Here is a 55,084-nt window from a genome sequence, read left to right on the forward strand (position 1 = left end):
GAAACCAAGCCACAGACCGGAAATCATCACCAGTCACCCAGAAGTGACAAAGCACTAAAGGGTGTATGTCCCTGACATAGTCCCTTTGCGAAGCGACCAGGCCCGGCAGCAGCGTGGCAACAGGGGCCGGTGTGGGCACGAGCGAGCCCGCTGAGCGAGATGGTTCGTCCGTGGCGACCAATTGCCCTCCGAACCGAAGGTGAACTTTTCGCCACGCACGACCTGGATCTTGATGACCGCCAGCGTCCCCGCCCTCGCGGACAAGCGGATACGCCTTCGACCGACCAGGCCCAGCCCTGCGTGCCCGGCCCGCAGCCCAAGCGCGCGCCGCAGGCACGACGAGAATTCGCGTCGCGAAGCGACACCAACCCCGACCGCGAAAGCTCTCTTGAGGTCACCAACGTGCCCCGGATCCGGGAACGCGCCGCCTGCGCGCGGCGTCCGGTTTGCGACGCGGCGCGTGGCGTGAGCCGCGTGTCGGGCCGCGTTCGCGGAATGGTTGGCGGGCCGGCGTCGTTGTACAGGCGGCCCACGGAGCAGCCTCGCGGAGGCGCGTGTCGGGCCGGGTCCGCGGAATGATGGGCGGGCCCGCGTCGTTGACAATGGCGGCCCGGAGAGCAGCCCACGCGGGGCGTGTGTGACGGGCCCCGTGTGCGGAATGACGGGCCGGGCCCGGTCGTTGGATGTCCCGGCAGACCGCACCAGCCCGCCAATGGCGGTGGGCGTCTGTATCCCCTTTCTCGTAGCGCCTCAATGGTGCTCGCATGCGCGTCTCCGGTTCGGCGGGGTCGCGCGCGTCCCCCTGGAATGGAGCTATTGAGCATGAACACGTTGCTGCGCAAGACGATTACGGCCGTCGCCGGTTTCACCTTCGCCGGTGGCGCACTGATCGGCCCGGCGTCCGCGGCGATGGCCTCGCCCGCGCCCGCCCCGGAATCTGTCACCGTCGCCCAGGTGGTGGCCGACAAGCCGGGTATGGACAAGCTGATCCCGCACGGTGTGCAGGGTAAGCAGTCGGCCATCAAGATGACCGACGAGCAGGTCGCGAACACGAAGGCGATTATCGCGGCGACGAAGAAGGCCGGTATGGACGAGCGTGCCGCGGTGGTGGCGATCGCCACGTCGCTGCAGGAGTCCAAGTTGGAGAACCTGGGTCACCTGGGTGACGCCAACGACCATGACTCGCAGGGCCTGTTCCAGCAGCGTCCGTCGTCGGGTTGGGGTTCGGTGGAGCAGATCACCGATCCGGAGTATTCGACGACCGCGTTCCTGTCGGCACTGAAGCGGGTTGACGGTTGGCATGACATGCCGCTGACCGAGGCCGCGCAGGCGGTGCAGGTGTCGGCGTACCCGTTCCACTACGCGCAGTGGGAGACGCACGCCGCGAATCTCGTGGCTGACCACTGGAACAGCTGACGCCGGTAACCACCGAATCCGGTGACAACCGAATAAGGCAGCCGCTGGCCGGGTCCCCGCCCCACCCCCCGAGGGACCCGGCCAGCGGTGTCCGCGCTCACGCCCGCAGCAGCGGGGGGTGCAGGACCTCGGCGTCGCCCCGGCGGTACAGCTCGGCGGGGCGACCCACGCGTTGCGTGCGCTGCCCGGTGGAGACGACGAAGCCGGCGGTGGTGGTGGCCTTGCGGTGGAAGTTGCGGGCGTCGAGCGTGGTGCCCCACACCGCCTCGTAGACCCCGCGCAGCTCGGCGATGGTGAACTCGGCCGGGCAGAAGGCGGTCGCCAGCGGCGTGTACTCCAGCTTCGCCCGGGCCCGCTCGACGCCGTCGCGCAGGATCCGTCCGTGGTCGAAGGCGAGCGGCCCGGCGATGGCGGCGAGGCGGTGCCACGAGGCGCCGGCCGCGTCCGAGCCGGCGACCGGCGCCGGGAGGTCGGGGAGCAGCGCGAGGTGAGCCACGCTCACGACCCGTCCGCGCGGGTCGCGGCCCGGCTCGCCGTACGTCCGGAGCTGCTCCAGGTGGCCGGGGGCGGCGGCCAGCCCGGTCTCCTCGCGCAGCTCCCGCCCGGCGGCGGCGAGCAGGTCTTCGTCCTCGTGCACGAAGCCGCCGGGTAACGCCCAGCGCCCCTGGTAGGGCGGGATGCCGCGTTCCACCAACAGCACGCACAGCTCGCCCTGCCGGATGGTCAGCACCACGAGGTCGACCGTGACGGAGATCTGGCCCACGGAGTTATCACCACCTTGACGATAAGTGCCCTCGACGGTTATCGTCATTGCGACGATAACAGAGGGAGGGGTCGGGATGGCCGACATCACGAGGAGACTGTTCCTGCGCCACCTGCGCGGGGCGCCGACGGCCTACGTCCGCCACGTCGTGCGCGGGCGGGTGCGGCACGAGGGCATCGGCACCTCGTTCTGGTACCGGCCGCTCAACGCGGTGCTCTCCGAGGTGCCGGTGGACGACCGCGAGCTGCCGCTGCTGTTCCACGCCCGCACCGCCGACTTCTCCGACGTGACGGTGCAGGCCACGGTGACCTACCGGATGAGCGACCCGGCGGTGGCCGCCACGCGCCTCGACTTCTCGATCGACCCGCTGCGCGGCGGCTGGCGCGGCCAGCCGCTCGACCAGGTGGCCACGCTCCTCGCCGAGCTGGCCCAGCAGCCCGCGCTCGACCTGCTCGCGCGCGTGCCGCTCACCGAGGCGCTGGCCGGCATCGCGACCATCCGCGAGGCGGTGACGACCGCCCTCGCCGGCGAGCCCCGGCTCACCGAGATCGGGGCGAGCGTGGTCTCGTCCCGGGTCGTCGCGATCCGCCCCGAGCCCGACGTGGAGCGGGCGTTGCAGACCCCGACCCGGGAGGCGGTGCAGCAGGAGGCCGACCGCGCGACGTACGCGCGCCGGGCGGTCGCGGTCGAGCAGGAGCGGGCCATCGCCGAAAACGAGCTGCAAAACAAGATCGAGCTGGCCCGCCGCGAGCAGCAGCTCGTCGAGCAGCGCGGTGCCAACGACCGCCGCACGGCCGAGCTGGACTCCGCGGCGAAGCTGGTGACCAGCCAGGGCCAGACCGACCGGGCACGGCTCGCCGCCGAGTCCGAGCGGGTGCGCGAGCAGGCCCGGGCCGACGGTGTCCGCGCGGTCGGGCTCGCCTCGGCGGAGGCGGAGGCGGCGCGGCTGGCGGCATACCGCGACATGCCCGAGTCGGTGCTCTACGCGCTCGCGCTGGAGAAGCTCGCCGGCCAGCTCCCGCAGATCGGTGAGCTGACGATCACCCCCGACGTGGTGACCAAGCTCGTCGGCCGCCTCGCCCAGCAAAACGGGCACCAGGACGGCGAGCGATGAGTTTGCCGCCCCGGCTGGTGACGGTGACCCGTCGCAGCGAGCTGGACGAGTTGCTGGCCCGGCACGGCACGCTCGGCGCGGCCGGCTACTTCCTGCGCCAGCGCGGCCGCGACCTCGCCGAGGTGCGGCGGCGGCACGAGGCCCTGGCGGCCGCGCTCACCGCCGTGGGCGCGGCCGTGCCGGCCGACTGGCGGCGCGGCCACGTCGACCGCGACGACCTGCCGCGCTTCCTCTTCGGGCCGGAGGACGTCGTGCTGGCGGTGGGGCAGGACGGGCTGGTCGCCAACGTCGCCAAGTACCTCGACGGCCAGCCGGTCATCGGCGTCAACCCGGAGCCGGAGCGCAATCCGGGCGTGCTCGTGCAGCACGCCCCCACCGGCGTCGCCGCGCTGTTCCGCCGCCCGCTGCCGGTCGAGGAGCGGGCGATGGTGGTCGCCGAGCTGGACGACGGCCAGCGGCTGCACGGGCTCAACGAGGTCTACATCGGACATCCGAGCCACCAGTCGGCGCGCTACGTGCTGGGCAGGGCGGAGGGTGCCCGGGAGCGGCAGTCCTCCTCCGGCATCGTCGTCGGCACGGGCACCGGCGCCACCGGCTGGTGCGCCTCGATCGCCCGCTCGCTGCCGCGGGCGCCCGCGCTGCCCGCGCCCACCGAGCCGGCGCTGTGCTGGTTCATCCGCGAGGCGTGGCCCTCGCCCGCGACCGGCACCTCGCTCACCGAGGGCCGCCTGGCGCCGGGGGAGTGGCTGGAGCTGACCAGCGAGTCGGAGCGGCTGGTCGCCTTCGCCGACGGGCTCGAGGACGACCATCTGGAGCTGGGCTGGGGTCAGCGCCTGCGGGTCCGCCTGGCTGAGCGCTCACTCCGCATCGTGCCGCGCCGCTGACCCGCCGCGCCGGCCGTCAGACCAGTGCCACGACGAGCAGCGCGATCCCGACCGGGATGTCGATCACCGCGCAGAACTCCGACCAGGTGCGGTGCACGACCTTGGCCACCTTGAAGTGGTACGCGTCCCACACGCCGTGCGCGAGGAAGCCCACGCCGGCAAGCGCGGTGCCCAGCCGGGGCGCGACCGCCGCGCAGACCAGCGTGACCGCCGCGAAGAGCACCATGCCTCCGGTCTGCACGGAGAACGTGTCACCGTCGCGGAACCGGCGCAGCACCACCGCCACGAGCCACAGCAGCACCACCACGACCACGATGCCGACGAACGGGTCGGCCCCCGGCACGTCCAAGATGTGGAGCACGTGCAGCCCCGCCATCACGGTGCTCATCACCGCGAACGCCAACCAGGCGGTCCACGGCCGGCCGAGCACGTACGCGAGCATGTAGATCCCGGCCATCACGGTGACGCTTGGGCCGAAGAACAGCGCCTCCTTGTCGACCAGCGCCATCAGCCCGATCGCCCCCGCCACGGTGACGAGCGCCAGTCCGGTGGGCCAGCGGTCGGTCAGCCTGGCCCGGCGCGGGGCGATCACGTCCGTCATGGTCATGATCTAAGCAGAGGGCTGCTTCACCTCGGCTTCATCGATGGCCGTCGCCGCCGTCCGACCAGGCCCCGGGCCGTGGCTGAGAAGCCGCTTTGAAGGCGTGAACCGCCGGCGTGTGTCGACGACATCGCGCAGACCTGCCGGGAGCTGGCCGTACTCGCCAAGGGGCGGCTCGTCTTCCGCGGCACGGTAGACGACCTGACCCGCCGCGCCGACCGTCGAGTGTGGTCGGTCAGAGCTGTTCGCGAACGGCCCGGGCCGTGCGTGGCGAAAGTTGACCCTGGAGGGTCAATCAGTCGCCACGGACGCGGAGCGTGGACGCGGAGCGTGGGGACGCGGAGGGTGAGGCTGCGGGAGCGGCGGTCTGGAGCGCGACGGGCATCGCGGTAGCTCGGATCTGTCTCCTGGCCCTATGGGCGGTGGCGGGCGGTCAGCGGGCCGGCCAGGGGATCAGGCCGCGGGCGATGAGTTCGACGGTGGCGAGCACGGCGGTCGCCTCGACCGCGAGGAGCCCGACGAGCACCAGCAGTTGGGCGGCGCCCGCCTCGACCGGTGAGGCGCCGCCGAGCAGCACGCCGACGAACGCGCCGGGCAGCGTGACCAGCCCGACCGTGCGGGTCTGGTCGAGGGCGGGCACCAGCGCGTCGGCCACGGTCGGGCGGCACACCAGCAGCGCGGCGTCGCGGTCGAGGAAGCCGAGCGCCATCGCCGCCTCCACCTCGCCGAACCGGGTCCGTAGCGTGTCCATCGCGCGGCGACCGGCCAGCGACGTGGCGGTCATCGCGCCGCCGATGAGGATGCCGGCGATCGGTACGACCGCGATCGGCGTCCGCGGCACGACTCCCGACGCCAGCAGCAGCCCGACGACCGGGAGCGCGCCGGCCGCGATGGCCGCACCGGTGAGCAGGGCCTGGCGCCCTTGCCCTATGCGCCGCGCCGACGTCATCGCGGCGATGGAGAGCATGACCGCGATGAACGCGGTGGTCAGCCCCCACGACCGCAGCACCACCACGATCACGGCGGAGACCGCGGCGAGCTGCACCACCGCGCGCAGGCTCGCCGTGAGCACCTGGCGTCCCAGCCCGATGCGCCCCACGGTCACCAGCGCGGTCGCCGTCGCCGCGAGGAGGACGAGGATGGCGGCGTACCCGAAGCTCGGCTTGATGGTGGCTGCTTCCACCATGCGGTTGTACCCGATGGGGAGCCGGTCAGCCCGCTGCGCGCGTTGTGGCGAGCGCCTCGTCCAGGATGCTCAGACCGAGGTCCAGCTCGTCGTCGCTCATGGTGAGCGGTGGTGCGATGCGCAGCACGCTGCTGACCGCGCTCAGCTGCACGATGTTGAGGTGCAGCCCGAGGTCGAAGCAGGCCCGGGTGACCGCCGCGCCGAGCGCGTTGGCCGGGGCGCGGGTCTGGCGGTCGGTGACCAGCTCGATGCCCTGGAGCAGGCCGCGCCCGCGTACGTCGCCGACCGCCTCGTGCCGCCCGCGCAGGTCGAGTAGCCCGGCGCGGAGCCGGTCACCGAGCCGCCGGGCGGCCGCGTCGAGCGCCTCGCGGCGCAGCGTCTCCAGCACCGCCAGGCCGACCGCGGCCGGGAGCGGGTCGGAGGTGTGCGTGGTGGCGAAGTAGAAGCCGCGCTCGTGGCAGCGTTCCTCGATCTCGGGGGAGGTGACCACGGCGGAGAGCGGGAGGCCGGCGCCGAGCGTCTTGGAGAGCGTGATGATGTCCGGGGTGACTCCGTCGCGCTGGAACGCGTACCAGTCGCCGGTGCGGCACAGCCCGGTCTGCGCCTCGTCCAGGATCAGCAGCATCCCCCGCTCGTGGCATTTCGCCTTGAGCGCGGCCAGGTAGCCGGGCGGCAGCTCGATGATGCCACCGGTGCTGAGGATCGGCTCGACGATGCAGGCCGCGAGGCTCCCCACCGACTGCGCGTCCACCATCGCGAACGCCTGGTCGAGCTGGGCCCGCCAGTCAAGCCGCCCGTCCCGCATCACCGTCGGGCGGTAGGCGTCCGGCGCGGGGATGACGATGTTGCCGGGGATGACCGGGCCGTACCCGCGGCGCGGCACGCTGTACGAGGCGGCGGCCGAGGCGTGCGTGACACCGTGGTACGACTGGCTGAGCGCCACGACCTCGTACCCTCCGGTGTAGAGCTTCGCCAGCCGCACGGCCGCCTCGTTCGACTCGCCGCCGGTGCTCAGCAGGAGCACCTTGGAGAGCGGGTCTGGGAGCGACTCGGCGAGCGCGGTCGCGAGGTCGACCACCGGGCGGCTCAGCATCCAGCTGAAGAGGTGGTCCAATGTGGATACCATGTGCTGGACCGTGTCCACTATGGCCGGATGGCTGTGTCCCAGGAGCCCGCTCATCTGGCCGGAGGTGAAGTCGAGGATGGCGCGGCCGGTGCTGTCGTAGACGTACGAGCCGGCGGCCCGCTCGATGACGGCGGGGGTGAAGGGCCCGCCGTATCGGATCAGGTGTCGCTCGGCCGCCCGCCAGAAGTCCGCGGCGGGTGCGGCTGCGGAGAGGGTCACCCGCTCAACGTAACAATGATGCTCGGCAATGCGATTGCGACTCGTTGCCCGATGGTGTTCGCTCTTGCACGATTGCGGCGTGGATCGAATCGACCGCGCAATCATCGCGCAGCTGCGGCGGGACGCCCGGCTGACGAACACCGAGCTGGCCGACCGCGTGGGGCTCACGCCGTCGCCGTGCCTGCGGCGGGTGCGGCGGCTGGAGGAGACGGGCGTGATCGCCGGCTACCACGCCCGCGTCGACCCGGCGGCGATGGGGCGCAGCTTCGAGGTGGTGGTCTTCATCGACCTGGCCGTACAGGACCAGCGGTCGGTCGAGCGGTTCGAGGAGTGGGTCGGCACGGTCGACGAGATCGTGCAGGTGCGGCGGATGTTCGGCTCGCCCGACTACGTGCTCGACGTGGCAGTGCCCGACCTCGCGGCGTACGAGCGCCTGCTCACCGCCCGCCTGCTCGCCGCGCCGGGCGTGGGTCGCCTCAACTCCCACTTCACGATGAAGACCCTGAAGTCCGACTAGGGTGGCCGCCGGACCGACTACTTGGCGGCGCCTAATAGCTGCGGTATTATGCGAGGCATGATAGCTGCTGCCGGTCCCGAGGACGCCGCCGAACGGCGCACCCAGCTGCTGCGCGGCGTGCTCGACATGTGCTTACTCGCGCTGCTGGCGAAGGCGCCGGCCCACGGCTACGAGCTGGTCCGCCGGCTGGAGGCGGCCGGCTTCGACGGGGTCGGCTACGGCACCGTCTACCCGCTGCTCACCCGGATGCGCCGGCTCGGCCTGGTGACCGACGAGGTGCACGCCTCCCCGTCCGGTCCGCCCCGCAAGGTCTACGGGCTGACCGGGCAGGGGAGGGCGGCACTCGACGGCTGGGCGCGGCAGTGGGCCGACTTTACCGAGATGATCAATACGACGCTGGTCGACGCCCTGCCGTCGACCGGTGGGAGGTGAGCCATGGATCAGCCAGATGACGACCGGGCCGACGAGTCGACGATGGATGTCGACGAGGCCGCGATCGAGCGGGCGATCGAGCGCGCCGACCGTGAGTGGCGGCGGATGCGTGTCGTCGAGCAGGATCGGATCGCTCTCCGCGTCGACCTCCGGCGCGAGCTGGTCGGGGCGGCCGTCGATGGCACGCCTCCGGACGAGCTGATCGGTCCCGACATCGGGCTCTTCGCGCGGGAGCTCGCGCAGAGCGCGGGGGTGCGCCAGGTGTCCTACGAGTTTCGCCGCCTGCTGCTCATCGGCCTCGGCGGGGCGGCGCCGGGCCTGGTCCTGGCGTGGTTGATGATCTGGCATTGGTGGCTGGTCCCCCTCCCGTTCGGCGATGGGCCGATGCAGTGGGTCGGCCGCTACGTGGTCAGCATCGTGGTCTTTCTGGGAGGTGTCCTGGTCGCCATCCATCGGGGGATGCGCGAAGATCCGGTGCGCGGGCGCACGGTCGCCGCCATCGCGGTAGCGATCCCGGTCGCCGGCGCGCTGGCCACACCAGTCACGATGTGGCTCGCGGCGAGGGCCGGCTACAGCACGGCGGCACCGGTCCTGCTCGTCGAGGTCCTGGTCATGGGCGCCGCGCTCGCCGGGGGAGCCGTCCTGGCGCGGCGGTGGGCGCTGGCGCCGATGCTGAGGCAGGGCGCCGCCTGATCACTGGAGGACCGGCACGGCCTGGCCCCGGTCGTTTTTCGCCTCGACCGTCACCTCGCCGGCCGGTCGCCGGGCCCACGGACCGGAGACCACCGGCGTCGACCCCTGCCGCGAGCCCGCCGAGGTCCGCACGCTGATCCGCCGCACCGCGTGGCTGCCGGCCGCGATGTGGTACCACTGGCCGTCGGCCTTGCGGATCCACCAGCTCACCACGACGTCCCGGGCGTAGCGGCTGCACAGGCGCGTACCGGTCGCCGCCGCCACCACCGTCGAGCTGCCGGTGACGACCACCGCGGTGACCAGGTTGGCGCTGCCCGGCTCGGCCGTACGCAGGCAGACCAGGCTCGCCGTGCCCTGCGGCAGGCGCCCGCGCCACAGCTCCCACGCGGTGACCGAGCCGGCGCCGCGGCCGGGCGTGTCGGTGAGCGCGCAGCCCAGCCGCCCCCAGAGACCCGGCCCGCCCGTCGCGTCGAACTCGTGCGGGCGGGCGATCGGCCCCGGCGCGCCCGGCGGGATGTACATGAGGTGGGCCAGCCCGCTCGTGCCGAAGTCGCCGAGCGTGAAGGGCAGGCCCTGTCCGACCAATGTGGACTTAATGCGGAGCAGCGGCCCGTTCCAGCAGCGGCCCGCGGCCGGTACGGTGACCGCCTCGGTGAGCCCGTCGCGCGCGGCGACGTCCCGCCAGCCCGAGCCGTTGAGCGCGCGTACCTGTGCCCCGGTGGCCCACGGCGCCAGCAGGTACCGCGCCTTGCCGTCGCCGGCCGGGACGCGGAGGGCGCTGGCGGCGTACTCGTCGTGCTCCGGCGCCGGCCCGATCGTGAGCGTGGGCTTACCGTTCGGCGGCTGCGCGTACGTGGCGACCCGCGTGGCGTCGGCCAGCACCACGACCGGCACACCGTCGACCGGTCCGGCGAAGAGGAGCCGCGGCGCGCCCACCGGCGGATCCTGCGCGGCACCGGCCGACGCGGTAACGGTCACCGCGCGGTCGCCGGCGCCGCCCACCTGCCACGCCGACGAGGCGGCCTGCACCAGCGCCTCGTCCCCGGCCCGCGACCCCCGGGTCGGCCACGCGGCGAGCGTGAACTCGCTCGTCCCCGTCCACACGTCGGCCGGCACGCGGGCCACGGTCGGCTCGGCGGGCGCCGCGCCGCGTACCCCGGCTTGGTCCTGATTGGACGGTCCGGACCGCAGCCCGGCGACCAGCGCGGCGGCGAGCACCACGACGGCGACCGCCGCGATCCGCCCGGCCCGGAGCAGCCGCACGCCCAGCGGGTCGGGCGCGCGCAGGCGCACCACGGTCGGGTCGGCCGGCGACTCGGCCAGCAAGGCCCGCTGCTGCCCACCGCTCAGCCCGTGCTCGTCCCGCAGCCGCGCCACCAGGGCGGCCGCCGCGGTCATCGCCTCCTCCGCGTCCGACCAGCCCAGCTCGCGCATCACGGCGAGACTGTCCGCGCGGGTCAGCCCTTCGACCACCACGAGTACGTAGGCCGCGCGCCCCCGCGCGCCGAGCCGCGCCAGGCCGTCGGTGACCGTGCGGTAGGCGATCCCGCCGCTCACCGTCGTGTGCCAGGCCCAGGTGATGAGCACCGGCAGGCGCGGCCACCGCGGGCGGGTCGCGGCCCGCAGCACGCGCAGGCGCATTTCCGGGTACGTCAGCTCCGCCCCCGACCGCCATGGCAGTGACCGCTGCACGTCACGGTGGGCCCGGACCAGCCGCCCCTGCGGCCCCCGTCCGGGCGGCCCGACCAGGTAGGCGATCCGCGCGAGCCGGTCGTAGTGCCGCAGGAACAGGCTGCCGGCCGGCGCCGGGAAAGGTGTGGGCGTGCGCTCGGACTCCACGGTTACAAAACGCCTTTGGCGGTCGGTAGGACACGCCATCCCGCCGCTGGCTTGGTGCGCTCGCGGCCGTCTCGCCCGGTCGTGTGGTCAGCCGGGGCGCGGTCGCGGCGGCGGTGGACGTGACGGTGGTGTGCGTGGATGTGCCGGGGCGCGGCGCGCGAGCGGACGGCGTGCCGCGCGGGCAGGACCGGCGAGGTGTGCGGCAGGAGCGGCGGATGGTCAGCCGGGCAGGATCGGGAGGAGCGAGGGCAGGGGGAGGTCGGGGAGCGGCAGGAGCGGAGTGGGCAGCGGCAGGTCGGGGAGCAGCCCGCCGCCCGGCGGGGACGGGGAGGACTCCGGCGCCGGTGCGCCGCCGCTCGGTGGGGGCGGAGACTTCGAGGTCGACGGGGCCGAGGGGCCGGTGCCGGGCGCGGGCGCTGTGGACGGTGGGGGCGCCGGTGGTGCGGTGGTGGTGGGCGGCTGCGGGGCGGCGGCGGTCAAGATGCCCATGAGGGCGTCGACGTCCGCGCGGAGCCGCTTGGCCGTGGCGGGGTCGTCGATGCGGGCGATGTGGGCAGATGCCGTTGCCAGCAGGGCTCGGGCGTCCGCCACGCGGCCGGCCGCCGCGGCGGTGCGGGCGTCGGCGATGGCCTTCTCCGCGGCGAGCGCTTCGGCGCGCTGCGGGTAGACCACTTTGGACACCGGCCACAGTGGACTGCCGGGCTGGGCCTGGTGTGTGGAGACGGCGAACCCGACCGCGACGACCGCGGCCGCGGCGGCGCCGAGGAGGGCCTGGACCAGCCGCCGCTTCCGGGCCGGGTCGCCCGCGGCGACCCGCACCGACGGAGCCGGCGGCTCACCAGCGGCGGCAGCCGGGCCGGTGGCGACCGGCGGAGGCGGGTCGGTGGCGACCGGCGAGGGCGCCTCGTCCGCCAGGTCGGCGCGCCAGGCGGCGAGCAGCTCGGTCGTGAGGTCGCCGTCGGGGGTCTCGCCACGGCCGAGGGCGTCGAGCAGCTCGTCGTCGGCGGCGATCCGTGCCAGCCCGACCGGCTGCTGCTCCTTGCCCGAGCCGCTCATGCCCGTCCTCGCTTCGCCGCGGGCGGGCATGAGGCTTCAAGCGGTCTGTGCCTGATGATGCGCTCGCTCATGCTCGTCCTCGCTGCGGGCGGGCATGGGGCTCCAGGCGGTCTGTGCCTGATGATGCGCTCGCTCATGCGGCGCTCACCTCGTCCAACGCGCTCCCGGCCAGCGTGCGCAGGCGGGCCAGCCCGCGGGACTGCGCGACCCGCACCGCCGCCGCGGACATGCCCATCACCTCGCCGACCTCCTCGGCGGGGAGGCCCACCGCGACGCGCAACAGGATGATCTCCCGCTGCGCCTGCGGGAGGCGGTCGAGGAGGGTGGAGAGCCGGCGGGCCAGGTCGGTGGAGACGGCCTGCTGCTCGGGGCCGGGCGCGACGTCCGGCCGGTCGAGTACGTCGTCGCTCGCCGTGACGGCCGACGAGGCGCGGATCGCCGCGCGCTGGGCGTCGGCGACCTTGTTGGCGGCTATCGCGTACACGAAGGCGGAGAAGGGTCGCCCCTGGTCGCGGTAGCGCGGCAGCGCCCGCAGCACGCCGAGGCACACCTCCTGCGCCACGTCGTCCGCGGTCGTGTACGCGCCGCCGATGCGCCCCAGCCGCGCCCGGCAGTACCGGACGAGCCCTGGACGGAGCTGAGCGAGCAACGCGGACGTGGCTGCGGAGTCGTGCCGGCCGGCGCGGGCGACGAGCTGCGGATCGATCGTTGCCGTCATGACGTGGGGGGACGCACCTTCGTTACCGGGGGTTCAACCTCCGCACCGTACCGGCGGCCAGCATAAATGGCCACCGGAGCAGGCTGGCGGTGACACCGGCCGGCGCCGGCTGACCCGCACCGAGGAGCTGCTCGGCCACCTGGACGAGGAGCCGGTGGTGGAGTCTCCGCCACCGCCCCGCCAGCGTCCGAGGTGGAGCCAGCGCGTCCACTGTAGACCGCTAGTGGCGGTCGACGCGACCGTCAGGCAGGCGTAAGGCGCCCGAGGGACGTACCGCATCCGGGTGGACGTCGAGGTCCGCGCGATCTGGCGGGCGTCCACATTCGTTGATAGCCTCGGTGCCCGGGCGTGACACGAGTGGCACGGCGCGTCGCACGGCGACTGGAAGCTCATCACCGACTACGGGCCGCTGCGCAAGCGGGACATCGGCACCTACCCCGGCGGCTATCCGGGCGAGCCGCAGACGTGCGCGCTGCCGTCGCTGTCCCGCGTGCCGCAGCACATGGCGCAGAACGCGGTGTACGACCACACGGTCAACTGGGTCGCGTACGGCAAGCAGCCGCCCACCGCTCCGAGAATCCAGATGACCGACGGTGTGATCGCGCGGGACGAGCTGGGCCTCGCGCTCGGCGGCGTCCGGCTCGCGCAGCACGCGGCGGCGTTGCGGGTCAACAGCGGCACCAACACCGGACCGGGCTTCTGCTTCCTGGACGGCAGCTCGCAGCCGCTGACCGACGCGCAACTGGCGGCGTTGTACCCGAACGTGCTGTCCTACGTGGACAAGGCGACCTCGGCGGCGCGGGCCAGCGTGCGCGCCGGGTACGTCCCGCGCGACGTGACCCGCGACCCCGCCTGGTACTCCGACATCCGTGAGCTGGTGGCGGAGTACGCGGCAGCCGGCCGGATCGACGCCCGCACCGGGGCGGCGCTGCGGGACCGCCTCCTGCGCGCCGAGCGGCACGGCGTCGCCGGCAGGGACGCGGCGGCGAGCGCCCAACTGCTCCAGGTGGTCGCCGTGGCCACCAAGGACATCCGGGGCGACCGGGCCGCGCGTGACGCCGTGCTCCGCCCGACGCTCGCACTCATCGCGATCGTCGCGCTCGTCGATTGACACGCCCGGTCGCCTCGCGTAGCGTCCACGCCTGGAAAGCGCTTTCCCCGTGCTTTCCGGTGTGCTCTGCGGAGGACGGTGACGCCTGTTTGTCTGGGCAACCCTCTTACTCCACCGTCCTCCGCCGGGCGCCTCCAGCGGGCCACCGCGGGCGCCGTGCCACCGCTGGACCTCTTGCGGGCCTGGGGCTTTGACCGCTGAGCGACGGCCCGGCTTCCGCTCGCTCGGCCCACGCCACCGGTTCGGGCCCGCGCTGAGGCCATGGTCATCCCGGAACTGCGTCGGTGCGCCCAGCTCGACAGCCTCTCCAAAGATGAGCCCGCCGCACCGCGGCGCGGCCGGGCACCTCGACGCCAAGCGCTCGCCAGTCGGCGCATCGTCCTCCCGGACGGTACTGTGCCTTGCGGAGTCGAATCCTGGATCGGGGCACTTTGTCGTGGCAGGCCATGAGGGCGGGGACGGCGTTCAGCGGATACTCCGGGAGATGGCTGAGCTGGTCCTCTCGGCCGGTGAGGGTCTGCGTCTGTCCCAAAGTCTCGGAAAGCTGGCCGCTGATCTCGATCGCGCTGGCGACGACCCGGCGGAGCGGAGGCTGGTGCTGCGGCTCATCCTGACCATGTACCAACAGGGCATGGGCGGCTTCCAGGACCTCGTACTTCAGGACGACAAGGGCGTGCGGCCCGAGCACGATGAGTTCTCCCGCCTGCGCAGCCGCCTGTTCGAGCGGGCCCTGAGCGAGCTGTGACCGGACCGCTGCGGCCAGGCCGGCTCGACTGGTGGTCTCCATGGTCCTAAATGACCTATTCCAGCGGCTGACGTGTCACGACCCGTGAGCGTCGCCGATGCCCGGGGCCGGTCGACCGCGGCCTCCAGGCCGAGGGGTCGGGTCCGTGCGTGGCGAAGAGTTGACCCTATGGAGCCTGTTGCAAAATTGCTCGATCACAGTGAGTGTCGATCACAGTGAGTGTCGAGAAGAACACGGCTGTATCGGTCGCTGGCCGTCGAACGGCGGCCAGCGAGGGTTAGCGCGACCCTCAGTTCGCGCGAGTCTGACGATTTTGCAACAGGCTCTATGGGGTCAGAAATCGCCACGGACGCACAGCGGCGGAGCCGGGAGCGCGTCAGGGTCGGGCTGGGATCGACCTGCTTCCGCATCGGAAACGACCCGAAGCAGGGCGAAGCCGTCCGGACCGCCACGAGCATCGCGGCAGCCCAAACCTGTCCCTTGGGATAGATCGTCTAGGGTCTCACCAGGGTCTGCGACGGGCCCAGACGACCGGCGACACCGGACGCCGCCTGGACTCCGTCTCGGCTCGACCGAGCGAGGTCCGTTGCGCCCGATCAGCAGTTGGCGATGGACGAGAACGATCCGCCGATTGCTCCGCCGGCGCCCTCGCCACTGGTGAGGCCCGTGCCCGCCGTCCCGGTGTACCTGTCACCGAGGATCCGCGACGCCCAGGTCGTCTTGACGTCCCACGAGCCGTTGCTGGCGGCCAGGTCCACGCGCGACACGAGACTGCTGCCGCGCCGCACCTCGAAGCGGGCTCCCGCGGTGCGGCCGGGCGTGGTCGCCGCCACCAGGGTGATCTCCCACAGCGGGCCGAACCCGCCCCCGTCGACCGCCGTCTTGCACGCCATCACGACGGCGGTGCCGGCCTGGCCGGCGAACGTCGACCAGGCCGCGTGGGCTGGCGCGGCGGTGCTGGCGAGCAGCGCGCCGCTGGTCACGGCGCTCAGAAATGCGAGCTTGCCGAGCCGCCCGAGCTTCGTCACGACTATCCGCCCTTCGTCAGCGGCGCCTATGCCCGCTCGTATCCGCTGCGGAGCGCGACCGCTCCGAAGGGCATGCTACTCGATGTGATCAACGCCTGCCCGCTGCCGCCCGGGCGGCGCCGCGCGACCGTGAAGGCCCCGAGATCGCCCGGGGCGGCGCCGCGTGGCCGGACGGCTGGAGCGCCACACATCCGGTGTGTCGGCGCGCTATGCCCCGTCGACAAGGGTCTGGGCCCAGCGGCGCGCGGCCGAATCCGGGACCGTCGCGCACCAGCGGCGAAACAGTTCGCGGCTCTCCTCGCGTCGGATGCCGCCCAGTACGACCACCGCGCCGATCGGCTGCTCGCCGGCGGCCAGCCCGGCCTCGGCGACGGCGAGCGCGGCGCCGACCATCTCGTCCGGCGTCACCGGGTCACCGCCGGCGAGATGCCGCGGACGATGATGTCGAGGCCGGCCTCGAAGCCGCCGGGCGGGGCGGGCTCGGCGTGGGCCGCGGCGACAACGCGTCGCATCGTGGGCACCAGGGCGGGCTCCATCGCCGCCAGCCGCTCGCCCATCGGGTCGCCGGAGACGGCGGGGGACGAGGCGCCCAGCGCGTATCCGTGGACGAAGTCGACCAGCGTCCCCGCCGCGTGCGTCACCGCCCGGGGGTCGAGGCCGGCGCTGTCGAGTGCCGCGTACAGCGGCTCGCTGATCAGGATCGCCGCCTCCGAGGCGGCGGCCGCGTCCGTGACGATCTGGAGCACCAGGTGGGGGTGGGCGAGGGCGAGGTCGCGGTAGGCGCGCGCCCACTCGCGTACCCGCTCGGGCCAGGGACCCTCGTCGACCAGCGCCGGCATCTCCGCGAAAACGGCCCGCACGAGGCCGGAGACGAGCGCAGCCTTGTTGGGGACGTGGTGGTAGATCGACATCGGGTCGACCTGGAGGCGGGCGGCCAGCTTGCGCATGCTCAGCGCGTCGAGGCCCTGCTCGTCCACGATCGCGAGGGCGGCGGCCAGGATCGCGTCCCTGGTCAGGGCCGGCTCGCCGGGGCGGGGGCGGCCCGGGCGGCGCGATGGTGCGGTTGCCATGCCGCGATTCTACGGCGTAGGGTTTAAATCCTACGGCGTAGGGATAATGGGGGAGGTCGCATGGGGTCGCGCGCCAGGTGGACCGTGACCGCGCTCTGCGCGGCGCAGTTCATGCTGATCCTCGACGTGGTGATCATCAATGTGGCCGTCCCGTCGATCCGTGCGGACCTGGGGCTGCGCGACAGCCGCGTCCAGTTGACCGCCGCGGCGTACACGGTCACCTTCGGCAGCCTGCTCATCGTTTCCGGCCGCGCCGGCGATCTCCTCGGCCGCCGCCGGATGCTGCTCGCCGGGCTCACCGTCTTCGTCGCGGCCTCGATCCTCGCCGGCGCCGCGCAGAGCGACTGGCAGCTCTTCGCCGCCCGGGGGCTTCAGGGCGTGGGCGCGGCCATGGTCTCCGCCAACGCCCTCGCCGCCATCACGGCCAGCCTCGCCGAGGGGCCGGAGCGCAACTGGGCACTCGGGCTGTGGGCGGGCGTCGGCTCGGCGGGCGCGATCGCGGGCCAGCTCGTCGGCGGAGCCGTGACCCAGTTTCTCGGCTGGCGATGGATCTTCTTCATCAACGTCCCCGTTGGACTGGTTGTCGTGGCGGTGCTCGCGCTGCTCGTACCACATGGATCTGGAAAAGACCGGCCCCGCCTGGACCTGGCCGGCGCGCTCCTGCTCGCCGGCGGTCTGGCCAGCGCCATCCTGGCGCTGAGCTGGCTTGCCGAGGACGGCGCCCGCGGCTGGTCGCTCGCCGCGGCCACCGCGGCGGCCGCGGCGCTCACGGCCTTCGCCCTGGTGGAACGGAGGCAGCCGGCGCCCGTCCTGCGATTCGCGCTGCTGCGCTTGCCGGGGGTACGGGCGGCCAACCTCACGCTGCTGCTCAACGCCGGCGCGCTCGGCGCGACCCTCTTCTTCCTCACGCTCTACCTACAGGTGGTGCTCGGCTATCCGCCGCTGGCGGTGGGGGCCGCGTTCGCGCCGATCACGTTGCTGATCCTGCTGCTCTCCCCACGGGCGGCCAGGCTCACCACGCGCTTCGGCGTACGCCGGCTGCTCACCACCGGCCTGGCGCTGCTCGCCGCCGGCGCGCTGCTGCTCGCGCGGCTGCCCGGCGACGGCGACTACTGGACGGACGTGCTGCCCGGCATGCTGCTGCTGGCGTTCGGGAGCGGGCTGGCGTACGCGCCCACGTACATCGCGGCCTCCACCGGCGTCGCGGCGCGGGACCAGGGCGCCGCCTCCGGCCTGATCAACTCGGCGCAGGAGGTCGGCGCCGCCGTGGGGCTGGCGGTGCTCGCACTCGTGGCGGCCGGCTTCGCCGGTGCGGGCGGTGCCCCGGCCGCGCTCGCCGGAGGCTACCGGGCCGGGCTGGTGGGCGCGGCCGCCCTCTTCGCGGTGGCGGCGGCGATCGCGCTCACGGTGCCGCGTGTGCTGGGTCGCGCGGCACCGTCCACTGAGGAGGCCGTGGCCACGCGGGGCTGAGACACCGATGCCCGGTCCTTTCCGCGCGACGCCGAGCGGAGATGTGACCGATCGGCCGGCCCACGCAGTCATAGAGGGGGAAGCCACCACCGACCAGGAGCGAGCCATGGACCAGAACCTGCGGATGCTCTTCGACCGGGCACTGCGCGACGAGCCACCACCGGCGGTAGGCGTGGCGCGGGAGGCCATCGCCGAGGGGCGCCGCCTGCGCCGCCGGCGCCACCTCCTCGCGGGCGGCGCGGCCGCCGTGGTCGCCGTGCTCGCCACCCTCCTGACCCTCAACGTCGCGGGCGGCCCGCCGGCGCCCACGGCGATGCCGATCGGCACGACACCAGGCTGCGACCGGGCGGGGGAGTGGATGAGCGGCCTCAACGTCTTCCTGAGCCACGACGTCACCGACGAGCAGCGCGCCGCTCTCGGCTGGATGATGCGCTCCGACCCGCGCGTGCGCGAGGTGGTGTACGAGAGCACGGAGGCGGCCTACGAGCGGTTCCGGCAGATGTACCAGGACGCGCCCGACCTGGTCGATGCCGTGAAGCCCGACCAACTGCGGGATGCGTTCCGGGTGACGCTGGCTGAGCCGGCGGGGTGGCCGGAATTCCGGGAGGACGTCGAGGACCTGCCCGGCGTGGAAGCCGTCGTCCACGTCACCTGCCCGAGCGACCCGGCGTCGGGGGAGGGCGAGTGACCCAGCCTCCCGGTCCGATCGCCCGCTGGGGCACGGCCCGCGGGCGCCAGCGAGCCGAGCGCGACGAGGAGTTCACGGCGTTCGTCGGGTCCTCGGCGCCCCGGTTGCGGCGCGTCGCGTACCTGATGTGCGGCGACTGGCACCTCGCCCAGGACCTGACGCAGACCACGTTCGCCCGCATGTACGCCTCGTGGCCCCGGATCTGGCGCACCGCCAACATCGAGGCGTACAGCCGCCGAGTGCTCGTCAACGCCCTCTTCGACCAGCGCAAGCGGCACAGCAGCACGGAGCTGGTACTCGCCGAGCTGCCCGAGTCCCTGGCACCTGGGGCCGGCGCGAGCGCCGAGCTGCACGTCACGCTGATGGCGGCACTGGCCACGCTCCCCGTACGCGACCAGGCGATCGTCGTGCTCCGCTACTGGGAGGACCAGAGCGTCGAGGCGGTCGCCGAGATCCTCGAGGTCTCCCCGTCAGTGGTCAAGACGCAGAGCGCCCGCGCGCTGACCAGGCTCCGCGCACTGCTGGGCGAGGAGTTCGCCCACAGCTGACCCGGTCGCCCGACGACGGCGGTCGACCGGGCTAGCGGCTGCGGCCGGCGAAGGAGAGGCCCTCGCGCACGCCGTCCGCGTCGCGGTCGGCGGTGTAGACCGGAGTGCCGGGCTGCTGCCGCCAACTCTCGTCGAGCGTGCCCGCGTCGATGGGGTCGAAGCCGAGCTCCTCGACGAGCCCCATCACGGTGCGCTTGGCCGTCGCGTCGTCGCTCGCCACGGGCAGCGCGATGCGTCCCGGCTCGCCGGCCGGGCGCCCGTTGGCGAAGAGGTGGCCGGACTGGATCGTGTTGAACGCCTTGACCACCGTGGCGCCGGGCAGGTGGTCCGCCGTCCAGCGACTGGAGGTCACCGCGTTGTCGTCGATCGCCTCGATGTGGCCGTCGCGCTGCGGATAGTAGTTGTCGACGTCGATGACCACCTTGCCGCGCAGAGCGTCGGCCGGCAGGTCGGGCACCGCGGCCACGGGGACCGCGATCACCACGATCTCGCCGGCCTCGGCGGCCTGCCGGGCGGTGCCGGCGGTCGCGCCGGTCTCCTGGACGAGCTCCATGAGCGTTTCCGGGCCGCGCGAGTTGGCCACCGTGACGTCGTGGCCGAGCGCCTGGAGGCGGCGGGTGAGCGTGCCGCCGATGTTGCCGGAGCCGATGATTCCGATCTTCATGTCTGGAGCAACCACCAGGCCCCGGGCACGCTTACCCGCCGTCGGTGTGAGAGATCAGACCGCACCATTCCAGTCGACAAGCTGCACGATCACCCCGTTGGGGTCACGGACCTGGAACGCCCGCTCGCCCCACTCCTCGACGGTGAGCGGCATCGTGATCGGCACGCCCTCGGCCTGGAGTCTGGCCAGCTCACCCTCCAGGTCATCGACCACGAACGCGAGGATGAGCCCGCGCGCGTGATCGTCGCGCTGGTCGGCGGGGAGGGTCTCCAGGCCGCGCCGCAGGAAGACGACGTTCATCCCCGCGTCGTCCCGAGTGAGTGAGGCGAAGCCGTCGGCGGCCATCGCCTCCCGGAAGCCGAAGTGCTTGATCAGGAAGCCGCTGGACGCGGCGACGTCGTCGACGTTGAGCGAGACGGCCGAGGAGGTGATCTTCATGCCATCATTATACACCGTATAGAGTTAATCGGAGGCTGCTCGAACCGGTGTTCGGGCAGCCCCGAGGTCGGTGCTACGAACGCCGCCACTGCTGGTTGGCGGCACCGGTGCAGGTCCAGGATCACCGCGCTGCCGTTGGCGGTCGCCGCGCCGGAGACGTCCAGGCACAGTCCACTCTGGATGCCGCGTTGACGCGCGTGGCGCAGGCGGGGTCGCCGCGTGCCCTCCTGGCCGCACGGGCTGCCGTCGAAGGAGTTGCCGGGCTCGTTCATCGGGCTGACGTAGCCCCGCGCGTCAAGCCGCCCACCGTCGCCGGCCGGTGCGGCGGCGTGCGTCAGGCGGGAGGTGCGGCCGTGCTCGCGCGGACCACGAGCCTCGTCGGCACGAGCGACGTGCCCGGCTCGGTGATCTCGTGGCGGATCTGGCGGAGCACGGCCTGCACGCAGAGCCGGCCCACCTCGGTGAAGTCCTGGTGGACGGTGGTCAGGGGCGGGATGAACGAGGCGGCGTCGGGGATGTCGTCGAAGCCCACGACGCTGATCTCGTCCGGCACGCGGCGCCCGCGCTCGTGGAAGGCGCGCAGCAGGCCCAGCGCCATCTGGTCGTTGGCGGCGAAGACCGCGGTGCAGCCGGGCTCGGCGGCCAGGTCGAGCCCGGCCCGGTAGCCGGACTCGGCCGACCAGTCGCCGTGCCGAACCTCGGGGACGGGGCGCCCGGCCTCGGTCAGGATCGCCCGCCACGCGTCGGCGCGGCGCTGGCTGGCGAAGGAGCCGGCCGGCCCGGTCAGGTGCCAGACCGTGCGGTGCCCGAGGTCGAGCAGGTGGCGCACCGCCTGCCGGGCGCCGTCGGCCTGGTCGGTGTCGACCACGGTGTAGCGGTCGCCGGCGTCCGAGTCGACGACCACGACCTGTGCGCCGGGCGGGAGGACCACGGTCGCGGTGTCGAGGAGGTGGACCTCCATGATGACGATGACGCCGTCGACCGCCAGCTCGCCGATCCGGGTGAACGCGCCGAGCAGGCCGTCCTGCGTGGGGGAGGCGACCGGGATCAGCGTGATCGCGTAGCCCTCCTCGGCGGCGTGGTTGGCGATCGCCTCGACCGTGCGGCTGTTGCCGGTCGTGGCGAGCGTGAAGAGGATGACGCCGATCGTGCGGAACTCGCCGCGCTTGAGTGCCCGCGCCGCGCTGTTGGGCCGGTAGCCGAGCTGCTTCATCGCGGCCAGCACCTGCTCGCGGGTCGCGCCGACCACGCCGGGGTGGCCGGTGGAGACCCGGGAGACGGTCTGGGCGGAGACGCCGGCCAGGCGCGCGACGTCGGCCATCGACACACCGCGCCTGGGTCGCTGGCGCGGCCGTGGCTGCTGGTCGGTCACGGCCGAGGGCCTCCGGGTCGGGGTTGACGATCGGCTGACGGCGGTGACAGTATCACCCTGCAATGTTTGCGTAAACATCTCCCGCACGTCACCACCCTGTTTCGCTTGCGAGCATTGTGTTTGCGCAAACATAGATGCCGGACATGTGGGGTTCGCATGGCAGTGGCGAGGAGCGCTCCCGGGCGCGAGGTGGCGCGGCGGCGACCGCCCGGGCCTCGCCCACCGCGCGTGCGATCCACCAGACGGGGCTTGGTGGGCTGGGGGTTCGTCGGCCCGTTCCTGGCGGTCTTCGCGCTGGTCTTCCTCGCCCCGATCGGCTACGCGATCTACCTCAGCCTCTTCCGCAACCGCCTCGTCGGCGGAAACTCCTTCGTCGGGCTGGACAACTACACGCAGGCGCTCCAGGACGCGCAGTTCTGGTCGGCGCTCGGTCGGGTCGCGCTCTTCCTCGCCGTCCAGGTGCCGATCATGCTGTTCCTCGCCCTGCTCGTCGCGCTCGCCATCGACAGCGGCCGGCTCTACGGGAAGAGCTTCTTCCGGGTCACGATCTTCCTGCCGTACGCGGTGCCGGCCGTGGTCGCCACGCTCATGTGGGGCTTCATGTACGGCACGCGCTTCGGGCTGATCGGCAACGTCAACGACGCGCTCGGCGTCTCGCTGCCCGACCCGCTCTCCCCGGACCTGGTGCTCGCCTCGATAGGCAACATCGTGACCTGGGAGTTCGTCGGCTACAACATGCTGATCTTCTACGCCGCCCTGCGCGTGGTCCCGGCCTCGCTCTACGAGGCGGCCGAGATCGACGGGGCCAGCCAGTACCGCGTGATCCGCGCGATCAAGCTGCCGGCCCTGCGCGGGGCGCTCGTGATCGCCACGATCTTCTCGGTGATCGGCAGCTTCCAGCTCTTCAACGAGCCGAGCATCCTGCAGAACCTCGCGCCGAACGCGATCACCACCTACTTCACGCCCAACCTCTACGCGTACTCGCTCAGCTTCTCCGGCCAGCAGTACAACTACTCGGCCGCCGTGGCGATCGTGATGGCCGTGGTCACGATGGTGATCGCGTACGTCGTGCAGCTCCGCGGCATGCGGAAGGAAAGCTGATGCGCCGCCGCCGCAGCCTCACCCTCACGATCCTGACCGGCATCGTGCTCGTGTACAGCCTGGTGCCGCTGGTCTGGCTCGTCGTCAACTCGACGAAGTCGCAGCAGGGGCTCTTCGACTCGTTCGGGCTCTGGTTCCACGGCGACTTCGCGCTCTTCGCCAACATCGCCGACACGCTCGCGTACGACGGCGGCATCTTCGTGCGCTGGCTCGGCAACACGCTGCTGTACGTGCTGCTCGGCGCCGGGGGAGCCACGTTCCTCGCGGTGCTCGGCGGCTACGGCCTGGCCAAGTTCGACTTCCCGGGCAAGCGCGCGGTCTTCGCCCTGGTGATCGGGGCGGTCGCCGTGCCCGGCACCGCGTTGGCCGTGCCGACGTTCCTCATGTTCAGCCGCCTCGGGCTCACCAACACGCCGTGGGCGGTCGTCATCCCGTCGCTCGTCACGCCGTTCGGCCTCTATCTCATGTGGACGTTCGCGGCGGAGGCGATCCCGGACGAGCTGATCGAGGCGGCCCGGGTCGACGGGGCCGGCGAGTTCGGCACGTTCTTCCGGATCTGCCTGCCGCTGCTCGGTCCCGGCATCGTGACCGTGCTGCTGTTCAGCATGGTCGCCACGTGGAACAACTACTTCCTCCCGCTGATCATGCTGAGGGACCCCGACTGGTACCCGCTCACACTCGGCCTCAACGCCTGGAACGCGCAGGCATCCACCGTCGGCGGCGAGCCGGTCTTCAACCTCGTCATCACCGGCTCACTGCTCACGATCCTCCCGCTGCTGGCCGCGTTCCTGCTCCTTCAGCGCTACTGGCAGTCGGGTCTGGCCGCCGGCAGCGTCAAGCAATAACGCCCCGAAGGGATCCCCATGAGAAGAAAACCCCCCTTACGCATCGCGGCTCTCGCCACCGCCGCCCTGCTCGCTCTTACCGCCTGCGGCGGCGGTGACGACGAAGGCACCACCACCGGCGGCGGCACCGTCTCCGACGCGGATGTGCAGGCAGCCCTGGAGAAGGGCGGCAACCTGACCGTCTGGGCCTGGGAGCCGACGCTCAAGGATGTCGTCGCCAAGTTCCAGGAGAAGTACCCGGGCGTGAAGGTCGACCTGGTCAACGCCGGCACCGGCAACGACCAGTACACCGCCCTCCAGAACGCGATCGCGGCGGGCAGCGGCGTGCCGGACGTGGCGCAGATCGAGTACTACGCGCTGCCGCAGTTCGCGCTCGCCAAGTCGGTCGACGACCTGAAGGCGTACGGGGCGCAGAGCCTCGACGGCACGTTCACACCGGGTCCGTGGGCGTCGGTCAACCAGGCCGGCGGCATCTACGGCGTGCCGATGGACTCCGGGCCGATGGCGCTCTTCTACAACAAGGAGGTCTTCGACAAGCACGGCATACAGGTGCCGACCACGTGGGCGGAGTACCTCGACGCGGCACGCAAGCTGCACCAGGCTGACCCGAAGGCGTACATCACCAGCGACACCGGTGACGCCGGCTTCACCACAAGCCTCATCTGGCAGGCCGGCGGCAAGCCGTTCCAGGTGGACGGCACCAATGTGACCATCGACTTCTCCGACGAGGGCTCCAAGGAGTTCGTCGCCACCTGGCAGCAGTTGATCAGCGAGAAGCTGCTCGCACCGATCACGGGGTGGAGCGACCAGTGGTACCAGGGCCTCGCCAACGGCACCATCGCCACGCTGGCGACCGGCGCGTGGATGCCGGCCAACTTCGTCACCGGCGTGGCCGGCGCGTCCGGCAAGTGGCGGGTCGCCCCGATGCCGCAGTGGAAGGCGGGGGAGAGCGCGAGCGCGGAGAACGGCGGCAGCTCGCTCGCCATGCCGGCGAAGGGCGGAAACAAGGCGCTCGCGTACGGCTTCATGAAGTACGCCAACGCGGGCGAGGGCGTGAAGCTCCGCCTGGACGCCGGCGCGTTTCCGGCGACGACGGCGGACCTCCAGTCGCCGGAGTTCCTCGCCACCGAGTTTCCGTACTTCGGCGGCCAGAAGGCCAACGAGATCTTCGCCGAGTCGGCCCGGCAGGTCGTCACCGGCTGGTCGTACCTGCCGTTCCAGGTGTACGCCAACAGCGTCTTCAACGACACCGTGGGCAAGGCGTACGTCTCCGGCACCACTCTCCAAGATGGACTGAGCAGCTGGCGGCAGACCTGCGCCAAGTACGGAACGGACCAGGGATTCAGTGTCAAGTGAACCTATTCGTCCATTCGTTCGTTGGAAAAGCGAGCCCGGCGCCGTCACGGCGCCGGGCCGCTGGTTGCGGTGGCCCGACCGTGGCCGGCCGCGACTCGCGTACGGTGCCGACTACAACCCCGAGCAGTGGCCGCGGCACGTGTGGGACGAGGACGTACGGGCGATGCGGGCCGCGGGGGTCAACATCGTCTCGCTCGCCATCTTCTCCTGGGCCCGAATAGAACCGGCCGAGGGGGAGTACGACTTCGCCTGGCTGGACCAGATCATGGACTTGTTGCACGACAACGAGATCGCCGTCGACCTCGCCACCGCCACCGCCTCGCCGCCGCCGTGGCTGACCGCCAAGCATCCGGAGATCCTGCCGGTCGACCGCACCGGCGCGACGCTCTGGCCGGGCGGGCGGCAGCACTGGCGCCCCACCTCGCCCGTCTTCCGGGCGCACGCGCTGCGGCTGGTCCGGGCGGTGGCGGAGCGGTACGCCGGCCATCCCGCCCTCGCCGCCTGGCACGTCAACAACGAGCTGGGCTGCCACAACGTGTACGACTTCTCCGACGACGCCGCGCACGCCTTCCGGAGCTGGCTGCGCGCCCGCTACGGCACCGTGGACGCGCTCAACGCCGCGTGGGGCACCGCCTTCTGGGCCCAGCGGTACGGCGACTTCGAGCAGGTGCTGCCGCCCCGGCTGGCCGCCTCGTACCCCAACCCCACGCAGCAGCTCGACTTCAAGCGCTTCTCCTCCGACGCGCTCCGCGACCACCTGCGCGCCGAGACGGCGATCCTGCGGGAGCTGACGCCGGACGTACCGGTCACGACGAACTTCATGGTGATGGGGGAGACCTCCGGCATGAACTTCGCCGACTGGGCGTCCGAAGTGGACTTCGTGGCCAACGACCACTACCTGCTGGCCGGCCCGCGGGGGCAGGACGAGCTGTCGTTCTCCGCCAACCTCACCGGCAACCTGGCTGGCGGCCGCCCGTGGTACCTGATGGAGCACTCCACCAGCGCGGTCAACTGGCAGCCGGTCAACCTCGCCAAGCGCGAGGGGGAGCTGGCCCGCGACTCGCTGACCCACGTGGCGCACGGCGCCGACGCGGTCTGCTTCTTCCAGTGGCGGCAGTCCGCGGCCGGCGCGGAGAAGTACCACTCGGCGATGGTGCCGCACGCCGGCGCGGAGAGCGCGGTGTTCCGCGCGGTCGCGGAGCTGGGCCGCACGCTCGCCGGGCTCCGGGCGGTGGCGGGCACGCCGCGGCTGCCGGCGCGGGCCGCGATCCTCTTCGACTGGGAGTCGTGGTGGGCCAGCGAGCTTGACTCGCATCCCACCTCGCGGCTGCGCTACCGGCAGGAGGCGCTCGACTGGTACTCGGCCTTCCTCGCCCTCGGCATCCGGGTCGACGTGCGGCCGGTGGGCCTGCCGCTCGACGGCTACGACCTGGTGGTCGCGCCGATCCTGCACGTGGTGCCGGCGGCGACAGCCGAGCGGCTGCGGGCGTACGTGGCCGGCGGCGGCCACCTGGTCACCACGTACTTCTCCGGCATAGTGGACGAGAACGACCACGTGTGGCTGGGCGGCTACCCCGGCGCGTTCCGCGAGCTGCTGGGCATCCGGATCGAGGAGTTCGGCCCGCTGCCGGACGGCGAGAGCGTGGTGCTGGACAGCGGCGCGACCGGCACGCTCTGGACCGACCGGGTCGACGTCACCGACCCGGCGGTCGAGGTGCTCGACACGTACAAGACCGGCGAGTACGCGGGCCGCCCCGCGCTGACCCGCCGACCGGTGGGCACCGGGTCGGCGAGCTACGTCTCCACGCGTCTCGGGCCGGACGGGCTGGCGCCGGTGCTCGCCCGGCTGGCCGGCGCGGCGGGCGTACGGAGCGAGCTGCCCGAGCCGCTGCGCGGGCGGGTCGAGCTGGCGGCGCGGGGCGCGTACCGGTTCCTGGTCAACCGGACGGACGAGCCGGTCGAGCTGGGCGACCTGCCCGGCACGCCGCTGCTCGGCGGCGAGGTGCTGCCGCCGCGCGGTGTGGCGGTCCGGGTCGCCGGCACGCCCGACGTGTGATCGACTGTCGGCATGGAGAACGACCGCCTGCTCGACTGCCTCGCGGCAGACTTCGCCCGCCTGCGCGAGGTCGCCGAGCTCGACCGGACCGGTGCGGTGCCGACCTGTCCCGGCTGGACCGTCGCCGACCTGGCCCGGCACGTGGGCATGGTGTACCTGCACAAGACCCTGGCCATGCGGGAGGGCGCCGAGCCGGAGGTGTGGCCGCCGGCCGACCTCCCCGACGAGGAGCCGCTGGCGCTGCTCGACCGGGCCTACGCCGACCTCCGCGCCGAGTTCGACGCGCGCGACCCGGGCGAGCCGGCCGGCTCCTGGTACAAGCCCGACCAGTCGGTCGGCTTCTGGATCCGGCGGATGGCGCACGAGACGGTCATCCACCGCATCGACGCCGAGCTGGGCGCCAGCCAGCGCGTCGCGCCGGTGCCCGACGACCTCGCCGTCGACGGCATCGACGAGCTGCTCAAGGTCTTCGTGGCGTACAGCGTGGGCGAGTGGGGCGACTACTTCGACGAGGTGCTGGCCGGCTCACCGGGCCGGTCGTACGCGATCCGGACCGAGGGCGCGGCGTGGCGGGCGCGGAGCGGCCCGGGGGAGTTCACCGTCGAGGACGGCGACGACCCCCGGGCGGACGTGACCGTCATCGGCCCGCCCACGGCGGTGCTGCGCTGGGTCTGGAACCGGGAGAGCGACCCGGGCGCGGTGACCGTCGAGGGGGCCCGGGAGGCGGTCGGCGAGCTGCGCCGCTGCATCGTGATCGCGACCCAGTAGCGGCCGTCAGCCGTCGCCCCGGCGCGACTCGAACGCGCGCAGCGTGCGCAGCTTGTGCTCGCGGGCGACCTGCTCGATCTCGTTGCGCGAGGCGCCCGCCTCGATGAGCGCGACGATCCGCTCGTGCTCGTCGACCGACTGCCGCGGCCGCCCCGGCATCAGGCCGAACGTGGAGCGGCGGATCGTCTCCAGCCGCACCCACTCGGAGGAGACCGTCTCGCGCAGGTAGCCGTTGGGGCAGGCGCTGCAGATCAGCTCGTGGAACGAGCGGTTGAGCACGGTGAAGCTGCGCATGTCGCCCTGCTGGACGCTCTCCCGCATGCGGTCGTTGATCGCGCGCGCCTCGACGAGCTGCTCGCCGGTGAGGTGGGGGGCCGACTCGGCGGTCGCCGCCCCTTCGAGGATCGCGAGCACCTGGACGGTCTCGATGTACTCACCGGGGTCGATGCTGGCCACGATCGCGCCCACGTTGCGCGTGAAGTCGACCAGCCCTTCGGCCTCCAGCCGGCGCAGCGCCTCGCGCACCGGCAGTGAGCTGATCCGCAGGTCTTCGGCGAGCCGGCTCAGCACCAGGCGGTGGCCGGGCATGTAGGAGCCGTCGAGGATGCGCTCACGGATCGCGTGGTAGGCGATCTCCGCCTTGGATCGGCTGGCTTGCTCGACGCTCATCGTGTGCCTCGCTCGGTAGGGCCCGTCCGGTGCGACGAAGCAAGCTCGTGCGACAAGGCCATCGCGCGCGACAGGGCCTCGGCGTCGACCTCGTCAAGCTGCCGCCACCCTAACGTCTCGACGAAATCCCTGTCACGTCCGATGGCGCGGGCGACACGCTCCGCCTTCGCCACCACGAGCGCGGGCGTCTGCGGGTCGTCGGCGCCACCGCGGACCCGGCCGAGGGCGCTCAGCTCGCGCCCCGAGCGCAGTCGCACGCGTACGGGGGACTCGCGCTTGAACAGCTCGCCGCCGGACGACTCGACCGGCTCGACCCGGCCGACCAGGTCGAGCAGCTCGGGGCGGGCCAGCGCGTCCGGCCTGAACTGGGGAAGGAACACATCACCGTCCAAAAGGTAGCTTGCCACGCAGACCCGCAGGTTCATCTGCGCCGACGCGGTGGAGGTCGCCTGCCAGGGGAAGCCGACCGCCTTGTACGCCGCCGGGTCCAGTTCCACCTCGACCCGCTCAACGTCGGCCGGGTCGAGCCCTTCCCGGTCGCGGAGGTCGCGGAGCCCTTCCAAGGCCGGATGGATGGGGAACCGGCAGGCCCAGAACTTGAACCGGGTCTCCACAGTGGCCCACCAGCCCTCCGGCACGTCGAGCGCCCGGGCGGCGTCCCAGGTGGCGGCGCCGCCGGAGACCACCGGGAAGAAGCCGCCGTACGGGCGTTCCAGCATGTCGGTACCGCTGGTGAAGCCCTCCGCGGCGAGCAGCGCCGCGAAGGTCCCGTTGCGCGCGGCGATCCCGGCGAGCAGGCGCTTGCCCATGCCGCCGTGCTGCGTGGCCATGATGCCGCTGGCCTGCTGGGCGGCGTGGCCGATCGCGTGCGCGAGCCCGGCGGCGTCCAGGCGCAGCGCCCGCCCGGCCGCGACGGCGGCGGCGAACGTGGCGATCAGGCTGGGCCCGTGGAACCCGACCTCGGCGTGCGGCGTACGGCCGACCGCGCGCTGGATCCGGGCGGCCACCTCGCAGCCGGCGACGATGGCGGTGACCAGGTCGCGACCGCTCAGCCCGCCGGCGAGGGGCGCGACCGCGAGCGCCGGCGGCAGCACCGAGGCGCCGTAGTGCTGTCCGATCGCGATGTCGTCGAGTTCGAACGCGTGTACCGCGGTGGCGTTGACCAGCGCCGCGCTCGCCGGCGACAGCGCCGCGCCGGTGACCCAGCCGGTGGCCGGCCCGCCCGGCTCGCTCCGGGCGAGCGTGGCGGTGAGCAGCCCGACCTCCGGGCTGGACGTGCCGCCGAGCGCGCCGCACATCAGCGTGTCCAGCACGAGCAGGCGTACGTGCGCGCGGACCGGCTCCGGGATGTCCTCGTAGGACAGCGCGGCGGCGTACCGGCCCAGCGCCGCCGAGACCGAGCCGCTCACGACCGGTCTCCAGCCGTGGCGAGCGCCGCGCGGCGCTGCTCGATCACCCGGAGGATGACCCGGCGGGCGAGCGGCCACAGCAGCACGAGGGCGGCCAGTGACAGCGCGATGACCGACAGTGGTGTGCTGAGGAAGACGCCGTAGTCGCCGCGGGAGATGACCAGCGACCGCGCCCACTCCTCCTCCAGCAGCGGGCCGAGCACGATGCCGAGCACGGCGGGGGCGAGCGGGATGCCCACCAGCCGCAGCCCCAGGCCGACGAGGCCGAGCGCGAGCACGACGAAGAGCAGCACGGAGGTCCGCCCGATGCTGTACGCCCCGACCATCGAGATCACGATGATCAGCGGGTACAGCAGCGCGCCCGGCACCTTCAGCAGCTTCACCCAGATGCCCACCAGCGGCACGTTGAGCACGAGCAGCATCGCGTTGGCGACCAGCAGGCCACCGATCACGCCCCAGACGAGGTCGGGGTTGTTCTGGAGCATGAGCGGTCCGGTCTGCACGCCGAAGCCCTGGAGCGCGCCGAGCATGAGCGCGGTCGCGGCCGTACCCGGGATGCCGAGCGTGAGCAGCGGGACGAACGAGCCGCCGGAGCCGGCGTTGTCGGCGGCGGACGGGCCGGCGAGCCCCTCGATGCTGCCCTTGCCGAACTCCTCGGGACGCTTGGCGAGCTTGCGCTCCAGGTTGTACGAGAGGAACGTCGCGACCGTGCCGCTCATGCCGGGCAGCACGCCGACGACGAAGCCGAGCACCGACCCGCGCAGGTAGGGCGGGAGCGAGCGCCGCCACTCCTGCCGGGTCATGTAGAGCTTGCCGATGACCGCCGGCTTCGCCGGGCCGGAGCCGAGGTTGGCGAGGTTGAGCGCGACCTCGCTGACCGCGTAGAGGCCGATCGCGATGAGCGAGAGGTCGATGCCGGACTGGAGTTCGGCGATCCCGTAGACGAAGCGCTCGTCGCCGCTGATCGCGTGCGTGCCGACCATGCCGATGGCGAGCCCGACCGTGAGCGAGAAGAGCCCGGGCCAGAGCCGGTCGCCCATCAGCGTGGTCGTGGCGAGGGCGAACGCGATGAGCGCGAAGTAGTCGGCCGGGCTGAGCCCCACGGCCAGGTCGACGATCGGCCGGGCCACGAAGACGATCGCGACGGTGGCGATCAGCCCGCCGATGAACGACCCGACGCCGTTGCTGAGCAGGGCGGCGCCGGCTCTGCCTCTTCGGGTCATCTGGTAGCCGTCGAAGACCGACACGATGCCGGACGACTCGCCGGGCATGCCGAGCAGGATGCTGGTGATCGAGCCGGCGTACATCGAGCCGTAGAAGATGCCGCCGAAGAGGATGATCGCGCCGAGCGGGTCGCCGAGCGAGAACGTGATCGGCAGCAGCATCGCCATCGTCATCGTCGGCCCGAGACCGGGCAGCACACCGACGACGGTGCCGAGCGCGGCGCCGACGAGTGCGTAGAGCAGGTACTCCGGCTGGATCGCGGCGCCCAGTCCGGAGAGCAGTTCACCGAGGTCGTTGATCATGTAGGACCACCTAGAACGGCAGGGCGACCAGCCCGGCGGGGAGGTAGATACCGAGCAGGCTGAAGAGCCAGCCGACGCCCGCCGTGAGCGCGACCGCGAACACGACGGCCCCCACGGGACGGCGCCAGAAGTAGGCGCCCATGCCACCGAGGAAGATGACCGTCGACAACAGGTAGCCGAGCGGGAAGAAGAGCGTGACGTACGCGGCGGTGGCGCCGAGTGCGATGGCGAGGCGCGGCCAGGAGTGGACGATCTCCTCGCCGTGCGGGCCGCTGGTCACGACCTCCTCGTCCGGCACCGCCACGGGCGGCTCCGGCGGCGGCTGCGCCTTGCGGTACTCCCACAGCGCCTCGACCAGCATGCCGGTCGCCGCGATGACCATCGCGACGCCGACGATCGTCGGGAACGTCTCGGCGGAGACCGGCGTGGGGCGGCTCGCCGGCGGCAGTGCGACCGCCTGCCACAGGAACAGGGCCGCCACCACCCAGACGCCGCCGAGCGCGGCGATCCGCTTCCGCAGATAGGACCGCCGCGCGTCGGGGTGTGGTGCGTCGTTCACTTGATGAGGCCCACCTGGTCGAGCACGGTGCGCAGGTCGGTCGACTCCTCGTCGAGGAACGTCTTGAACTCGTCCCCGGCCTTGAAGGTGACCTGCCAGCCGTACTGCTTGGCGGCGTCCTGGAACGCGGTCGTCCGCACCGCCTCGCCGAGCGCCTCGTACCAGAACTCCAGCGCGTGCGCGGGCATCGTCGGCGGCGCGAAGACACCGCGCCAGCTGCCCTGCACGACGTCGAAGCCGGCCTCGGTGTAGGTCGGCACGTCCTTCGCCGCGTCCAGCCGCTCGGGGCTGGAAATCGCCAGCGCCCGGAACTTGCCGTCCTTGACGAACTCCATCGACTCCAGGCCGCCGGAGATGACGTCCACGTTGCCGCCGAGCAGTGCCAGCTCGGTCTCACCGCCGGAGAGCGGCAGGTAGGAGACCTTGTCGAACGGCACGCCGGCCGCGGTGGTGAACCGGGCGAGCGCGAGGTTTGACGGGCTGCCGAGCGTGCCGCCGGCGAACGTCAGCGACGCCGGGTCGGCCTTCAGCTTCGCCGCCACGTCGGCGACCGTCTTGAGGTCCGAGTCGGCCTTGACGTACATCGTCGAGTACTCCTGGAACAGCAGCGCGACCGGTGCCAGGTCGGTGAGCTGGTAGTCACCGGGCTTCTGCAACGACGCGGTGAGCGAGGAGATCGAGGTCAGCTGGAGCACGTCGTCGGTGTCCTTGGGCGACCGCCCGAGCTTCGCGGCCGCGACCAGCCCGGAGCCGCCGGGCAGGTGGTCGATGGCCATCGGCACGGTGACGATGCGGTCGCTCTGGAGCGCCTTCATCGTGGTGTTGATCGCGAGGTCGATGCCGCCGCCCGGCTCGAAGCCGGACAGGAAGGTGATGCGCTTCGTGGGGTACTCGGCCTCCTGCCCGCCGCCGTTGCCGGACTGGCAGCCGGCCAGGGCGACGACGGCGGTGGCGGCGAGGGCCACCAAGCGGGTTCGTGGGTTCATTGCGCCTCCTTGCGCGTGGAGGGGGATCAATCCGTGGGGGTGACCGCGGCGAAGAGGTCCAGGACCGAGTCGAGGTCGGCGCTGGACCAGGCCAGGTCGAAGGCGCGCTCGGCGCGTTCGGCGCCGAGCTGCCGGCCGGTGAGGCCGCGGAACTTGTCCCGCAGGTCGTCCCGGCTCAGTGGGTTGGCTTCGTGTCCGCGCGGGTTCGCGCTGACGATGGTGTGCGTGGTGCCGTCGCGCAGCGTCGCCACGAGACGCACGCCGATCTCGCCCGGCCAGCGCGACTCGATCTCGTCGTCGGCCACGACCGTGATACGGCGCATGAGCTCGCGGGCGTCCGGGTCGGCGATCGCCTCGGGGGTGAAGGCGTCCTCGTCGACCCGTCCGGCGACGAGCGCCCGCCAGACGGCGTACGGGAGGCTGTGGTCGGCGGTCTCCCGGGTCTTCGGGTCCCACTTCTCCGGCTCGCTGCCGGACTCGTGGGCCAGGAACTTCGCGGTGTGGTACGTGAGCGCCTCGACGTCACGCCAGTCGCCGATCCGCTCGCGCAGGTCGATCGCCGCCCAGATGGCCGGCTGGATGTTGTACGCCACCGGCCAGAACTTCAGCCTGGTGCCGACCAGCTTCCAGTCGTCGCCGAAGGGCGCGATGGGCAGCGGGCCGGCCTTGCCGTCGAGCAGCTCGACCATGCCGTGGCGCCCCTCGAACGGCGCCGCCGGCCCGGTCATGCCGCGGGCGGCGAGCTGGACGGTGAAGACGGCGTCGCGGGCGCTGAACGCGGTCGCGACGCCCTTGTAGTCGGAGAGCTGCCCGGCGCGGCTGGCGCGTAGCTGTACCCCGTTCGTCGCGGCGATCGCGATCGCGTTGCGGGTCTGGTGCTCGTCGAGTCCGAACAGGAGCGCCAGCCCGACCGTCGCCGCGATCGAGATGCCGTAGCCCTGGTCGATCACCTGCGGGCGACGGATCAGCACGGTCTCGGCGAAGCGCGTGTACACCTCGTGGGAGGCGGCGACCGCGCGGTGGAAGGCGCCGCCACTCGCGCCCGTGGCCGCCGCGACGGCGGCGAGCGCGCCGATGAGGTCGCTCGGATGCCCCGCGGGGTACGTGTCGTTGAAGTCGAGGTACCGGATCGCGGAGGTGTTGGCGAACGCGGCGTGCTCCACCGCGATCCGCTCGGAGCGTCCGATGAGGACACCGTCGCCGGCGGGGCTCACCTCCCGTGCCACGCGGGCCGCGAGGCAGTCCTGGCCGGCGACCGCGCAGGCGATCGTGTCGACGATGACGTCCCGCACCCGGTCGGCTGCCGCCTGCGGCACGGACGCCTTGCGTACGTCCATAGCGAACGCGGTGATCGCCTCGAGCGTGGCATCGGCCATCGTGCGCCTCCTGAGTCAGTGTGATCTTCGTGGTGCGAGATCGTATCACGGATCTGATATGATCCGGCAATACCGAGGAAACATCGAGCCTGACTTACGTCCTTGGACCGGTGTTTCACATACGATCAGGGGCGGTGTCCGAATGGAGCTAGCGGTCCGGCGACCATCGAAGATCGTTGCCGTCCATCTGAACTACCGGTCGCGGGCCGCCCAGCGCGGCAAGGTGCCGGACTTCCCGTCGTACTTCCTCAAGCCGCCGAGCGCGCTCGCCCCGCCCGGCGTGCTGGCGCGGCCCGCGGGCACCTCGCTGCTCGGCTTCGAGGGGGAGATCGCGCTCGTCATCGGCACGCGCGCGGCCGGCGTCAAGCCCGCCGACGGCTGGTCGCACGTGGCCGCGGTGACCGCCGCCAACGACTTCGGCGTGTACGACATGCGGGCGGCCGACGGCGGCTCCAACGTCCGCTCAAAGGGCGCCGACGGCTTCCTGCCGATCGGGCCCGAGCTGATCGACGCGCGCCAGGTCGACCCGGCCGGGCTGCGTTTGCGCACCTGGCTCAACGGGTCACTCGCGCAGGAGGCGACCACCGCCGACCTGCTCTTCGACTTCGGCTACCTGGTCGCCGACCTCTCCCAGACGCTCACGCTGGAGCCGGACGACATCATCCTGACCGGTACGCCGGCGGGAGCCTCGGTCGCGGTGCCCGGTGACCTCGTCGAGGTGGAGGTCGACGCCGGCTCGCTGACCAGCGGGCGGCTCACCACACGGATCGCCGAGGGCGCCCGCGGATACCGCATCGGGGCCCAGCCGGCGACCGACCCAGAGGTGGCCCGGCTCGCCTGGGGGACCGATGGCTGAGGTCACCGAGCTGCTCGGCCGGGTCGCCACCGCGACCCTCAGCGCCCAACTGCACAGGCGCGGCTACCGCGACACCAGCATCGAGGGCGTCACCACCAACGTGCCCGGGGCGCGCCTGGTCGGCGTCGCCCGTACGCTGCGGCTGGTCCCGTACCGGCCGGACCTCTTCGAGCGGCACGGCGGCGGCTACAACGCGCAGAAGCGGGCCTTCGACTCGCTCCGCCCCGGCGACGTGCTCGTCATCGACGCGCGCGGCGAGCGGCGGGCCGGCACGCTCGGCGACGTGCTGGCCGCCCGCGCGGCGTACCTCGGCGCGGCCGGCATCGTCACCGACGGCTGCGTACGCGACGCGACCGCCGTCGCCGCCGTGGGCATCCCCACCTTCTCCGCCGCGCCGCATCCCGCCCTGATCGGGCGCCGGCACGTGCCGTGGGCCGTCGACGAGACGATCGCCTGCGGCGGCGCGGCCGTACAGCCCGGCGACCTGATCGTCGGTGACGACGACGGCGTACTCGTCATCCCGCCGCACCTGGCCGAGGAGGTGGCCCGCGCCGCGCTGGCGCAGGAGCTGGAGGAGCGGTTCATCAGCGAGATGGTCACCCGGGGCGAGCAGATCGACGGGCTTTACCCGATGAACCCGGCCTGGCGCGAGCGGTACGACGCCTGGCGCCGTGAACTGTCCGATTTGGAGGAACTGTAGATGCGGTGGAGAAGCAGTCCCGGTGAGTTGCGCGGCTCGGTCGCGGCGCTCGTCACGCCGTTTACCGACGGCGGCGAGCTGGACCTGGCGAGCCTGGACCGGCTGGTGCGGTACCAACTCGACCACGGCTCGCACGGCGTGTCCATCGGTGGCTCCACCGGCGAGCCGAGCTCCCAGTCGATCGCCGAGCGCGCCGCCGCCATCCGCGCCGTCGGGCAGGCGGTCGCCGACCGCGCCTACTTCATGCCGGGTACGGGCTCGGCGAAGCTGGACGAGACGCTGGAGCTGACCGCCGTGGCCGCCGAGGCGGGGGCGGACGCGGTGCTGGTCATCACGCCCTACTACGTACGCCCCACGCAGGAGGCGCTCTACGAGTGGTACCGCACGGTCGCCCGGGAGTTTCCGGACCTGCCGATCGTCGCGTACAACGTGCCGACCCGCACGGCGGTCGACATCGCGCCGGAGACCGTGCGGCGGCTCTACACCGAGATCGACAACTTCGTGGGAATCAAGGAGACGACGCACGACTTCCAGCACGCGTCCCGGGTGATCCAGCTCTGCGGGCCGGACGTGCTGGTGTGGTCGGGCATCGAGCTGCTGTGCCTGCCGCTGCTGGCGATCGGCGGCGCCGGCTTCATCTCCGCGACCGCCAACCTCGCGCCGGCCGCGCACGCGGACCTGTACCGCGCCTGGCTCGCCGGCGACCACGCCGAGGCCCAGCGCATCCACTACGGACTCCATCCCCTGGTCGACCTGCTCTTCGTGGAGACCAACCCGGGGCCGAGCAAGTGGGTCCTGCACCAGATGGGACTGATCGCCTCGGCACACGTACGGCCGCCGCTGGTCACGCCGACGGCCGCCTCGCTCGAGCGGATCGGGTCGCTGCTGAAGGCGGGCGCCCCGTTCGTCTCGCCGGCGCGGTAGGGGCTCGCCCCGCCCGGAACGCGGGGCGGGTGACGGCCCGGCCGGCCACAGTGCGGGGGCGGCCGGCCGGGCCCGCGGTCAGGAGACCGCGCAGGTGACCGCCGGTGCCGGGTTGCCGCCGGTCCAACTGGCGAGGAACCCGAAGGTCGCGCTCCCGCCGGCGGCCAGGTTGCCGTTCCAGCTCAGGTTTCGCGCGGTGACCGCCGCGCCGGTCTGGGTGACGGTCGCGTTCCACGCCTGGGTGATCTGCTGGCCGCCGCCGAAGCTGAACGTGGCGGTCCACGCCGACCGGGCCGTGGTGCCGCCGTTCCGGACCGTGACCTCGCCCTGGAAGCCGCCGGTCCACTGGCTCACCACGCGGTAGGTCGCGGTGCAGGTGCCCGCTGGTGGCGGGGTCGTGACCGGTGGTGTGGTGGGCGGGGCCGCCGTGGTCGGCGACGACGTCGGTGTGGTGCCGCCGAGGACGCGCGCCACCGCCGGGTACCAGCGGTCGGCCATCTTCTGGAAGCCGGCGTCGTTGGGGTGGACGCCGTCGCCGGTGTCGGTGGCGGTGTTGAAGCCCGTCCACTGGTCCACCACCGTGATCGGTGACTGGGCGGTGGTGAGGCCGGCCGCCCAGGTCGGTATCCGGTTGTTGAACGCGATCACGTCGGCCGGGCAGGTGGCGCAGGCGTTGGCGCCCATCGGGATGATCTGCGCCACGATGATCTTCATGGCCGGGTTGTTGGCCCGCATCTGGCCGACCAGCTTGGTGAGCGCCGCGATCTTGTTGTCGGTGGGGATGTGGCCGCCCCACATGTCGTTCGTGCCCAGGTGCATGAGCACGACGTTCGGGTTGGTGGCGGCCAGCCATGGCGGTAGCTGGTTGTTGTCGGCGATGCCGGTGGCCGAGAAGCCGCCGTGCCCCTCGTGGTCGCCGTCGTGCGCGACCGAGCAGCCGCCGCCGGTCTGCGTGCCGACGAAGTCGATGTCGGTGTACCCGGTGCGCTGGAGGCGGTCCCAGAGCAGGGCGCGCCAACAGCCCGGCCCGGCGGTGATGGAGTCGCCGAGCGGCATGATGCGGACCGGCGCCGCGGCCGAGGCCACGGGCGTCCTGGCCACCGCGAGCGCGGCGGCCAGGGCGAGCATCGCGACGAGCAGGGAGATCAGGCTCCGCTTCATAGCGTCGTACACACCGTTCCGTTGAGGGTGAACACCGTTGGTGTCACGTTGGGCCCGCTGTATCCGCCGACGAAGCCGACGTTGACGGTGCCGCCGGCGGCCGCGAGCGTCGCGTTGCTCTCCAGGTTGGTGATTTTCACGGTGCGGCCGGTCTCCGTCCAGTTGGCGTTCCAGCCGCCGTTCATCTGCTGCCAGGCGGTCGGCCACTCGTACGTGAGCGTCCAGCCGGTGAGCGCCCGCGTACCGGTGTTGGTGATGTCCACTGTGGCCACGTAGCCGCTCGACCAGTCGGTGGTGTATCCGAACCGGACGGTGCAGGTGCTCTGCGCCGGCGTGCCGGTGGTGAAGGAGAGCGGCGGCGAGGCCCAGGAGACGTTGCCGGCGGTGTCGCGGGCCACCACGTTTACCGTGTACCGGCTGCCGGGGCGCAGGTTGTGCACGGTGAACGAGGTGCCGGGCGTCTCGCCGAGCTGCTCGGTGACCGCGCCGTGCTGGCGGTGCACCTCGTACTTGGCGATGGGGTGCGCGCCGGCGGTGGCGGCCGGCCAGCTGATCGTCGCCGAGCGGTCGGTGACGCCGCTCGCGGTGGGCTGACCGGGCGCGACCGGCAGTCCGGCCACGGGCCGGGAGTTGCGCGCCCGCACGACCGTCAGCGAGTACGGCGGCAGGGTCTGGCTGGTCGCCGAGCCAGCCTGGGCGGTGCTGACGGCCGAGGCGCCGTTGGTGTACGTGTGGACGGTCACCGCGCCCGCCGCCGGTGCGAAGCCGGAGTAGCCGATGGTGACGTCGTGCGCGTTGTCCGGGTCCTTGTTGAGCAGCAGGACGTTGACGTCCCCGTCGGCCTTGCGGACGGCGTGGGCGGTGACCAGCGGGTTGCCGGTGGCGGCGCGGATGAACTGGTCGCCGGGGCGGGCGAAGGCGTGCATCATGGCAAGCCCGTGGTACGGCGCGAACGGCGTGTTGAGCGCCGGCTGGCAGGTCGCGCCGTCGGCCGTGCAGTTGCCGCTGGAGAGGATGCCGAAGTCGCCGTAGTCGGTCTGACCAGCCACTGTGGACACGTTGCCGATGCCGTTGTGCACGTTCCACCACTGCACCGTGAAGACGCCGTTGGCGAGCAGCGAGGCGTACGTGTCGGCGAGGAAGAGCGCGCCCGGCTGCGTGTTCTGGCCGACGCCGACGTTGGTCTCGGTGAGGCTGATGCCGATCCGCTCCGAGCCGGCTCCGGCGTACCGGGCGATCTGCTGGCGCACGATGTAGAGCGCGTCGGTGAGGTGCTCGGTCTTGCTCATCGCGTCGGCGGCGCTGTTCCCGCCGGGGTACCAGTGCAGGTCGACGAAGTCGATCTTCGAGCCGGCGATGGAGAGCACCACCTGGTTCCAGCTGCCCGCGTCGCCCTCGGCCACGATCGCGTCCGGCCAGCCGGCGGGGATGGTGAGCACCGCGCCCACCTTGATGCTCGGGTCGACCGCCTTCATCGCGTCGGCGTACGCGACGACCTCGGACGCGTACTGCCGAGGGCTCTTGTCGGGGCGGTTGTCGGCCTCCCACGCCGAGCCGTAGTGGCCGTTGCCGTAGTTTTCGTTGCCGACGGTCCAGTACTTGACGCCGTACCCCTTGGTGATGTTGGCGTGGCGGACCCAGCCGGCGGCCTCGGCGGCGGTGCCGGTGCCGTAGTTCGCGATGATCATCGGGGTGGCGCCGGTGCGGCGCACGCCTGCCATGAAGGAGTCGAAGTCGGTGTTCGGCGCGACGTAGCCGCCGGGCGCGGTGTGGTCGGCCCAGTGGTAGATGTCCGCGTAGGAGCCACCGGGGTAGCGACGCATCGTCACGCCCGCCGACTTGAGCAGGTCGGCCACGGCGTTGGTGCCGAGCTCCTGGTCCCAGATCGCGTCGTTGATGCCCAGTCCGGTCGCGGGCATCGTGGCGAGGCCGGCCCGCGCGTTGACGGTGACGGCGGTCGGCGTGGTGGCCGCGTGCGCGGCGGGCTGGCTGATGCCGGCGAGCACGCCGCCGGCGAGAAGGAGTGCCGCGGCGGACGCCGTGCGGCGGATGGTGTGTGGTCTCATCGGTCAGACGCTCCGGGGACATGGCGCATCGGCAGGGATGACGCGTCGCGAAATGAGGTCGAGGGTTGCCCTGCCCACGACCATGTCCGGCTCTGAACCGATAGCAGTATCGATCGAGCGATGTCGCTTGGCAAGCGTGCTTTCCGGCTGTTCCGCTACGCTGCTCGGCTGTACTGCTGGATCTGCCTCTGACCGCGGCCGCAGCCCGCGCCGCGCGGCGGTGACGTTTTGGACGTGTCACTCCTCGGTGTGGCGGCGGTGGCGATCGTGGAGGTGGTAGTGGTGGCCCTCGTGGTCCAACTCGGTCGCGGTGTCCTCCTGGTACGTCGCGCCGCCGCGGGACTCGCTCGTGAGCGGCGCGGCGCCGCCTTCCGGTGGGCCGACGATGGACTGCTCGCCGGCGGCCAGGTGGGGGAACTTCAGGTCGAAGGCGGGGCGCTCGGAGCGGATGCGCGGCATCTTGTCGAAGTTGCGCAGCGGGGGCGGTGACGAGGTGGCCCACTCCAGCGAGTTGCCGTGGCCCCAGGGGTCGTCGACCTCGACCGTCTCGCCGTACCGCAGTGACTTCCAGACGTTGTACATGAAGAACAGCGTGGAGGCGCCGAGCACGAAGGAGCCGATCGTGGAGACGGTGTTGAGCGGCGTGAAACCGTCGCTCTGGTGGTAGTCGGCGTAGCGGCGGGGCATGCCCTCGTTGCCCAGCCAGTGCTGCACCAGGAAGGTGATGTGGAAGCCGACGAACATGGTCCAGAAATGCACTTTGCCCAGGCGCTCGTCGAGCATGCGGCCGGTCATCTTGGGAAACCAGAAATAGACGCCGGCGAAGGCCGCGAAGACGATCGTTCCAAAGAGGACGTAGTGGAAGTGGGCCACGACGAAGTAGCTGTCGGTCGTCTGGAAGTCGAGGGGCGGGCTGGCCAGCAGCACGCCGGAGAGCCCGCCGAGGAGGAAGGTGACCAGGAAGCCGATGGCGAATATCATCGGCGTCTCGAACGTCACCTGCCCCCGCCACATGGTGCCGATCCAGTTGAAGAACTTGACGCCGGTCGGTACGGCGATGATGAACGTGGCCGCGGAGAAGAAGGGCAGCAGCACGAAACCGGTGGCGAACATGTGGTGCGCCCACACGATCATCGAGTACACGAAGATGACGACCGTCGCGGCGACCATGCCCTTGTAGCCGAAGAGCGGCTTGCGGGAGAAGACCGGGATGACCTCGGTGACGATGCCGAAGAACGGCAGCGCGACGATGTAGACCTCCGGATGGCCGAAGAACCAGAAGAGGTGCTGGTAGATGAGCGGCCCGCCGTGCTCGGCGTCGTATACGTGGGTCCCGAGCTTGCGGTCGGCGAGCAGGACCAGCAGGGTCGCCGCGAGGAGCGGGAAGACCGCGACCACCATCAGGCTGGTGACCAGCATGTTCCAGGTGAAGATCGGCATCCGGAACATGGTCATCCCGGGCGCCCGCAGCGTGATGATCGTCGTGATCATGTTGACCGCGCCGAGGATCGTGCCCAGGCCGGAGACGACCAGGCCCACGACCCACATGTCACCGCCGATGCCCGGGCTGTTCTGGGCGTGGCTGAGCGGCGTGTACGCGGTCCAGCCGAAGTCGGCCGACCCGCCCGGCGTGATGAAGCCGCCCAACACGACAAGGCCGCCGAAGAGGTACAGCCAGTAGGCCAGGGCGTTGAGCCGGGGGAACGCCACGTCCGGCGCGCCGACCTGGAGCGGCACCAGGTAGTTGCCGAACGCGAACACCAGCGGCGTCGCGAAGAGCAGCATCATGATGGTGCCGTGCATGGTGAAGAGCTGGTTGTACTGCTCCGGCGAGAGAAACTGGAGCCCCGGCCGGGCCAGCTCACCGCGCATCAGCATCGCCATGATGCCGGCGGCCAGGAAGAAGCCGAACGACGTGGTGAGGTACAGCAGGCCGATCTGCTTGGCGTCCGTGGTGCGGAGCAGCCGCGCCAGCGCGCTGCCCCGCACCGGCCGGTGCACCGGTCCCGGATAACGGGGGACCGTACCCGGCTCTATGCCAACTGCCATCCGAGACCTCCGCGCGCGCAAATCGCCTAGGGCATGAACACCGAACGGACGCAGTCGTCCTGCTTCTCCTTGAACAGCCGGTAGCCGTCGGCCCCGTCGTCCAGGGACATCGCGTGAGTGGCGAGGTGCTCGGTCACCAGCTCGTCGCGTTCCATGCGTTCCAGGAGCATGGGTATGTAGCGCGGGCCGTGCACCTGCGCGCCGCGCAGCGTGAGCCCCTTGTTCATCAGCGCGCCGAGCGGAAACTTGTCGACCATGCCGGCGAAGACGCCGAGCACGAAGACGGTGCCGCCCTTGCGGCAGGCGAGGACCGCCTCGCGTACCGCCGGCGGCCGGTCCTGCTGGAGGCGCAGTTGCTGCTTCACCTGGTCGTACAGGTATTCGGGGCCGGTGCTGTGCCCCTCCATGCCGACCGCCTCGATGCACACGTCGGGGCCCCGCCCGCCGGTGCGTTCGCGCAGCTCCGCCTCGACGCCGGTGCGCGTGTAGTTGATGGTCTCCGCGCCGATGTACCGCTCGGTCATCCGCAGCCGGTAGTCGAAGCGGTCGATCACGATCACGCGTTCCGCGCCGAGCAGCATCGACGCCCGCGCGGCCAGCTGGCCCACCGCGCCGGCGCCCCACACCGCGACCACGTCGCCGGGCTTGACCCCGCCGAGGTCCGCGCCCATCCAGCCGGTCGGCGCCGCGTCGGAGGCGAAGAGCGCGCGCTCGTCGCTCACCCCATCCGGCACGCGGAACGCGCCGACGTCGGCGAACGGCACGCGGATGTACTCGGCGTGGCTGCCCTTGAAGCCGCCCAACGCGTGCGAGTACCCGTAGCAGCCGCCCGGCGCCTGCCCCCACAGCGTCTCGGTGATCGCCGGGTTGGTGTTGCCGTTGTCGCAGGACGAGTAGAGGTCGTTGGCGCAGTACCAGCATCGGCCGCAGGCGATGAACGACGAGACCACGACGCGGTCGCCGATGGTGTGGTTGCGCACGTCCATGCCGGTCTCCACGACCTCGCCCATGAACTCGTGGCCGAGCACGTCGCCGGCCCGCATGAACGGGATGTATCCGCCGAGCAGGTGCAGGTCGGAGCCGCAAGTGACGCTCCGCCGCACCTTGACGATCATGTCCTGCCGGTTTTCGATCCGCGGGTCGGGCACCTCGCGCGCCGCGACCTGGTTGACGCCCTCCCAGGTCAGCGCCCGCACGCCAGCGCCTCCCGGTTCGCTCGCTCGCTCACTGGGCCTCCTGGTTCGCTCGCTCGCGCGGCGCTGAAGGCGACGTCTTCCCTCGCGGCCCCGAAAGACCACCCCACGAAAACGCTCCGCTGCGCTCCACGTTTACGCGGGGACCCCGGACCCCGACTTCGTCGGCGGGACCGCTCAGTCCAGACGCCGCCGCGCCAGCTCGCTCGCTCACAGCCGCCCCTCTTCGCGGCCGTGGCTGGTGGCGTACTCGATCGGGCGGTTGAGAACCGTGCGCCGGCTGGAGGGCCGCGGGTCCGGCTTGAGCACCTCGCCGGTCTCGATGATGCTGCGGGCCTCGCGCAGCGCCCGGCGGACCGCGTGCCGTGGGTCCTGGTCGCTGAGCGTGGCGGCCATCGACGAGAGGCCGGACGGTTCGCCCTCGCGGAGCCGTACGGCGATCTCGGTGCCCCGCTTGCCCGCCGCCGGCCGCAACCGGATCTCCACGGCGTCGCCCAGCTCGACCAGCGGCTGGGGCAACTGCGCCGCGCGCATCTCGTCCAGTGGCTTGTAGACGGTCAGTACGTGCCAGCGCACCTCGTCCTCGACCCGCCGTTCCCGGCTTCGGGCCGCCAGCACGCTGCCGACCACGGCCGCGCTCGCCGCGCCGACGGCGCCCATGAAGGCGCCTCTGAGCAGGCTCATCCCGATTCACCCCCGACCCTGCGTGATACCCCCTTCGCGGTGAGCAAACGTCGGGCACGGGGATTTGTGCGGAGCCGCGCGTGCCCACCTGACCCTCCGCGGGTCAGGTGACGTGAACGGCGCCGCCCATCGCCTGGCGGAGCCGGTCCTGCAACTCGTGGTCGATGGTCGTCTCGTCCGGGTCACCGCCGCCACCGGGCTCGAAGACCAGCGCGTCCAGGTACGGGTCACGGTCCGCGCTGTCGCGGCTCTCGATCGCGGTGTGGCCGCGGCGCCGGGCGGCCTCCACGTCCAGCCCGCGCGTCACCACGTCGTGGGCCAGGTTGAGCGCGAGGATGTTTCCCTCCTCGTCCTCGCAGTGCGACGACAGCTCGCCGCGCGTGCGGTCGTACACCACGCTGCCACTGAACGCGGCCAGCGCCCCGATCCGCTCCAGCGGAACCCTGTGCGCCACGACGTGCTCCACCACGTCGACGTGCGAGTGGGGGAAGCGGTGCGGCACCATCGCGCGGGAAACCACGACCCGCTTCCACGGCGTCCGGTCGTGCCAGATGAGCGTGTTCTCGCTCGCCTCGTCCGGGGGTCCGTACTTCTGGTCCGCGGCCCGCGCCGCGGCTGTCGCGGCCGTCGGCCAGCCCTCGGTCAGCTCCGGCTTCACGCGTGCCTCCTCGCCGGGCCGCGGGCCACCGTCGGTGCCTTGTGCCGCGCGACCGGCCGGTCCGCGTCCGCCGTACCCGCGCCGGCGTCAGCCAGCTCGAACGCGAACCCGCTCGTGTACGGCTGGGCGATGCCCATCATGTGACCGGCGACCATCTCGGTGTACTCGCGGCGCGCCTCCTCCACGCCGACCCGCCCCCGGATCAGGTCGTGGGCGAGGTTGAGGGCGAGGAAGTTGATCGGCTCCACGTCGCAGCCGATCGCGACCTCGCCGCGAGTGCGCTCGACCCGGATGCTGCCGTTGAAGGCGGCCAGGTCGGCGGTGGCCTCCGCCGGCACCGAGAGGTCGATCCAGCCCTCGATGCGGTCGTTGTGCGGCTGGGGGAAGCGGTGCTCGACGGGGTCTCGGTTGACCACCACGCGCTTCCAGGGCAGGGCGCGGTTCCACACCAGGCGGCTGGGCATCGCCTCGTCCGGCGGCCCGTACCGCTCGGCGGTCCGGGCCGCGGCCTCGCGCGCCTCCGGTGGCCAGTCGCCGACCACGCGCTCCAACGTGTCAGTCAAGACGTCTCGCCTCCTTCGGGTCGCCTCCTTCGGGTCTCGGAACCGGGTACCCGGCGGATCGCCGGGCATTCACGCTCCACCGGACCGGTTTCCCGCGCCCCAATCACCTCCGCCGGACGATCCGGCCTCACCCGTACCTCGCCGAAGGTCGTGACATCTGATCGAACGCCGGCCGCCCGGGCCGCCTTGAGATCGAAGGACGCCCGACCATGGCCAAGGCAGTGGGGATCGACCTCGGCACGACCAACTCCGTGATCGCCACGCTGGACGGCGGCCAGGCGCAGGTGGTACCGAACGCCGAGGGCTCGCGCACCACTCCCTCGGCGGTCGGGTTCACCGAGGAGGGCGAGCGGCTGGTCGGGCAGTCGGCCCGGCGCCAGGCGATCCTGAATCCCCAGGGGACGGTCTACTCGGCGAAGCGCTTCGTCGGGCGCCGCTCGGCGGAGGTGAGCCAGGAGGCGCGGGCGGTCACCTTCGACGTGGCGCCCGGTACGGACGGCGCGGCCCGCCTCCGTGTGCGGGGCCGGCTCCATCCGCCCGAGGAGATCAGCGCGATGATCCTGCGCAAGCTGGCCGACGACGCGGGCAGGTTCCTGGGCGAGAGGGTCGACCAGGCGGTCATCACCGTGCCGGCGTACTTCAACGACGCGCAGCGCACCGCGACGAGGGACGCGGGCCGGATCGCCGGCCTGGAGGTGCTGCGGATCATCAACGAGCCGACCGCGGCCGCGCTGGCGTACGGCCTGGACAAGCGCCAGCACGAGACGGTGCTCGTCTTCGACCTCGGCGGCGGCACGTTCGACGTGAGCATCCTGGACGTCGGCGAGGGCGTCGTGGAGGTACGGGCCACCGCCGGCGACACGCACCTGGGCGGCGACGACTTCGACCGCCGGCTGGTCGACCACCTGGCCGGGGAGTTCCTGCGTGAGGAGGGCATCGACCCGCGTGACGACCCGCAGGCGCTGCAACGGCTCTTCGAGGCGGCGGAGAAGGCCAAGGTCGAGCTGAGCGCGGTCGACCAGACGCAGGTGAGCCTGCCGTTCGTCGCCGCCGGCGCCGGCGGGCCCAAGCACCTGAACGCGACGGTGACCCGCTCGACGTTCGAGCAGATCACCGCGGACCTCGTCGAGCGGTGCCAGAGCCCGGTGCGGCAGGCGATGTCGGACGCCAGGATCACCGACCGCGACCTGGACGAGGTGCTCCTGGTCGGCGGCTCGACCCGGATGCCCGCGGTGCGGGACCTGGTCCGGCGGCTGACCGGCAAGGAGCCGAACATGACGGTGAACCCGGACGAGGTGGTCGCGATGGGCGCGGCGGTCCAGGCGGCCGTGCTCACCGGCCAGGGCCCGGACGTGCTGCTGCTCGACGTGATCCCGCTGTCACTGGGGCTGGAGACGCTGGGCGGCGTGATGATCCGGACCGTCGACCGGAACACGACCATCCCGCTGCGGCGCGCCGAGGTCTTCTCCACCGCCGACGACAACCAGTGCGCCGTCGACGTGGTGGTGCTCCAGGGCGAGCGGGAACGCGCGGCGGACAACCGCGTGCTGGGCCGCTTCCGGCTGGAGGACATCCGGCCGGCGCCGCGCGGCGAGCCGCAAATCGAGGTCACGTTCGACGTCGACGCCAACGGCATCCTCAACCTCTCGACGCGGGACGGGGAGACCGGCGTCCGGCAGACCATCACGATCACCGGCACCGGCAACCTGGACCGGTCCGACGTGGAACGGATGATCGCCGAGGCGGAGTGGTACCGAGAGGAGCGCGGCGGACGTGCACGACGCCCACTTCACGCCGAGCTGAGCGGCCCGTGACCGAGCAGCCGAACGACAACCGCGCGGTCCCCGTCGACTCCGGATCCACCGTGGACGCACCGCCGGTCGGGGAGTCCGTCGTGGAGACCGATCGGAGCGTCGCCGAGCTGGAGGACCGCTGGCGGCGCGCCCTCGCCGACCTCGACAACATGCGCAAGCGGCACGCCCGCGAGACCGAGCGGGAACGGCTGGCCGAGCGGGGCCGCGTGGCCCTGGCGTGGCTGCCCGTGCTGGACAACCTGGAGCTGGCGCTGGACCACGCGCTGCGGGACCTCAGCCACGACACCGGGAGCCTCACCCAGGGGCTGCTCGCCGTACGGGACCAGGGCATCGACGTGCTCGCCGCACTCGGGTACCGGCGGCACGACGAGACCGGCGTCCCGTTCGACCCGGAGCGGCACGAGGCGATCGTCGCCCGGGGGGACGACCACGTACCGCCCGGAACCGTGCTGGAGGTGCTCCGCCCCGGGTACGGCGACGGGGCCCGGCAGCTCCGGCCCGCGGCCGTGGTGGTCGCCGCCGAGCCGTCCACCGAACCGCCGGAGTAGCGGCTCGATGCCACCGGACCACTACGAGCCGCGAACGACGCTGTGGAGGGGCGGACGACCGTGGACGTCAACCGGCTGACCGAGAAGTCCCAGGCGGCGCTGCGGGACGCCCAGACTGCGGCGCTGCGCCAGGGACACACCGAAGTGGACGGTGAGCACCTGCTGCTCGCCCTGCTCGACCAGGCGGACGGCCTCGCACCCCGGCTGCTGGAAGGAGCCGGCGCGGACGCCGCGGCCATCCGGCGGGACTCCGTGGCCGAGCTGGGCCGGCGGCCACGGACGGGCCGACCGGCCGCCGAGCCCGGAGAGGCTTTCATCACCCAGCGGCTCAACCGGGTCCTGGAGGCCGCCGAGCGGGAGGCGAAGCGGCTCCGGGACGAGTACGTCTCGGTCGAGCACCTGCTGCTCGCGCTCGCCGACGAGGGCTCGGCGACCGCCGCCGGCCGGATACTGCGCGACCAGAGCGCGACCCGGGAGCGACTGCTCTCCGCGCTCACCTCGGTCCGGGGGAGCCATCGGGTCACCTCGACGACGCCCGAGGGCACGTACGACGCGCTCGAGAGGTACGGCCGCGACCTCGTCGCCGACGCCCGCGCGGGGCGGCTCGACCCGGTCATCGGGCGGGACGCGGAGATCCGGCGCGTGGTGCAGATCCTCTCCCGCAAGTCCAAGAACAACCCGGTGCTCGTCGGTGACCCCGGCGTCGGCAAGACCGCGGTCGTGGAAGGGCTGGCGCAGCGGATCGTGCACGGCGACGTACCCGAAGGGCTGCGCGACAAGGTCGTGTTCGCCCTCGACATGGGGGCGCTGGTGGCCGGCGCGAGGTACCGCGGCGAGTTCGAGGAACGGCTGCGCGCGGTGCTCAGCGAGGTACGCGCCGGCGACGGGCGGATCCTGCTCTTCGTCGACGAGCTGCACACGGTGGTCGGCGCCGGCGCGGGGGAGGGCGCGATCGACGCCGGCAACCTGCTCAAGCCCGTGCTGGCCCGCGGCGAGCTGCACATGATCGGCGCCACCACGCTCCAGGAGTACCGGCAGCGCGTGGAGAAGGACGCCGCGCTCGCCCGGCGGTTCCAGACGGTGCTCGTCGACGAGCCGAGCGTGCCGGACACGATCTCGATCCTGCGCGGGCTGCGGGAGCGGCTGGAGGTCTTCCACGGCGTGAAGGTCCAGGACGCCGCGCTGGTCGCCGCGGCGACGCTGAGCCACCGGTACATCGCCGACCGGTTCCTGCCGGACAAGGCGATCGACCTCGTGGACGAGGCGTGCGCGCGGCTGCGTACCGAGATCGACTCGATGCCCGCCGAGCTGGACGAGGTGACCCGCCGCGTGACCCGGCTGGAGATCGAGGACGCGGCGCTCGCCAAGGAGACCGACCCGGCCAGCGGCGCCCGCCTCGACCAGCTCCGCCGCGAGCTGGCCGACCTGCGCGCCGAGGCGGACGCCAAGCGGGCGCAGTGGGAGAGCGAGCGGCGGGCGATCCGCCGGATACAGGGCCTGCGCGGCGAGGTCGAGCGGGTACGGCACGAGGCCGAGGAGGCGGAGCGGGCACACGACCTCAACCGCGCCGCCGAGCTGTGCCACGGCCGGCTGCCCGAGCTGGAACGCCGGCTCGGCGCCGAGGAGGATCAGCTCGCCGCCAAGCAGGGGGACCGGCGGCTGCTGCGCGAAGTGGTCACCGAGGACGAGATCGCGGAGATAGTGGCGGCCTGGACCGGCATCCCCGTACGCCGCCTGCGCGAGGGGGAGCGGGAGAAGCTGCTCCGCCTCGACCAGATCCTTCAGGAGCGCGTGGTCGGCCAGGACGAGGCGGTGCGCCTGGTCGCCGACGCGATCATCCGGGCCCGCTCGGGCATCAAGGACCCGCGCCGCCCGGTCGGGTCGTTCGTCTTCCTCGGCCCCACCGGCGTCGGGAAGACCGAGCTGGCCAGGGCGCTGGCCGCCGCGCTCTTCGACACCGAGGAGAACATGGTGCGGCTGGACATGAGCGAGTACCAGGAGCGGCAGACGGTCAGCCGGCTGGTCGGCGCGCCGCCTGGCTACGCCGGGTACGAGGAGGGCGGCCAGCTCACCGAGGCGGTGCGGCGCAGGCCGTACGCGGTCGTGCTCTTCGACGAGATCGAGAAGGCGCACGCGGACGTCTTCAGCATGCTGCTCCAGGTGCTCGACGACGGGCGGATCACCGACTCGCAGGGGCGTACGGTCGACTTCCGCAACACCGTGATCATCATGACCTCGAACATCGGGGCGGTGCACATGCTCGGCGACGGCACCGAGCTCGACGAGGGCGCCCGGGACCGCGTGCTCGCCGAGCTGCGCGGGCACTTCCGGCCCGAGTTCCTCAACCGGGTCGACGACATCGTGCTCTTCCAGCGGCTCGCGCTGGCGCAGATCGAACGGATCGTCGACCTCCAGTTCGACGAGCTGCGCCAGCGGCTGGCGGAGCGGCGCCTCGGCGTCGAGCTGACCGAGCCGGCCCGGCGGCTGATCGCGGAGCACGGCTTCGACCCGGTGTACGGTGCCCGCCCGCTGCGCCGCTACATCGCCCGTGAGATCGAGACCCGGGTCGGCCGGGCGCTGCTCGCCGGCGACCTGCCGGACGGCGCGACGATCCGGGTCGACGCCCGGGAGGGGCTGCCGGTGGTGGAGTTCGCGCCCGCCGGAGCCACCGCCAGAGCCGCGGTCTGACCCGGCCGGAGACCGGGCCGCCGGTACCGCCGCCGTCAGGTGCCCGGGCCGTCGATGGGGAAGGCGGCCGTCACCGTGGTGCCCTTGGGACCCGTGTCGACGACCAGGTCCGGGCAGAGCCGCCGGGCGATCCACAGCCCGCGCCCGCCGAGCGCGGTCGGCTCCGGCCGGCGCGTGCCGGCGGTGGGGTCGGGCAGGCCCGGCCCGTGGTCGACGACCTGGCAGCGGAGCAGCGGCCCGTCGCGCCAGAGCAGCAGCCGCCCCCAGCCCCCGCCGTGGCGGATCGCGTTGGTGGCCAGCTCCCCGCCGACGATCAGCAGCCGCTCGACCTGCTCCGGCGAGGCGCCCAGGTGGTCACCGTGCGCGGCCAGGGCGGCGCGCAACGCGTACAGCCCGTCCTCGTCGAACCGGTGGTCCACCGCGACCACCTCCGGAACCACGATCCGCGCAGGCCTCGCCCGCTCCCGGGCGGGCCGGCCAGCGCTGGTCATCGCCCGCTACTACCCCGAGCCGCGACATGTCACGCCTGCCGCGTGTGCGATCCGGATTCCCTCGGTGGTGCCGGTACGGCGCCGGATGTGAAAGGGTGGGGGCTGGAGGTCTGGTCATGACACGCTTGACGACCACCATCCGCGTCGGCGGCCCCCAGGTCCGGCTGGGCCTGGTCGGCGAGATCGACCTGTCCAGCGTCGACGTGCTCCTGCGGGCGCAGGGCGAGGCGTTGGCCATGGCGGCGTCCAGAGGGCTCCGGGGCATCGTCGTCGACGTCGACCGGGTGACGTTCCTCGACTCGACGGGGATCGGTGCGCTGGTCGGCGGCTTCCGTCAGGCGGCAGCGGCCGATCTGAGCTTCCGGCTGGAAAACCCGCGCGGCGTTGTCGCCCGCGTGCTCGACGTGGCCGGCGTGCTGACCACGCTCGCGCCCGAGCGCCGGGCCGCCTGAGTGCCCGCTCGCCCGGCCGCGCCGAGGCACCGCACATCGCCCGGCGCCCGGTGCCGGGCAGGCGCGGTCAGCTCGGCCGGCCGTACGTCTCCAGCAGGCGCAGCCAGACCTCGTTGATGGTCGGGTAGGCCGGCACCGCGTGCCACAGCCGGTCGAGCGGGACCTGTCCGACGACCGCGATCGTGGCGGCCTGGAGCAGCTCGCTCACGTCCGGGCCGACGAAGGTCACGCCGAGCACCACCTCGCGGTCCTCGTCGACGACCATGCGCGCGGTGCCCTTGTAGCCGTCGGCGTGGACGCTCGCCCCGGCGACGTTTCCGATCTCGTAGTCGACCGCGCGGACCCGGTAGCCGGCGTCGGTGGCCGCCTTGAGCGTGAGGCCGACCGACGCCACCTCCGGATCGGTGAACGTCACCTGCGGCACCGCCTCGTGGTCGGCGGTCGCCGCGTGCGTGCCCCACGGCTGGTCGGAGACCGGCGCGCCCTTCGCCCGCGCGGCGATCACGTCGCCGGCCGCCCGCGCCTGGTACTTGCCCTGGTGCGTGAGGAGCGCGCGGTGATTCACGTCGCCGGTCGCGTACAGCCAGTCGAAGCCCTCGACCCGCATCGTGTCGTCGGTGGCAAGCCAGTCGCCCGGCGTCAGGCCGACCGCTTCGAGGCCGATGTCCCGGGTACGCGGCACGCGGCCGGTCGCGACCAGCACCTCACGGGCGGTGACGGTGTGGCCGTCGCCGGTCTCCACGGTCACGCAGTCGCCGGTGCGGCGGACCCGGGTCGTCTCGGTGTGCGGGAGCACGGTCACGCCCAGCTCGCGGAGCGCGGCGGCGACCTGCTCGCCGGCGAACGGCTCCATGCTGGCGAGCAGCCCGCCCCGGGAGATCAGCGTTACGGTGGTGCCGAGGGCGGCGTACGCGGTGGCCATCTCGGTCGCGACCACGCCGCCGCCGATGATGGCGAGGCTCTCCGGCGCCGCCTTCGCGCTCGTCGCCTCGCGGCTGGTCCACGGCCTGGCCTCGCGCAGCCCGTCGATGTCGGGGATGAGCGGCTCGGAGCCGGTGGCGACGGTCACCGCGTGGCGGGCCCGCAGCACGGCCTCGCCGCCGTCCGCCTTCGCGACGGTGACCTCCTTCTCCCCGGTCAGCCGGCCGTGGCCGCGCAGGACCGAGATGCCCGCGCCCTCGGCCCACTCGACCTGGCTGTCGTCGTTCCAGTTGTGCGTGAACGAGTCGCGGCGCGCGAGCACGGCGGCCACGTCGAGGTCGCCGGTGACCGCCTCCTTCGCACCGTCGACCTGCCGGGCGCCGCGCAGCGCCTGGGCGGGGCGAAGCAGGGCCTTGGACGGCATGCAGGCCCAGTACGAGCACTCGCCGCCGACGAGCTCGTGCTCGACCAGCACGGCGGTCAGTCCGCCCCGCACCGCGCGGTCGGCCACGTTTTCGCCGACCGCGCCGGCGCCCAGCACGATGAGGTCGTATTCGGTCGCTTGCATCGGGGGCATCTCTTCTCGGTCGCGGGGTCTTCTCGGTCGTGGGTCTTCTCGGTCGAGGGGTATCCGGCTGGCCTGTGCGGCGGTCTCCACACTATGCCGGCGAGCGGCCGGCCGCCGGCATCCGCGCCCTCGGAAGGGATAGGGCCGATGTCCACAAGCGACGGGCGCCGGGTACGCCGACCGGCCCGGCGCGCATGCTTCCCGGCGCGGTTGGGAAAGGATGGTGGGCATGTCCTACGTGAGCACCGCCGGGGAGTTCACCCGCGACCAGCGCTACATCGCCAGCCGGATCACCGCCGACGGGGAGGACGGCTATCCGGTGGAGGCGGGGCGCTACCGCCTCGTCGCCAGCCGCGCCTGCCCCTGGGCTGGCCGGGCGGTCATCGTGCGCCGCCTGCTCGGGCTGGAGCCGGTGCTGTCGATGGGCGTCGCCGGGCCGACGCACGACGCGCGGAGCTGGACCTTCGACCTCGACCCCGGCGGGCGTGACCCGGTGCTCGGCATCGAGCGGCTCCAGGAGGCGTACTTCGCCCGCTTCCCCGACTACGACCGGGGCATCACCGTGCCGGCCATCGTCGACGTGCGCACCGGGCAGGTGGTGACCAACGACTACGCGCAGATGACGCTCGACCTGTCGACCGAGTGGCGGGCGTACCACCGGCCCGGCGCGCCCGACCTCTACCCCGAAGCGGCGCGTGCCGAGATCGACCAGGTCAACAAGGTGGTCTTCGCCGACGTCAACAACGGCGTGTACCAGTGTGGCTTCGCCGGCGGCCAGGAGGCGTACGAGGAGGCGTACCGGCGGCTCTTCGCCCGGCTCGACTGGCTCTCCGACCGCCTGGCCAGGCGGCGCTACCTCGTCGGCGACACGATCACCGAGGCGGACGTGCGGCTCTTCACGACGCTGGTGCGCTTCGACGCGGTGTACCACGGCCACTTCAAGTGCAACCGCCAGAAGCTGACCGAGATGCCGGTGCTCTGGGCGTACGCGCGAGACCTCTTCCAGACGCCCGGCTTCGGGGACACCGTCGACTTCGTCGACATCAAGCGCCACTACTACGAGGTGCACCGCGACATCAACCCGACCGGCATCGTGCCCGCCGGCCCCGACCTGTCCGGCTGGCTCGCCCCGCACGGCCGCGAGGAGCTGGGCGGTCGCCCGTACGGCGCCGGCTGCGAGCCCGGCCCGCTCAGCGAGGCGGAGACCGTGCCGGCGGAGCACACGCCGCTGGCCTGACGGGGGAGGAGCTGACCGGCCGATAGGCTGAGGCGATGGGCGATCTTGTCGACAGAGGTGTCTCCTATCTGGTGGACGCGGTCGCACCGGAGTCGGTCCGCGACGACCTGCGGGTCATCCGTGAGGAGCTGCGCTGCACCGCGGTCATGGTGATCGGCTCGGATACACGGCGGTTGCTCGACGCGGTCGGGCACGCCCTCGAAGCCGGGCTGGACGTGTACGTGCGGCCGCACCCCGCCGGTGCCCGCCCGCGGCAGTTCGTGGAGCACTTCCGGGAGGTGGCGGCCGGCGCCGAGCGGGCACGGCGACAGCATCCGGATCGCGTGACCCTGCTCCTCGGGAGCGAGTTGTCGCTCACCTCACGCGTGGCCGTGCCCGTGGGCTCCGAGTTTCTGCGGCTCAAGGCGATCCTGCGCCTGAGAGCGGTGCTCCGGCGGCGGATCGACCGCCGGGTCAACGCACTGCTGGCCGAGCTGCTTTCGGTGGCCCGCCGCGAGTTCGCCGGGCCGGTCACGTACGCCGCGGCCTACTGGGAGCGGGTCGACTGGTCCGCCATGGACGTGGTGGGAGTCAACCTCTACCGCATGGGCGACGACCCGGACGCCTACGCCCGCCATGTGCGCTCGCTCGTCCACACCTCGGCCAAGCCGGTCGTGATCACGGAGTTCGGCTGCGGGGCACACGTCGGGGCGGATCGTCGCGGGCCCGGCTCGTTCTTCATCGTCAACTGGTTCACCGTGCCGCCACAGGTGCGGCCGGGGCACGTGCGCGACGAGTCCGTACAGGCGAGCTACCTGACTGAGCTGATCGACCTCTACACCGAGGCGGGCGTGCACGGCTGCTTCGTGTTCACCTTCCGCATGCCCGACTTCCCGCACGATCCCGATCCGCGGCGTGACCTGGACATGGCCGGCTTCGCCTTGGTGAAGCCCTCTTCCGAGGCGCCCGAGGGGTGGGCCCGCAAGGAGGCGTTCGCGGCGGTCGCCGAGCGATACTCCCGACCGCTCGCGCCGTGACCGCGCCGGCCCGCGCCGTGGGAGACACGGGCCGGGCGGTCGTCGCGGTCAGGCGCCGGGGATGCGCCCCACGCCCGCGCCGCCGGTGACTAGACGAGTGATGCGGGGAGTTATCGGCTGGTTCAGTGGTCGAAGGCGATCAGGCT

General features: G+C 72.3%; 54 protein-coding genes and 1 pseudogene. 26 read left to right on the forward strand and 29 right to left on the reverse strand.

What is annotated here, in order from left to right:
• The first annotated feature begins 822 nt into the window (after positions 1-822).
• Positions 823-1,416 carry a hypothetical protein gene (locus tag ACFFIA_RS41790; RefSeq protein ID WP_377262610.1) on the forward strand — a complete coding sequence of 198 codons (594 nt, stop codon included), beginning with the start codon at positions 823-825 and terminating at the stop codon, positions 1,414-1,416.
• A 97-nt stretch (positions 1,417-1,513) separates the two neighbouring features.
• Here the strand turns inward: ACFFIA_RS41790 and ACFFIA_RS41795 are convergent, their stop codons facing one another.
• On the reverse strand, positions 1,514-2,227 hold the full coding sequence (locus tag ACFFIA_RS41795) for an NUDIX hydrolase (protein WP_377262613.1): 714 nt from the start codon (positions 2,225-2,227) through the stop codon (positions 1,514-1,516).
• Positions 2,228-2,255: 28 nt separating this feature from the next.
• Here ACFFIA_RS41795 and ACFFIA_RS41800 point away from each other — a divergent pair, with 28 nt between their 5' ends.
• Both ACFFIA_RS41800 and ACFFIA_RS41805 read left to right on the forward strand, forming a co-directional pair.
• A complete protein-coding gene (locus ACFFIA_RS41800) occupies positions 2,256-3,293 on the forward strand; it encodes an SPFH domain-containing protein (RefSeq protein WP_377262616.1) in 1,038 nt (345 codons plus the stop codon).
• Positions 3,290-4,177 carry a diacylglycerol kinase catalytic domain-containing protein gene (locus ACFFIA_RS41805; RefSeq protein ID WP_377262619.1) on the forward strand — a complete coding sequence of 296 codons (888 nt, stop codon included), beginning with the start codon at positions 3,290-3,292 and terminating at the stop codon, positions 4,175-4,177. The genes ACFFIA_RS41800 and ACFFIA_RS41805 overlap by 4 nt, the downstream gene beginning before the upstream one ends.
• Positions 4,178-4,193: 16 nt before the next feature.
• Here the strand turns inward: ACFFIA_RS41805 and ACFFIA_RS41810 are convergent, their stop codons facing one another.
• From ACFFIA_RS41810 to ACFFIA_RS41820, 3 genes are all read right to left on the reverse strand, one after another.
• Positions 4,194-4,784, reverse strand: coding sequence for a hypothetical protein (locus tag ACFFIA_RS41810; RefSeq protein ID WP_377262622.1), 591 nt, complete (start codon positions 4,782-4,784; stop codon positions 4,194-4,196).
• A 427-nt stretch (positions 4,785-5,211) separates the two neighbouring features.
• A complete protein-coding gene (locus tag ACFFIA_RS41815; RefSeq protein ID WP_377262625.1) occupies positions 5,212-5,964 on the reverse strand; it encodes an ABC transporter permease in 753 nt (250 codons plus the stop codon).
• Positions 5,965-5,989: 25 nt separating this feature from the next.
• The gene (locus ACFFIA_RS41820) at positions 5,990-7,309 is read right to left on the reverse strand and encodes an aspartate aminotransferase family protein (RefSeq protein WP_377262628.1); all 1,320 of its coding nucleotides are present in this window, start codon (positions 7,307-7,309) and stop codon (positions 5,990-5,992) included.
• Between the two features lie 79 nt (positions 7,310-7,388).
• Between ACFFIA_RS41820 and ACFFIA_RS41825 the strand changes: the two genes are divergently transcribed.
• From ACFFIA_RS41825 to ACFFIA_RS41835, 3 genes are read left to right on the forward strand one after another with little or no spacing between them, the layout of a single operon-like run.
• A complete protein-coding gene (locus tag ACFFIA_RS41825) occupies positions 7,389-7,826 on the forward strand; it encodes an Lrp/AsnC family transcriptional regulator (RefSeq protein WP_377262631.1) in 438 nt (145 codons plus the stop codon).
• A gap of 57 nt (positions 7,827-7,883) precedes the next feature.
• Entirely contained in the window at positions 7,884-8,258 is a 375-nt protein-coding gene (locus ACFFIA_RS41830; protein WP_377262634.1) for a PadR family transcriptional regulator, read from the forward strand.
• A 3-nt stretch (positions 8,259-8,261) separates the two neighbouring features.
• The gene (locus ACFFIA_RS41835) at positions 8,262-8,951 is read left to right on the forward strand and encodes a hypothetical protein (RefSeq protein ID WP_377262637.1); all 690 of its coding nucleotides are present in this window, start codon (positions 8,262-8,264) and stop codon (positions 8,949-8,951) included.
• On the opposite strand, the gene ACFFIA_RS41840 is transcribed toward ACFFIA_RS41835, so the two are convergent.
• The 3 genes from ACFFIA_RS41840 to shbA form a co-directional block, all read right to left on the reverse strand.
• Positions 8,952-10,790 carry a hypothetical protein gene (locus ACFFIA_RS41840; RefSeq protein ID WP_377262640.1) on the reverse strand — a complete coding sequence of 613 codons (1,839 nt, stop codon included), beginning with the start codon at positions 10,788-10,790 and terminating at the stop codon, positions 8,952-8,954.
• Between the two features lie 219 nt (positions 10,791-11,009).
• Positions 11,010-11,846 (reverse strand): hypothetical protein, encoded by an 837-nt coding sequence (locus ACFFIA_RS41845; RefSeq protein ID WP_377262643.1) that lies wholly within the window; start codon positions 11,844-11,846, stop codon positions 11,010-11,012.
• Positions 11,847-11,979: 133 nt separating this feature from the next.
• Positions 11,980-12,564, reverse strand: coding sequence for an RNA polymerase sigma factor ShbA (shbA, locus tag ACFFIA_RS41850; protein WP_377262646.1), 585 nt, complete (start codon positions 12,562-12,564; stop codon positions 11,980-11,982).
• Positions 12,565-12,937: 373 nt separating this feature from the next.
• Between shbA and ACFFIA_RS41855 the strand changes: the two are divergent.
• From ACFFIA_RS41855 to ACFFIA_RS41865, 3 genes and pseudogenes are all read left to right on the forward strand, one after another.
• A pseudogene (locus ACFFIA_RS41855) lies at positions 12,938-13,387 on the forward strand (alpha/beta hydrolase domain-containing protein); the annotation flags it as partial.
• Positions 13,388-13,399: 12 nt separating this feature from the next.
• The gene (locus ACFFIA_RS41860; RefSeq protein ID WP_377262770.1) at positions 13,400-13,675 is read left to right on the forward strand and encodes an FIMAH domain-containing protein; all 276 of its coding nucleotides are present in this window, start codon (positions 13,400-13,402) and stop codon (positions 13,673-13,675) included.
• A gap of 484 nt (positions 13,676-14,159) precedes the next feature.
• On the forward strand, positions 14,160-14,420 hold the full coding sequence (locus ACFFIA_RS41865; protein WP_377262649.1) for a hypothetical protein: 261 nt from the start codon (positions 14,160-14,162) through the stop codon (positions 14,418-14,420).
• A 596-nt stretch (positions 14,421-15,016) separates the two neighbouring features.
• Here the strand turns inward: ACFFIA_RS41865 and ACFFIA_RS41870 are convergent.
• From ACFFIA_RS41870 to ACFFIA_RS41880, 3 genes are all read right to left on the reverse strand, one after another.
• Positions 15,017-15,448 (reverse strand): hypothetical protein, encoded by a 432-nt coding sequence (locus tag ACFFIA_RS41870; RefSeq protein ID WP_377262652.1) that lies wholly within the window; start codon positions 15,446-15,448, stop codon positions 15,017-15,019.
• Between the two features lie 207 nt (positions 15,449-15,655).
• Positions 15,656-15,856 (reverse strand): tRNA-specific adenosine deaminase, encoded by a 201-nt coding sequence (locus ACFFIA_RS41875; protein WP_377262655.1) that lies wholly within the window; start codon positions 15,854-15,856, stop codon positions 15,656-15,658.
• Positions 15,853-16,518 (reverse strand): TetR/AcrR family transcriptional regulator, encoded by a 666-nt coding sequence (locus tag ACFFIA_RS41880; protein WP_377262658.1) that lies wholly within the window; start codon positions 16,516-16,518, stop codon positions 15,853-15,855. The genes ACFFIA_RS41875 and ACFFIA_RS41880 overlap by 4 nt, the downstream gene beginning before the upstream one ends.
• A gap of 60 nt (positions 16,519-16,578) precedes the next feature.
• On the opposite strand from ACFFIA_RS41880, the gene ACFFIA_RS41885 reads away from it, so the two are divergent.
• From ACFFIA_RS41885 to ACFFIA_RS41895, 3 genes are all read left to right on the forward strand, one after another.
• A complete protein-coding gene (locus ACFFIA_RS41885) occupies positions 16,579-17,988 on the forward strand; it encodes an MFS transporter (RefSeq protein WP_377262661.1) in 1,410 nt (469 codons plus the stop codon).
• A gap of 106 nt (positions 17,989-18,094) precedes the next feature.
• Positions 18,095-18,676, forward strand: coding sequence for a permease-like cell division protein FtsX (locus ACFFIA_RS41890; RefSeq protein WP_377262664.1), 582 nt, complete (start codon positions 18,095-18,097; stop codon positions 18,674-18,676).
• Positions 18,673-19,224 (forward strand): SigE family RNA polymerase sigma factor, encoded by a 552-nt coding sequence (locus ACFFIA_RS41895; RefSeq protein ID WP_377262667.1) that lies wholly within the window; start codon positions 18,673-18,675, stop codon positions 19,222-19,224. Before ACFFIA_RS41890 ends, ACFFIA_RS41895 begins: the two co-directional genes overlap by 4 nt.
• 31 nt (positions 19,225-19,255) lie before the next feature.
• Here the strand turns inward: ACFFIA_RS41895 and ACFFIA_RS41900 are convergent, their stop codons facing one another.
• From ACFFIA_RS41900 to ACFFIA_RS41915, 4 genes are all read right to left on the reverse strand, one after another.
• Complete coding sequence (locus tag ACFFIA_RS41900) at positions 19,256-19,888, reverse strand: NADPH-dependent F420 reductase (RefSeq protein ID WP_377262670.1); 633 nt, start codon at positions 19,886-19,888, stop codon at positions 19,256-19,258.
• 54 nt (positions 19,889-19,942) lie between these two features.
• Complete coding sequence (locus ACFFIA_RS41905) at positions 19,943-20,326, reverse strand: VOC family protein (protein ID WP_377262673.1); 384 nt, start codon at positions 20,324-20,326, stop codon at positions 19,943-19,945.
• A complete protein-coding gene (locus tag ACFFIA_RS41910) occupies positions 20,323-20,598 on the reverse strand; it encodes a hypothetical protein (RefSeq protein WP_377262676.1) in 276 nt (91 codons plus the stop codon). The genes ACFFIA_RS41905 and ACFFIA_RS41910 overlap by 4 nt, the downstream gene beginning before the upstream one ends.
• Before the next feature lie 62 nt (positions 20,599-20,660).
• Positions 20,661-21,647: a LacI family DNA-binding transcriptional regulator gene (locus tag ACFFIA_RS41915; RefSeq protein WP_377262679.1), complete on the reverse strand. Its 987-nt coding sequence runs from the start codon at positions 21,645-21,647 to the stop codon at positions 20,661-20,663.
• A gap of 279 nt (positions 21,648-21,926) precedes the next feature.
• Here ACFFIA_RS41915 and ACFFIA_RS41920 point away from each other — a divergent pair, with 279 nt between their 5' ends.
• From ACFFIA_RS41920 to ACFFIA_RS41940, 5 genes are all read left to right on the forward strand, one after another.
• Positions 21,927-22,799, forward strand: coding sequence for a carbohydrate ABC transporter permease (locus ACFFIA_RS41920; RefSeq protein ID WP_377262682.1), 873 nt, complete (start codon positions 21,927-21,929; stop codon positions 22,797-22,799).
• The gene (locus tag ACFFIA_RS41925; RefSeq protein ID WP_377262685.1) at positions 22,799-23,644 is read left to right on the forward strand and encodes a carbohydrate ABC transporter permease; all 846 of its coding nucleotides are present in this window, start codon (positions 22,799-22,801) and stop codon (positions 23,642-23,644) included. Before ACFFIA_RS41920 ends, ACFFIA_RS41925 begins: the two co-directional genes overlap by 1 nt.
• An 18-nt stretch (positions 23,645-23,662) precedes the next feature.
• Positions 23,663-25,000 carry an ABC transporter substrate-binding protein gene (locus ACFFIA_RS41930; protein WP_377262688.1) on the forward strand — a complete coding sequence of 446 codons (1,338 nt, stop codon included), beginning with the start codon at positions 23,663-23,665 and terminating at the stop codon, positions 24,998-25,000.
• A 64-nt stretch (positions 25,001-25,064) separates the two neighbouring features.
• Positions 25,065-27,056 carry a beta-galactosidase gene (locus ACFFIA_RS41935; protein ID WP_377262691.1) on the forward strand — a complete coding sequence of 664 codons (1,992 nt, stop codon included), beginning with the start codon at positions 25,065-25,067 and terminating at the stop codon, positions 27,054-27,056.
• Between the two features lie 12 nt (positions 27,057-27,068).
• Complete coding sequence (locus tag ACFFIA_RS41940; RefSeq protein WP_377262694.1) at positions 27,069-27,824, forward strand: maleylpyruvate isomerase family mycothiol-dependent enzyme; 756 nt, start codon at positions 27,069-27,071, stop codon at positions 27,822-27,824.
• A 6-nt stretch (positions 27,825-27,830) separates the two neighbouring features.
• On the opposite strand, the gene ACFFIA_RS41945 is transcribed toward ACFFIA_RS41940, so the two are convergent.
• Genes ACFFIA_RS41945 through ACFFIA_RS41970 form a run of 6 tightly spaced genes read right to left on the reverse strand, consistent with a single transcriptional unit; the run spans position 27,831 to position 34,349 of the window.
• Positions 27,831-28,493, reverse strand: a complete 663-nt coding sequence (locus ACFFIA_RS41945) for a GntR family transcriptional regulator (protein WP_377262697.1) — start codon at positions 28,491-28,493, stop codon at positions 27,831-27,833.
• A complete protein-coding gene (locus ACFFIA_RS41950) occupies positions 28,490-29,902 on the reverse strand; it encodes an MmgE/PrpD family protein (protein WP_377262700.1) in 1,413 nt (470 codons plus the stop codon). Before ACFFIA_RS41950 ends, ACFFIA_RS41945 begins: the two co-directional genes overlap by 4 nt.
• Positions 29,899-31,428: a tripartite tricarboxylate transporter permease gene (locus ACFFIA_RS41955; protein WP_377262702.1), complete on the reverse strand. Its 1,530-nt coding sequence runs from the start codon at positions 31,426-31,428 to the stop codon at positions 29,899-29,901. The genes ACFFIA_RS41950 and ACFFIA_RS41955 overlap by 4 nt, the downstream gene beginning before the upstream one ends.
• Positions 31,429-31,438: 10 nt before the next feature.
• Positions 31,439-31,987 carry a tripartite tricarboxylate transporter TctB family protein gene (locus ACFFIA_RS41960; protein ID WP_377262705.1) on the reverse strand — a complete coding sequence of 183 codons (549 nt, stop codon included), beginning with the start codon at positions 31,985-31,987 and terminating at the stop codon, positions 31,439-31,441.
• Positions 31,984-32,973 carry a Bug family tripartite tricarboxylate transporter substrate binding protein gene (locus ACFFIA_RS41965; protein ID WP_377262708.1) on the reverse strand — a complete coding sequence of 330 codons (990 nt, stop codon included), beginning with the start codon at positions 32,971-32,973 and terminating at the stop codon, positions 31,984-31,986. The genes ACFFIA_RS41960 and ACFFIA_RS41965 overlap by 4 nt, the downstream gene beginning before the upstream one ends.
• 26 nt (positions 32,974-32,999) lie before the next feature.
• Positions 33,000-34,349 (reverse strand): MmgE/PrpD family protein, encoded by a 1,350-nt coding sequence (locus ACFFIA_RS41970; RefSeq protein ID WP_377262711.1) that lies wholly within the window; start codon positions 34,347-34,349, stop codon positions 33,000-33,002.
• Positions 34,350-34,491: 142 nt separating this feature from the next.
• Between ACFFIA_RS41970 and ACFFIA_RS41975 the strand changes: the two genes are divergently transcribed.
• The 3 genes from ACFFIA_RS41975 to dapA are packed head-to-tail and all read left to right on the forward strand — an operon-like array spanning position 34,492 to position 36,829.
• Positions 34,492-35,205 (forward strand): fumarylacetoacetate hydrolase family protein, encoded by a 714-nt coding sequence (locus tag ACFFIA_RS41975; protein ID WP_377262714.1) that lies wholly within the window; start codon positions 34,492-34,494, stop codon positions 35,203-35,205.
• Positions 35,198-35,905, forward strand: coding sequence for an RraA family protein (locus ACFFIA_RS41980; protein ID WP_377262717.1), 708 nt, complete (start codon positions 35,198-35,200; stop codon positions 35,903-35,905). Before ACFFIA_RS41975 ends, ACFFIA_RS41980 begins: the two co-directional genes overlap by 8 nt.
• Positions 35,906-36,829, forward strand: a complete 924-nt coding sequence (gene dapA, locus ACFFIA_RS41985) for a 4-hydroxy-tetrahydrodipicolinate synthase (RefSeq protein WP_377262720.1) — start codon at positions 35,906-35,908, stop codon at positions 36,827-36,829.
• A 78-nt stretch (positions 36,830-36,907) separates the two neighbouring features.
• On the opposite strand, the gene ACFFIA_RS41990 is transcribed toward dapA, so the two are convergent.
• The 7 genes from ACFFIA_RS41990 to ACFFIA_RS42020 form a co-directional block, all read right to left on the reverse strand.
• Positions 36,908-37,990 (reverse strand): cellulose binding domain-containing protein, encoded by a 1,083-nt coding sequence (locus ACFFIA_RS41990; RefSeq protein ID WP_377262724.1) that lies wholly within the window; start codon positions 37,988-37,990, stop codon positions 36,908-36,910.
• Positions 37,987-40,056, reverse strand: a complete 2,070-nt coding sequence (locus tag ACFFIA_RS41995; RefSeq protein WP_377262727.1) for a cellulose binding domain-containing protein — start codon at positions 40,054-40,056, stop codon at positions 37,987-37,989. The genes ACFFIA_RS41990 and ACFFIA_RS41995 overlap by 4 nt, the downstream gene beginning before the upstream one ends.
• Positions 40,057-40,293: 237 nt before the next feature.
• Positions 40,294-42,105: an aa3-type cytochrome oxidase subunit I gene (gene ctaD / locus ACFFIA_RS42000; RefSeq protein WP_377262730.1), complete on the reverse strand. Its 1,812-nt coding sequence runs from the start codon at positions 42,103-42,105 to the stop codon at positions 40,294-40,296.
• A gap of 26 nt (positions 42,106-42,131) precedes the next feature.
• Positions 42,132-43,301, reverse strand: coding sequence for a zinc-dependent alcohol dehydrogenase (locus ACFFIA_RS42005; RefSeq protein WP_377262733.1), 1,170 nt, complete (start codon positions 43,299-43,301; stop codon positions 42,132-42,134).
• A 207-nt stretch (positions 43,302-43,508) separates the two neighbouring features.
• A complete protein-coding gene (locus ACFFIA_RS42010) occupies positions 43,509-43,982 on the reverse strand; it encodes a hypothetical protein (RefSeq protein ID WP_377262736.1) in 474 nt (157 codons plus the stop codon).
• Between the two features lie 103 nt (positions 43,983-44,085).
• Positions 44,086-44,640 carry a hypothetical protein gene (locus tag ACFFIA_RS42015; protein ID WP_377262739.1) on the reverse strand — a complete coding sequence of 185 codons (555 nt, stop codon included), beginning with the start codon at positions 44,638-44,640 and terminating at the stop codon, positions 44,086-44,088.
• A complete protein-coding gene (locus ACFFIA_RS42020) occupies positions 44,637-45,203 on the reverse strand; it encodes a hypothetical protein (RefSeq protein ID WP_377262742.1) in 567 nt (188 codons plus the stop codon). Before ACFFIA_RS42020 ends, ACFFIA_RS42015 begins: the two co-directional genes overlap by 4 nt.
• Before the next feature lie 209 nt (positions 45,204-45,412).
• Here ACFFIA_RS42020 and dnaK point away from each other — a divergent pair, with 209 nt between their 5' ends.
• From dnaK to clpB, 3 genes are read left to right on the forward strand one after another with little or no spacing between them, the layout of a single operon-like run.
• The gene (dnaK, locus tag ACFFIA_RS42025; RefSeq protein WP_377262745.1) at positions 45,413-47,017 is read left to right on the forward strand and encodes a molecular chaperone DnaK; all 1,605 of its coding nucleotides are present in this window, start codon (positions 45,413-45,415) and stop codon (positions 47,015-47,017) included.
• On the forward strand, positions 47,014-47,565 hold the full coding sequence (locus ACFFIA_RS42030) for a nucleotide exchange factor GrpE (RefSeq protein WP_377262748.1): 552 nt from the start codon (positions 47,014-47,016) through the stop codon (positions 47,563-47,565). Before dnaK ends, ACFFIA_RS42030 begins: the two co-directional genes overlap by 4 nt.
• A 60-nt stretch (positions 47,566-47,625) precedes the next feature.
• Positions 47,626-50,253: an ATP-dependent chaperone ClpB gene (clpB, locus tag ACFFIA_RS42035; protein WP_377262751.1), complete on the forward strand. Its 2,628-nt coding sequence runs from the start codon at positions 47,626-47,628 to the stop codon at positions 50,251-50,253.
• A gap of 35 nt (positions 50,254-50,288) precedes the next feature.
• Here clpB and ACFFIA_RS42040 read toward each other — a convergent pair whose 3' ends face one another.
• Positions 50,289-50,744 carry an ATP-binding protein gene (locus ACFFIA_RS42040; RefSeq protein WP_377262755.1) on the reverse strand — a complete coding sequence of 152 codons (456 nt, stop codon included), beginning with the start codon at positions 50,742-50,744 and terminating at the stop codon, positions 50,289-50,291.
• A 116-nt stretch (positions 50,745-50,860) separates the two neighbouring features.
• On the opposite strand from ACFFIA_RS42040, the gene ACFFIA_RS42045 reads away from it, so the two are divergent.
• Positions 50,861-51,196, forward strand: a complete 336-nt coding sequence (locus ACFFIA_RS42045; protein ID WP_377262758.1) for an STAS domain-containing protein — start codon at positions 50,861-50,863, stop codon at positions 51,194-51,196.
• Positions 51,197-51,263: 67 nt separating this feature from the next.
• Here ACFFIA_RS42045 and ACFFIA_RS42050 read toward each other — a convergent pair whose 3' ends face one another.
• Positions 51,264-52,685 carry a dihydrolipoyl dehydrogenase family protein gene (locus ACFFIA_RS42050; protein ID WP_377262761.1) on the reverse strand — a complete coding sequence of 474 codons (1,422 nt, stop codon included), beginning with the start codon at positions 52,683-52,685 and terminating at the stop codon, positions 51,264-51,266.
• Between the two features lie 229 nt (positions 52,686-52,914).
• Here ACFFIA_RS42050 and ACFFIA_RS42055 point away from each other — a divergent pair, with 229 nt between their 5' ends.
• The gene (locus tag ACFFIA_RS42055; protein ID WP_377262764.1) at positions 52,915-53,922 is read left to right on the forward strand and encodes a glutathione S-transferase family protein; all 1,008 of its coding nucleotides are present in this window, start codon (positions 52,915-52,917) and stop codon (positions 53,920-53,922) included.
• Between the two features lie 35 nt (positions 53,923-53,957).
• Positions 53,958-54,938: a glycoside hydrolase family 113 protein gene (locus ACFFIA_RS42060; protein WP_377262767.1), complete on the forward strand. Its 981-nt coding sequence runs from the start codon at positions 53,958-53,960 to the stop codon at positions 54,936-54,938.
• The last annotated feature ends 146 nt before the right edge of the window (positions 54,939-55,084 follow it).

Source organism: Phytohabitans kaempferiae (assembly GCF_042433955.1).
Lineage (GTDB): Bacteria > Actinomycetota > Actinomycetes > Mycobacteriales > Micromonosporaceae > Phytohabitans > Phytohabitans kaempferiae.

Coding starts and splice junctions, on each gene's coding strand:
- ACFFIA_RS41835 (WP_377262637.1), top strand. CDS start 8,262: ATGGATCAGCCAGATGACGACCGGGCCGACGAGTCGACGATGGATGTC.
- ACFFIA_RS41810 (WP_377262622.1), bottom strand. CDS start 4,784: ATGACCATGACGGACGTGATCGCCCCGCGCCGGGCCAGGCTGACCGAC.
- dapA (WP_377262720.1), top strand. CDS start 35,906: ATGCGGTGGAGAAGCAGTCCCGGTGAGTTGCGCGGCTCGGTCGCGGCG.
- ACFFIA_RS41915 (WP_377262679.1), bottom strand. CDS start 21,647: ATGGCCGACGTCGCGCGCCTGGCCGGCGTCTCCGCCCAGACCGTCTCC.
- ACFFIA_RS41805 (WP_377262619.1), top strand. CDS start 3,290: ATGAGTTTGCCGCCCCGGCTGGTGACGGTGACCCGTCGCAGCGAGCTG.
- ACFFIA_RS42060 (WP_377262767.1), top strand. CDS start 53,958: ATGGGCGATCTTGTCGACAGAGGTGTCTCCTATCTGGTGGACGCGGTC.
- ACFFIA_RS41910 (WP_377262676.1), bottom strand. CDS start 20,598: ATGAACGAGCCCGGCAACTCCTTCGACGGCAGCCCGTGCGGCCAGGAG.
- ACFFIA_RS41905 (WP_377262673.1), bottom strand. CDS start 20,326: ATGAAGATCACCTCCTCGGCCGTCTCGCTCAACGTCGACGACGTCGCC.
- ACFFIA_RS41900 (WP_377262670.1), bottom strand. CDS start 19,888: ATGAAGATCGGAATCATCGGCTCCGGCAACATCGGCGGCACGCTCACC.
- ACFFIA_RS41815 (WP_377262625.1), bottom strand. CDS start 5,964: ATGGTGGAAGCAGCCACCATCAAGCCGAGCTTCGGGTACGCCGCCATC.
- ACFFIA_RS41965 (WP_377262708.1), bottom strand. CDS start 32,973: ATGAACCCACGAACCCGCTTGGTGGCCCTCGCCGCCACCGCCGTCGTC.
- ACFFIA_RS41790 (WP_377262610.1), top strand. CDS start 823: ATGAACACGTTGCTGCGCAAGACGATTACGGCCGTCGCCGGTTTCACC.
- dnaK (WP_377262745.1), top strand. CDS start 45,413: ATGGCCAAGGCAGTGGGGATCGACCTCGGCACGACCAACTCCGTGATC.
- ACFFIA_RS42055 (WP_377262764.1), top strand. CDS start 52,915: ATGTCCTACGTGAGCACCGCCGGGGAGTTCACCCGCGACCAGCGCTAC.
- ACFFIA_RS41890 (WP_377262664.1), top strand. CDS start 18,095: ATGGACCAGAACCTGCGGATGCTCTTCGACCGGGCACTGCGCGACGAG.
- ACFFIA_RS41925 (WP_377262685.1), top strand. CDS start 22,799: ATGCGCCGCCGCCGCAGCCTCACCCTCACGATCCTGACCGGCATCGTG.
- ACFFIA_RS42010 (WP_377262736.1), bottom strand. CDS start 43,982: ATGAGCCTGCTCAGAGGCGCCTTCATGGGCGCCGTCGGCGCGGCGAGC.
- ACFFIA_RS41970 (WP_377262711.1), bottom strand. CDS start 34,349: ATGGCCGATGCCACGCTCGAGGCGATCACCGCGTTCGCTATGGACGTA.
- ACFFIA_RS41795 (WP_377262613.1), bottom strand. CDS start 2,227: ATGACGATAACCGTCGAGGGCACTTATCGTCAAGGTGGTGATAACTCC.
- ACFFIA_RS41880 (WP_377262658.1), bottom strand. CDS start 16,518: ATGGCAACCGCACCATCGCGCCGCCCGGGCCGCCCCCGCCCCGGCGAG.
- ACFFIA_RS41990 (WP_377262724.1), bottom strand. CDS start 37,990: ATGAAGCGGAGCCTGATCTCCCTGCTCGTCGCGATGCTCGCCCTGGCC.
- ACFFIA_RS41945 (WP_377262697.1), bottom strand. CDS start 28,493: ATGAGCGTCGAGCAAGCCAGCCGATCCAAGGCGGAGATCGCCTACCAC.
- ACFFIA_RS42040 (WP_377262755.1), bottom strand. CDS start 50,744: ATGACCAGCGCTGGCCGGCCCGCCCGGGAGCGGGCGAGGCCTGCGCGG.
- ACFFIA_RS42045 (WP_377262758.1), top strand. CDS start 50,861: ATGACACGCTTGACGACCACCATCCGCGTCGGCGGCCCCCAGGTCCGG.
- ctaD (WP_377262730.1), bottom strand. CDS start 42,105: ATGGCAGTTGGCATAGAGCCGGGTACGGTCCCCCGTTATCCGGGACCG.
- ACFFIA_RS41830 (WP_377262634.1), top strand. CDS start 7,884: ATGATAGCTGCTGCCGGTCCCGAGGACGCCGCCGAACGGCGCACCCAG.
- ACFFIA_RS41885 (WP_377262661.1), top strand. CDS start 16,579: ATGGGGTCGCGCGCCAGGTGGACCGTGACCGCGCTCTGCGCGGCGCAG.
- ACFFIA_RS42050 (WP_377262761.1), bottom strand. CDS start 52,685: ATGCAAGCGACCGAATACGACCTCATCGTGCTGGGCGCCGGCGCGGTC.
- ACFFIA_RS41845 (WP_377262643.1), bottom strand. CDS start 11,846: ATGAGCGGCTCGGGCAAGGAGCAGCAGCCGGTCGGGCTGGCACGGATC.
- ACFFIA_RS41940 (WP_377262694.1), top strand. CDS start 27,069: ATGGAGAACGACCGCCTGCTCGACTGCCTCGCGGCAGACTTCGCCCGC.
- ACFFIA_RS41955 (WP_377262702.1), bottom strand. CDS start 31,428: ATGATCAACGACCTCGGTGAACTGCTCTCCGGACTGGGCGCCGCGATC.
- ACFFIA_RS41995 (WP_377262727.1), bottom strand. CDS start 40,056: ATGAGACCACACACCATCCGCCGCACGGCGTCCGCCGCGGCACTCCTT.
- ACFFIA_RS41800 (WP_377262616.1), top strand. CDS start 2,256: ATGGCCGACATCACGAGGAGACTGTTCCTGCGCCACCTGCGCGGGGCG.
- ACFFIA_RS41865 (WP_377262649.1), top strand. CDS start 14,160: ATGGCTGAGCTGGTCCTCTCGGCCGGTGAGGGTCTGCGTCTGTCCCAA.
- ACFFIA_RS41930 (WP_377262688.1), top strand. CDS start 23,663: ATGAGAAGAAAACCCCCCTTACGCATCGCGGCTCTCGCCACCGCCGCC.
- ACFFIA_RS41980 (WP_377262717.1), top strand. CDS start 35,198: ATGGCTGAGGTCACCGAGCTGCTCGGCCGGGTCGCCACCGCGACCCTC.
- shbA (WP_377262646.1), bottom strand. CDS start 12,564: ATGACGGCAACGATCGATCCGCAGCTCGTCGCCCGCGCCGGCCGGCAC.
- ACFFIA_RS41975 (WP_377262714.1), top strand. CDS start 34,492: ATGGAGCTAGCGGTCCGGCGACCATCGAAGATCGTTGCCGTCCATCTG.